This is a genomic window from Nocardia pneumoniae NBRC 100136, from assembly GCF_000308755.1.
GTDB classification, from domain to species: Bacteria; Actinomycetota; Actinomycetes; order Mycobacteriales; family Mycobacteriaceae; genus Nocardia; species Nocardia pneumoniae.
Map to the genome: position 1 here is coordinate 1 of NZ_BAGF01000070.1, position 57,671 is coordinate 57,671.

Sequence of the window (57,671 nt, forward strand, 5' to 3'; positions counted from 1 at the left end):
GGCGATCCCGCTGGTGAACCGCTTCCCGACCATGGTGCTCGCCACGGTCGCCGTGGCCCTGATCGGCGGCGCGCGAATCCTGATGCACCGCCGCGAGGAAGAGGCGAACCGGCCGCTCCCCGTGCGCCGCGGCGCGAGCGCGGGGAAATCGCCCGCCAAGAAGACCAAGCCCACTCGCTCCTCGGGCACGCTCGCGGAGGCGGCACGACGCAAAGCCCGCCGCCCGCGGCCCGATCCCGACGAGCCTGACCTCGACGACTTGGACGACCCCGCCCCTCGCCCGGCCCGTCGGCCCGCGGCCCAGGTCGCCGACGCACCGCCCCGGGTCGCGCCGTCCCGGCCGCGCGAGGGCCGCGCTCCTGCGCGCGGCGGCTCCCGCCCGACCGGGGCGATGCCCCGCGCCGAAGGCGAACCACCGCGCGCGCCAGGCGCACGCCGCGACATCCCCCCGCATCCGCAACCCAATGTCCGCTACCGCGAGCGGGATTCGAGCCGTACCGAACGACGCAGGCCGGAGAATCTGTAGCCGGGCGCTCTGCCGAAAGTCCGCTGCCGGGCTGTGGTCCTCGCGGCAGCGACTACGCATGCGACGGCTCGCGTGACGTTCGCGACCAGAACAGCAAGCGCGCTTCACACCCCTGCCGCCGCAGTCCACCTGATCGACCTAATCCGCAACGTCACCTCGGCTCACTACTGATCGGCCGCCGCATCCACGAGGGAATTCCCAGCGGAACCGACCCGACCGCGACCAAAGGGTCACGAACAGCTGGGTCGCCGGGTCACCGAACACATCGGCGCACGCCGCTCGCAGTGCACCCATCGCGGCGACCGCCGCGGCAGCGGCGAACTCGCCAGGGACGGTCACTCGGAGGCAGGCTCAGAGGCCGTGGACACCCGGCGCCGCACGTCGAACAAGGTCAGCGCCGGGCATCGCGCAGTTCGCGGGGCAGCGCGAAGACGAGCGTCTCGTTGGCCGTGGTGACCGGCTGGACATCGCCGTAGCCGTGCTCGGCCAGCATGTCCAGAACGCCGCGGACCAGGATCTCGGGGACCGACGCGCCCGAGGTGATGCCGATCGTGCGGACGCCATCGAGCCAGGCGGGGTCGACCTCGCGGGCGAAGTCCACCAGGTAGGCGGCCTTGGCGCCCGCCCCGAGGGCGACCTCGACCAGGCGCACCGAGTTCGAGGAGTTGCGGGAACCGACCACGATCACCAGGTCGCATTCCGGCGCCATCGCCTTCACCGCGACCTGACGGTTCTGCGTGGCGTAGCAGATGTCGTCGCTCGGCGGGTCCTGCAGGGCGGGAAAGCGCTGCCGCAGCCGCTGCACCGTCTCCATCGTCTCGTCCACGCTCAGCGTGGTCTGCGAGAGCCAGATCACCTTGGATTCGTCGCGCACGGTGACCTTGTCCACCGCGTCCGGCCCGTCGACCAGCTGGACGTGCTCGGGCGCCTCACCGGCGGTGCCCTCGACCTCCTCGTGGCCCTCGTGGCCGATCAGCAGGATGTCGAAGTCGTCACGGGCGAACCGCTTGGCCTCCTGGTGCACCTTGGTGACCAGAGGGCAGGTCGCGTCGATGGTGTGCAGATTGCGCGCGGCGGCGGAGGAGTGCACCGCGGGGGAGACGCCGTGCGCGGAGAAGACGACGACCGCGCCCTCGGGGACCTCGTCGGTCTCGTCGACGAAGACCACCCCGCGCTCGCGCAGCGTCTCCACCACGTGCCGGTTGTGCACGATCTCCTTGCGCACGTAGATCGGGGCGCCGTGCTTTTCCAGCGCCTTCTCGACGGTTTCGACGGCACGGTCCACGCCGGCGCAGTATCCGCGCGGCTCGGCGAGTAGCACGCGCTTTCCGCCGTCGGCGTTCACGACGCCTGCCGAGCGGGCGATTCCGACGTTCAAGGGAATGGCCGAAGACATGCCCACAGGATACGTGCGGCCCGGGGCCTCGCCACGTCCGGGAGTTGTCCGTCACATCGCCCTGGTACGGGCCGCGAGCTGGGCCGAAAGATCACCGAGGAACACGCGGCGCCGCGACGCGCGGGTGCACGTGAGGAATACTCGCGGCGCGCCCGCGGGCTATTCTCCGCATATGAGCGCAGCGCCGCGAAATACCGGCCGATCCGCCACGCCCCGGGGCGGACGGATATTCGGACGGCGCACACCCCTCCTTTGCATAACACACCATTTCGGGCAGGCTAGGACCATGTTTCGACCACCCTTTCTGGCCCGGGTCGCCGCCGGAGCCGCCGTATACGCCCTCGAGGAAACCCGCCGACTACCCACGGCGGCAATGAATTTCCCGATCACGGCCATCAGTCAGCTGCTGCAGACCACGATGCACGTCCAGCAGTTCGTGACCAGCCTGGCCCTGAAGGGCGACGCGGTTTTCGACCGTTTGTCCAACCAGCCGGTCGAACAGCCGGAATGGGCCACGTTCGACGAAGACCTCGACGATCCCAGCCCCACCACGCACCACGCCAGTCGATTCGACCTCTACACCGCCGACGAGCCGGAACCGGCCCGCACGCCGGAAACCTTCCCTGCCGACACCGCCCGCGCCACCGAGACCAACGGCCACACCTCGGCACCGGCCGTCGACGACCCGGCCGACCCGAAAACCGCTGAACCGGAAGCAGAATCGGATCCCGAGCCGGCCGCGAAGGCGCCCGAGATCGTGGAACCGGAAGTCGCCACCCGCTACGACTACCTCAACATGACCCTGGCCCAGCTGCGCGCCCGGCTGCGCATGCTGACCGTCGAGGACCTCACCGCGCTGCTGGAGTACGAGCAGCAGACCCGCGCCAGGGCGGCGTTCGTGACCATGCTGACGAACCGGATCGCCACCGTTCGGGCCCAGTGACCGACCCTCGGACACCCCCCTCGCCGACGGTTGGCCGGGAAACCTCCGGCCAACCCGCCGCCGCACCGGCCAACTCCGCCGAGCACCCCTGGCCGGTGCGTTCCGTGGCCGTCAAGGTCGCCCAGTGGATCGACCGGCTCGGCAGCATCTGGGTGGAGGGCCAGATCACCCAGATCAACCTGCGCCCCGGCACGCGCACCGCGTTCCTGGTGCTGCGCGACCCGTCCGCCGACATGTCCCTCTCGGTGACCTGCGACCCGGACCTCATCCGCAATTCCCCGCTCCCGCTGCACGAAGGCAGCCGGGTGGTGGTCTACGGCAAACTCTCCTTCTTCACCGGACGCGGCACGATCTCGCTGCGCGTGCTGGAGATCCGCCCGGTCGGCATCGGCGAGCTGCTGGCCCGCATCGAGCGGCTGAAGGCGCTGCTGGACGCCGAGGGCCTGTTCGATCCCCGGCTCAAGCGCCCGCTTCCGTTCCTGCCCGGAACGATCGGCCTGATCACCGGCCGCGCCAGCGCCGCGGAGCGCGATGTGCTGAGCGTCGCGCGCAACCGATGGCCCGCGGTGCGCTTCGAGATCCGCAACACCGCGGTACAGGGACCCACGGCGGTGCCGCAGATGCTCGCCGCGCTGGCCGAACTCGATCGCCATCCCGCCGTCGAGGTGATCGTGCTCGCGCGCGGCGGCGGGAGCGTGGAAGACCTGCTGCCGTTCTCCGACGAGGCGTTGTGCCGCGCCATCGTGGCCGCCACCACCCCGATCGTGAGCGCGGTCGGCCACGAACCCGACAATCCGCTCAGCGACTTCGTCGCCGATCTGCGCGCGGCCACCCCCACCGACGCCGCCAAGCGCATCGTCCCCGACGCCGCCGCCGAGCTGGCCTGCGTCCGTGAGCTGCGCGGCCGCGCCGCCGCGGCGCTGCGCGGCTGGGTCGACCGCGAGACCAGCGCGCTCGCCCAGCTGCTGTCGCGGCCGGTGCTCGCCCACCCGCTGCGCGAGATCGACCGCCGCCAGGAAGAGATCGAGCGCCTGCGCGCGTCGGCGCGCCGCTGCGCCGAGCACGGCATCCGCACCGAAACCACCGCGACCAGGCATCTGCGCGAGAAACTCACGGCGGTGGGCCCGGCCGCGACGCTGGCCCGTGGCTACGCTGTCGTCCAGCGCGTCACCGGCCGGGAGCGGGTGGTGGTGCGCTCGATCGAGGACGCGCCCCCGGGCAGCCAGTTGCGCATCCGGGTCGCCGACGGCGCCGTCACGGCCGCCGCGCTCGGCGCCAAGGCGCTGGGCAGCACGCACACCGACACAGGGAGGAACTGACCTTGGCCGAGCCCGGCAAGTCAGCGGATAAGGACGCGACGGGCGCCGACCCCGCCGACGAACTGGCCGAGATCGCCGGTTTCGGCTACGAGCGCGCCCGCGACGAACTGGTCAACGTGGTGAAGATGCTCGAGCAGGGCGGCCTCGACCTGGACGAATCCCTCGCCCTGTGGGAACGCGGCGAGGCACTGGCCAACCGCTGCGAAGAGCACCTCGCGGGTGCGCGCAAACGTGTGGAGGACGCGCTGCACCGCTCCGACCTGGACCAGCGCGGATGACCATTCGCCGCGCCACCCCGGACATCCGCACCACCGACCTGGCCGCCAGCCGCGACTTCTACCGGCTGCTCGGCTTCCACGAGGCGATGGACCTGGGCTGGGTCGTCACGATGGCGTCCCCGTCCAACCCGACCGCCCAGGTCCTGCTCGTCGGCCCGGACGCCGAACAGCTCCAGCCGGACATGAGCGTGGAGGTCGACGACGTCGACGCCGTGCACGAGGCGATGACCGCGGCTGGCGCCGACATCGTCTACCCGCTGCGCGACGAGCCGTGGGGCGTACGCCGCTTCTTCGTCCGCGACCCCAGCGGAACCATCGTCAACGTGGTGAGCCACCGCTGACCGACAGCCCCGCTGGGTCCCCGGCTAGCGCGGCACGGATGTGGCGCGGAACCGGGCTACGCCGTCCTGTGTGCCGACCCGCCGGAACCCGGCCTTCTCCAGCACACGCACCGACGGCGGGTTCGCGAGTTCGACATCGGCATACACCACGCGAACACCGGGCGCGGTGAACGCGTGGGCGGTCAGCGCGACAACCGCCTCGGTGGCGTAGCCGCGGCCACGCCGTGACGCGACGACGCCGTACCCGAGCTCCAGATGGCCGTCCAGCGGCGGCCAGAACAACCCGATCGATCCGACGACGAGCCCGCCGGCTCGCTCGACGATCAACCGGTGCCCGAAGGGGCTGAGCCAGCCCGGATGCTCATCGAACAGCCCAGCGACGACGCGATCGCCCTCGGCCGGGAAATCCGCGGCCCACGCAGGCGCGCGCCGGTCGTCGCGCACCGCGGCGGCCTCGTCGGCCGTCCACGACCGCAGGACGAGACGTTCGGTGGTCAGCTCTGGGGAAACAACAACAGACACGTGACACTCCTGGTCATCGAAGAGGACCGGTCCGCGCCGACGCGTCTGCGAAATCAGGGGCGCGCGGACCGGCGGAAGGCATGCGAAAGACGGCTGTGGACAGCCATATTCATCAACCTCCGAGATCCGATTCGGCACGTGTCTCGCGCCGCGGCCAACCTATCCGTCGCGGGCTGCCGAGGGCAAGCGCGTTTCAGGGCTTCAGCGGCTGGGCTGCGGTGATCGCCTGGGCCAGGGTGGTGAACGCCGCCTGGTTGCCCGCGCCGGTGATCAGCACACGGGATTGGCCCAGGTCGGCGATCCACGCGGTCTCCGAGCCCTGCTCGGCGTAGACGATCCACTTCTGCGCACCGATCTGCTCGGCGCCGCTGGCGTACCGGGATCCGAGTACGAACCGGGCCAGCGCCTCCTCGGTCGCGTTGCTCTGGGTGAAGCGCATGTAGGTGCCCTGCGGCGTGATGTAGCCGACGGTGCTGACCGGTCCGCCGCCGGTGCCGCCGATGGATTCGCGGCTGCCGGAGTTCGGCGTCCAGTCCGCGGGCAGAGCCGGGTTGCGGATCGGGAACGGCAGGGATTTGGCGTCGGCGGTGAGCGCCGCCCGCACGTCGAAGTGCGGGATCTGTCCCTGGGTCGGACCGTTCGCGGCGAAACTGCACTGGCTGGCCAGACCCGCGAACACCACGGCGATCAGCACCAACGGGATCAGCGACCAGAACAGATCCCGGTAGTCGTTCATGATGCGTGGCTTTTGGTACGACACGCTCCCAGTATCCACTCGCGCGGCGACGCTCACCCGCGCACCCCGATCACCCGGACCAGGGGTGTACGACCATGCCCCGTCGATGCGCGACCGCTCAGTCCATCGCTGAGCACCGAATGAGACAATTGACCGGTACGTACCGACGCACAGGAGGCACCCCGCAATGACGGCAACTTCCCCTAGCCCCAGCCGCCGCGAGGCGCCCGACCGCAACCTCGCACTCGAGCTGGTCCGCGTGACCGAGGCCGGGGCGATGGCCGCGGGCCGGTGGGTCGGACGCGGCGACAAGGAGGGGGGCGACGGCGCCGCTGTCGACGCCATGCGGCAGCTGGTCAGCTCGGTGTCCATGCGCGGCATCGTCGTCATCGGCGAGGGCGAGAAGGACGAGGCGCCGATGCTGTACAACGGCGAAGCCGTCGGCGACGGCACCGGCCCGGAAGTGGACTTCGCGGTGGACCCGATCGACGGCACCACGCTGATGTCCAAGGGCGTGCCCGGCGCGATCTCCGTGCTCGCGGTCGCCGAGCGCGGCGCGATGTTCGACCCGTCGGCGGTGTTCTACATGCACAAGATCGCCGTCGGCCCCGACGCCGCCGATGTGATCGATATCTCGGCTCCGATCGGCGAGAACATCCGCCGGGTCGCCAAGGCGAAGAACTCCTCGAAGTCCGACCTGACCGTCTGCATCCTGGACCGTCCCCGGCACGCCGAGCTGATCCAGCAGGTGCGTGACGCGGGCGCGCGCATCCGCCTGATCTCCGACGGCGACGTCGCCGGCGCCATCGCCGCCGCCCGCCCGGACTCCGGCACCGACATCCTGGTCGGCATCGGCGGCACGCCCGAGGGCATCATCGCCGCCGCCGCGCTGCGCTGTATGGGCGGCGCGCTCCAGGGCATGCTCGCCCCGAAGGACGACGAGGAACGGCAGAAGGCGATCGACGCGGGCCACGACCTCGACCGCGTGCTCAGCACCGAAGACCTGGTCTCCGGCGACAACATCTTCTTCTCCGCCACCGGCATCACCGACGGGGACCTGCTGCGCGGCGTGCGTTACTTCGGCGGCGGCGCGTCGACCCACTCGATCGTCATGCGCTCGAAGTCCGGCACCGTCCGCATGATCGACGCCTACCACCGCCTGACCAAGCTGCACGAGTACTCGTCGGTCGACTTCATCGGCGACGAGCACGCCATCCCACCGCTGCCGTAACTTTTTGCAGCGCTGTGTCCGATTTGCAGCGCCTGTGGCGCTGCGTGTTCGCGGCCCCCTTATGGCTCGTGTCGGAGCGACCGCCGCTTGCGACTTCGTCGCGGACGCGGCGGCCACTCCGACACGAGCCGGGCCGCGAACGGACAATGCCAGGTCTCGCTGCGCTCGAAATCCGCAGTTGGGCCGAGTGGGCGCGTATCGCCATATCCGCCGACCTCAGCGTTCGCCAAACCTTCGGAGCTGCGGCGACGGGAATCGTCTCTTCATTCGATGCCCTTATTCCCGGGCGGGCACGCGGCGGGTGTGCGAATGACCTCAGGCGTGGCAGCCCCATCGGGGGCGGGTGCGGCATAAGGTCGGAAATATGACGGAGGAGAGTCAGTACCGCATCGAGCACGACACCATGGGTGAGGTTCGGGTTCCGGTGGACGCTTTGTGGCGGGCGCAGACCCAGCGGGCCGTGGAGAACTTCCCGATCAGCGGACGCGGCTTGGAGCGCGCGCAGATTCGCGCGCTCGGCCTGCTGAAGGCCGCGTGTGCCACGGTGAACCGCGACCTGGGTCTGCTCGATCCCGTGAAGGCCGACGCGATCATCGCGGCGGCCGAGGAGATCGCGGACGGCAAGCACGACGACCAGTTCCCGATCGACGTCTTCCAAACCGGTTCCGGCACCAGCTCGAACATGAACGCCAACGAGGTGATCGCCTCGCTGGCCAAAGCGAGGGGCGTCACGGTACACCCGAACGACGACGTCAACATGTCGCAGTCGTCCAACGACACCTTCCCCACCGCAACGCATCTCGCCGCCACCGAGGCCGTCATCACGGATCTCGTGCCCGCGCTGGAGCATCTGCGCCTGGCTCTGCTGGACAAATCGACCGAGTGGCGCACCGTGGTGAAGTCCGGCCGCACCCACCTGATGGACGCCGTCCCGGTGACCCTGGGCCAGGAGTTCGGCGGTTACACCCGCCAGGTGGCGGCGGGCATCGAGCGCATCATGGCGACGCTGCCGCGTCTCGGCGAGCTGCCGATCGGTGGAACGGCGGTCGGCACCGGGCTCAACGCGCCGGAGGGCTTCGGCGCGAAGGTCGTCGCCGAGCTGGTACGCGCCACCGACATCGACACGTTGCGCGAGGCCGAGGACCACTTCGAGGCGCAAGCCGCGCGGGACGGTCTGGTCGAGGCCTCCGGCGCGCTGCGCACGATCGCGGTGAGCCTGACCAAGATCGCCAACGACATCCGCTGGATGGGCTCTGGCCCGCTGACCGGACTGGCCGAGATTCAGCTGCCCGATCTGCAGCCGGGCAGCTCGATCATGCCGGGCAAGGTGAACCCCGTTCTGCCCGAGGCGGTTACCCAGGTCGCCGCGCAGGTGATCGGCAACGACGCGGCGGTCGCCTTCGCCGGCGCGGGCGGCGCTTTCGAGCTGAACGTGTACATCCCGGTGATGGCGCGCAACCTGCTGGAGTCGATTCGCCTGCTGGCCAACGTCTCCCGGCTGTTCGCCGACAAATGCGTGCGCGGCCTGGTCGCCAACGTCGAGCACCTGCGCACCCTCGCCGAGTCCTCGCCCTCCATCGTCACTCCGTTGAACTCCGCGATCGGGTATGAGGAGGCCGCCGCGGTGGCCAAGGAAGCGTTGCGGGAGAAGAAGACGATTCGCCAGACCGTCATCGACCGCGGACTGCTCGACGAGAAACTGACCGAGGACGAACTCGACCGCCGCCTCGACGTGCTCGCCATGACGAAGCTGAAAGACGCCGACTCCCCCGCCTCTCCGGGACTCTAGGCTCCCCGCCTCTCCGCGAGGCGGGACAGCAACGCCACCTCGTAACCGTTCGGCTATCGAGGTGGCGTTGGCTATCGTCCGCTGGAAAGGCTCAATCAGTCCCGCAGGTACGCGAGTTCGTCGCGGGCCTGCTCGCCGTTCGGACCGAAATCGGTGCGGGTGAAGACCTTCCACCGCTTCAGCAGCGGAGCGAAGACCAGTTCGCCCTCCTTGGCGCGGTCGTAGACGCCCGCCTCGGCGAGCACCTCGTCGCTGCTGCGGCCATCGGTCAGGGTGACGGTGGGGACCTGGAAATCGGCGACCCGGTCCGCGATGGCGCGGATGGTCTGGTCCGGTACCAGGTCGAGAGCCGCGGCGATCAGGTCGCCGAACACGGCCGACTGCAGTTCGTCGTCCAGCGCGATCCGCTCGGCGATGGCGGTGACCTGCGGGTTCTCCTGGAGCGCTGCGATGTTGCGGTGCCGGACCGCACTGGCGGCCTCCTCGAAGGCGCAGGCGGCCAGCACGTCGAGCAGGTGCATCGCCGGACGGCGGAAGCCCTTGGTCATGTGCTCCATGCGCAACCGCTCCAGTTCCACCGGGTCGACCGCCCTGGTGACCATGAGGTAGTTGCGGATCATGATCTCGTGCCGGTTCTCCTCGGCCGTCCAGCGGCCCACCCAGCGCCACCACGCGCCGGTGCGCAGGTATTTGCCCACCTCACGGTGATACGAGGGCAGGTTGTCGGCGATCAGCACGGAGACGGTCAAGGCCAGTTTGGCGGTGTCGCTGAGCTCGGACTGTTCCGGCGCCCAGTCGGTGCCGCCGAGAAATGCGAAGTTGCGCCCGTTGTCCCACGGCACGAAGTCGTGCGGCTGCCACCCCTCGGCGGCATCGACGTGCTTGCGCAGAATCAGTTCTACGTCCACCGCGAGCGATTCGAGCAGTTCGCGATCGGTCAGGAGAGTTTGCACCGAAACAACCTAGCGGCTTGGCCCGCGAAGCGGGGGTGGATGGATGGGACGGACTGGCACACCGGGACCGTCCAGCGGTCCCGGACGCCGAAAACGGGGTTACGACTTCGGCGTGACGGTGATAGTACCGTCCACCCAGGTGATGGTGCCGCCGGTGAAATCGCTCTGCTTACCGCCGGGGATGTCCTTCTCGTCGCTGATCGGGTAGCCGAGCCTGCCGTTCGCGCCGCCGTTCTCCTCCCATGCCTTGCGGATCTCACCCCAGACGATGTGGGGCTCACCTTCCTTGGCCTCGTAGATCGTGCCGCCCGCGAAATCCTGGTATTCGCCCTCGTCGGGACCGTCCTCCTCGGCCTCGAGCGGAAGGCCGAGCGGGCCGGTCGGGCCGCCGCTGCGGATGTACTTGTCGTAGATGTCGCCGGAGACGGTGATCTCGCCGGACGGGGTCATGATCCTGATCTCGTCCGCGGCGGCGCCCGGTGTGCCCGTGGTGCGGTCGGCGTTCTCCCGCGTCGTGGTGTACCCAGCGGTGGTGGTCGTCGGTGACGCGATGGTGGTCAACCTGCCGGTCGTGGTCATGACGGTGTCGTTGTCCCCGTCGTCACCGCATCCGGCGACGACCAGCCCGGTCGCGGCGAGCACTGCGGTGAATCCAGCCGTTCGTCGAGCGAAGTGGTGCATGTCCATCCTCTCGCAAGGGGCTACCGGCACACCACGGGCTCGGTGACGCCGCCGGTAGCCTCGGCCGATTGCCGGCGATGACCCGGTGATCACAGCGACCACCGGGTCATACCGAACAGCTATCGCGGCGGATAATACCCGCCGGATAGGAGGTGAAACACGCTGCTGGACGGCGTGCCCGGGTCAGGCGTTCGGGCCGTATTCCTCCAGCATTTCGGTGACCAGCGCCGCGATCGGCGACCGTTCACTGCGGGTCAGGGTGATGTGCGCGAAAAGCGGGTGGCCCTTCAACTTCTCGATCACCGCGGCGACTCCGTCGTGCCTGCCGACCCGGAGATTGTCGCGCTGGGCGACGTCGTGCGTGAGCACCACCCGCGATCCGGTTCCGAGCCGGCTGAGCACCGTGAGCAGCACGTTCCGCTCCAGGGACTGGGCTTCGTCCACGATCACGAAGGAATCGTGCAGCGAGCGCCCGCGAATGTGGGTCAGCGGCAACACCTCCAGCATGTCGCGGCTGAGCACCTCTTCCATCACCTCGCGGCTGGCCAGCCCGTCGAGCGTGTCGAAGACCGCCTGCGCCCAGGGGCCCATCTTCTCGCTCTCGGTGCCGGGCAGGTAACCGAGTTCCTGGCCGCCGACCGCGTACAGCGGACGGAACACCACCACCTTGCGCTGGGTGCGCCGTTCCAGCACCGCTTCCAGACCCGCGGTCAACGCGAGCGCGGACTTGCCGGTGCCGGCCCGGCCACCGAGCGAGACGATGCCGACGCTCTCGTCCAGCAGCAGGTCGAGCGCGATGCGCTGCTCCGCGGAGCGGCCGTGCAACCCGAACGCCTCACGCTCGCGCACCAATTGGACCCGCTTGTCCGGAGTCACCCGGCCGAGGGCGCTGGAGCTGGCTCCGAGCAGCCGGATGCCGGTGTGGCAGGGCAGTTCCCGCGCTTCGTCGAGATCGATCACCGACTCGGCGTAGAGCTGATCGATCCGCGACGAGCTGACGTCCAGCTCCACCATGCCGGTCCAACCGGAGGTGACCACGTCCTGGGCGTGGTATTCGTCGGCGTGCAAGCCCACCGCACTGGCCTTGACCCGGAGCGGAATGTCCTTGGACACCAGCACCACTTCGCGGCCCTCGGCCGCGAGATTGAGCGCGCAGGCCAGGATTCGGGAGTCATTGGTGTCGGTGCGGAACCCGACCGGAAGGACCGCGGGATCGGTGTGGTTCAGTTCCACCTGCAACGTTCCGCCCTCGGTGCCGATCGGCACCTGCTGATCCAGCCTGCCGTACTGCAGGCGCAGATCGTCCAGGTTGCGCAGCGCTTCCCGCGCGAACCAGCCCAGCTCATGATGGTTCCTTTTGGCTTCGAGTTCACTGATGACCACCAGAGGTAACACCACGTCGTGCTCGCCGAACCTGGTGAAGGACCAAGGATCCGACAGCAGGACCGACGTGTCGATGACGAATGTTTTGCCGAGTAATTGCGAGGGGCGGGCCCCCTTCGCGGCGGCTCCGCCTTTCGCGGAGCGGGAGTTCGCCGAGGGAGCGGAAACGGAGCGTGCAGCAGTCACGGTGGGCTCCTCTGTGTTCGTGCGGCACTCGCACGAACGATCGCGCTGGACCGGTCCGTCCTGATGGACCCGACGTTGCCGTCAGGTGCCACGAGGGCCGGGTGCCGGCCCCCTCGTACTGAGTAGCTCAGTCACGGTCAGGACCTCCCGTACGAGCCACACCGCCGCGGCCCGCACACCCGACGCTACCTGCGAACCCCGCCTCCGCGCTCAGGGACTGATGGGCAGGTCCGTGAATTTGTCGTAAACCGGAACGTCGGACGGGCTCAACGCAGCAGGTCGAGCAGTACCGTGACATGGCTGTGCGCCGGATCCTGTACGGCCGTGAGCAGGGTGACCGGACCTTCAGCGGCCAAGGCGCGCAATTCCCGCAAATCTTGCTGAGCTTGCGCCGAGGCGAGCTCGTCCCGGTAGCGGTCGGCGAACTCGGTGGCGCGGGCATCCCGGTCGGCGTGGAACCAGCGCCGCAGTTCGGTGGACGGGGTGAGCTCCTTGGGCCAGCGATCGACCCGCGCTTGCGCCTTGCTGATCCCGCGCGGCCAGAGGCGGTCGACCAGCACTCGGGTGCCGTCGTCCGGGTCCGGTGTGTCGTAGACGCGCTTCACCCGGAAGCCGGGGGGCGGTTGCAGTGTCATGGCAGTCATCGCAGCACGGCTTCGGCGCCGTCGCGGGATACGCCACGCGGTCGCTGTCGGCCGGTCGGACGGATAGAGTCGCTGGTATGTCCGGTAACGAGGATTTGGAGAAGCTGTCGTCGAAGGAGTTGCACGACCGAGCGATGAAGCTGGCCGTGCGGCGCGGTGATGTGAAGTTCCTCTGGCGGCTGCTCACCTCGATCCCGGCCGCGGAGGCCGCCGCGGGCAACGTCGGCGAGAGCGAGGCGGACATCAAATATGTGCTGCCCATGATCGACGACTACATCCACGCGGGCGACAGCGCGGTCGCCGAGGTGTTGCGGCCGGTCTACCTGGAGTACCTGACCAAGCACTCCTGAGCCTGGTCAGCCGCGCTCGGTGCGCCGTGCCAGTATCGCGCGCCCGATGCCGACGGCCGTGCCGCGCAGGACGTTCTCCCAGCTGAAGTGGTCGTGCCACAGGATGATTCGGCCGTCGCGCAGTTCGAACGTGCCTGCCACCCAGAACCCGACGCGCGCCGGACCGAAGCGCAGGTAGTCGGTGCGGTCGGTGAGCACGATGTCGCCGTCGGCGGCGATGTGGTGCAGGTCGACGCCGAATCGGAGCCAGTCGCGGCGCAGCCCGCGCAGCAGGCCACCGACCCGGCGAACGCCTTTCACATCGGGCAGCGAGGTGTTCTTCCAGACGATGTCCGGATGCAGCAGGTCGATCGCCTCCTCGGACGCGCCGAGTTCCAGTGCGGCGAAGAATTCGCGCACCGTGGTGATCGAGTCCTGTTTCAGATCGGGTTCGTCGGTCATGGTCCGAGCCTAAGCCGCGCTGGTCAGCGACGACGCGCGATGAGCACGGCAAGTCCGTCGAGGATGCGCCCGATGCCGAACTTCAGTGCGCCCTCCCCGCCCGCGGCCGCGCCCTCGTCGGCGAACGCGGCGGCCGACTCCGGGTAGCGATCGGCCGCGGCGGCGACCATCTCGGCGAACTGTTCCGCGAGCTGTTTCTCGAATGTTTGGGCATCCATCACGCGCGTCTGCTGCACCAGGCTGCGCGCGTGGCCGGTCAGCAGGACGATGGTGTCCAGGCGCTCGGCGTTGGTGAGTCCGGTCCCGGCGAGCGCGCCGAGCGCGGACTCCATCCAGGCCACCTCGTTCGGGCCGATCGGCCGCACCCCCACCGACACCTCCAGCGACCAGGGATGGTCGCGAAAGCGCTGGTAGAGCGTCTCACACCACAAGCAGAGCCGCCCACGCCAAGGATCCTCGGCCGCCGACTCGGCCGCCGTCATCTCCGGGGGCGCGCCGAGTGCGGCGTCCAGCATCAGGGCGACGAGTTCGGCTTTGCCGGGCACGTAGCGGTACAGCGACATCTTCGTGAAGCCCAGCCGCTCGGCCAGCCGCTGCATCGACAGGTTGGCCAAGCCCTCCGCGTCGGCGAGCGCGATCGCCTCCGCGACGATCCGCTCCAGCGACAGGGCTGGTTTCGGCCCGCGCTTGGGGCGCTGCTGGGTGCCCCAGAGCAGTTCGAGGGCGGTCGGTGTGGGCATGACCGAATCCTTCCGGAGAACGCCTTGACGTGTAACTGTGTCTACCATACGCTTATTCGCGTCCATAGGATACAGTTTCCATTAGACGCAGATTCTCCAGGAGCTTCCATGCGCAACACCACGGTCCTCATTTCCGGCGCCAGCATCGCCGGGCCCGCACTGGCCTACTGGCTGCATCGATACGGATTCGCGGTCACCGTCGTCGAGCGCGCTCCCGCCCTGCGACCCGGCGGACAGGCCGTCGTCTTCAAGGGCCGCACCCACCGCACCGTCCTGGAGCGGATGGGCATCCTCGACGACGTCGAAGAACGCCGGACCGGCACCACCGACACCGTGTTCGTCGACGAACGCGGCACCCGGCTCGCCCTGATGTCGGGCGATTTCACCGGCGGCGACGTGGAGATCCTGCGCGGCGACCTGTCCGCGATCCTCTACCGGCGCACCGCCGACCACTGCGAATACCTGTTCGGTGATTCGATCACCGCGCTCAGCGAGACCGGCGACGGCGTGCACGTCGAGTTCGAGCACGCGCCCGCACGCACCTTCGATCTCGTCTTCGGGGCCGATGGCATCCACTCCCGGGTACGAGCGCTGACTTTCGGTCCAGAACGGGAGTTCGTGAAGTACCTGGGTTACTACTACGGCGTCGCGGGCGCGAGCCCATGGAGCACGCAGACGAGCGAACCCCGCGAACGAGCGACCGCCTACGCCCACAACGCGCCTGGGCGGCTCGCCATCACCGGCGGCCCGAAGGCGCAGCAGATGTACATGTTCGCGTCCGCCGAACTGGACTACGCCCGCGACGACAGCGCCACCCAGCGGCGCATTCTCACGGAGGCCTACGCCGACGTGGGATGGGAGGTGCCGCGGATGGTCGCGGAGCTGGCCGACTTCGACGACGTCTACCTGGACTCGATCAGCCAGGTCCGCATGGCGGGCCGCTACACCAAAGGACGCGTCGCGCTGGTCGGCGACTCCGCGTACGGAAACACGCTGGGCGGCTTCGGCACCGGACTCGCCGTGGTCGGCGCGTACGTCATCGCGGGCGAGTTGGCGCTGGCCGACGGCGACCACACGGCGGCCTTCGCCCGGTACGACGAGATCATGAAGCGGTACGCGAAGATCGCGGGCAACAGCAACGTCGGCCCCTTCCTCGCTCCGAAGACCGCCCGCGGCATCAGAATGCGCAACTGGTTCCTCGGATCTCGGTTGTTCGGCCTGATGGCGAAATACGGCGACAACGCCGCCAACGACATCGACCTGCGGGACTACCCCGCTCTCGTCGGCGCGCGGGATGCGAGCTGAGAACTCGTCACCCGCCTTGACACCGATCGGACTCGGCCCGCTCGCCGGGTCGCCCGACACAGAACCGCAGTTCGCGAGGGCCGTATCGCCGACGCCGAGTGCCGCGGGGCGTCGACCCGGGCAGCCCGTTGTGTTTCGATGGAACCGGAGCGGGATGGGACGCGTCTATAAGGTCAGACAGCACTGACGGAAGGGGCGGCGATGGTGGACAGTCCGTTTCCCGGTTACATCGAGGCTGCGAAAACCGGGTCGCTGCGGGTGCGGATGGATCCGCAGGGGTTCGTCGAGATCGACCGGGCGTGCCAGGAATTGATCGATACGCTCGTGGCAGCGCAAACCGACGCGCGCGAACTCGGTGAGCGACAGTCCTGGGGACTCGGCGAGAACAATCCCCGGTTGTCCTCCGCTATCGAGTTGGTCCGCCTGTTCCGCGAGAAGGCGTTCGGCGGGCCGAACAATGCCTTCGACACCCTGACCGACTACATCTCCATGGCGCAGGAGATCCAAGCCATGTTCAAAACCATGTGCGATGCCTACGTCCGCACCGATACGGAATTCGCCGCGGCGATGCGGGAGCTCAGCGTATGAGGATCGGCACAGCCGCTCGGAGAATGGGTTTCGCGGTCGGAGCGGTAGGTGTCGTCTTGCTGGCCGCGTGCGGTCAGGCCACGCCCACCGACGCACCGACGTCGACCGCTTCAGGGACCGCCGGTGCAGGGCCGAGGCCGTCCGGCGGAGCGACCTCGGAGGCGGCGTTCGATCCCTGCACGGCACTGACGCCTCAACTACTCGCCCAGCGCCAGTGGGACGCCAAACCGCCGGAACCGAAACAGGACAGCCAAGGCGGCATCACCTGGAAAGGGTGCCGCTACGTCGCTCGATCCGGCTACGGCTTCGTCGTCGAGACGACCAACGGCACCCTCGATCAGGTTCGAGGAAAGTATCCCGCGGCGGTGGACATTTCGGCAGGCGACCGGAAAGCCGTGCGCTATGAGGCCCGTCCGGACATTCCCGGTGGCTGCACGGTCAACGTCGAGATGGCATCCGGCTCGCTCTACATCCTCACCAACGTGCCACAGACCTCGATGAACAAGGACCTCGTGGCCTGCGATATCGCCACCGACATCGCCCAGACAGTCGCACCGCTGCTGCCTTCGGGCAGCTGAACACCGGGGGAAAGCGATCATGAGACAGACCGATGGCCGAGCGATCACCAATCCGGAGAACGCCCAAAGTTTCTCGCACGCCGAGATCAAGCAGGCGGCGGACGGGATGAACCCGGCCGAGCTCGGCGGTGCGTTCGACGCGTGGGCGGGTATCGCGGCGGCTGTGACGAACGCGGGGCAAGAGTTCGAAACCGCGATCAAGAAAGCGGTGGAACAGCATTGGGAGGGCGCGGCGGCGGAGAGCGCGGTGCGCGCCGTGCGGGACTACGCGGCGCGGGTAGGGGATTTCGGCGAGGCCTTGGGTGCCCAGAACGGGCCGCTGTCGACGGCGGCGAACGCGGCGGCGAAGTTCAAGGCGTCGGTGCCGGACATGCTGGACACCTCCGGTAGTCAGGCCGATCCACAGCAGCGCAACTCGCGGGAAGAACAAGCACGCGACGAGATGAACACCCAGTACATCCAGCCGTACGGAACCACCGCGCCGGGCATTCCCACCCTGCCGCCACCCATCGGTCCCGCCGCCGCGTCATCGGGAGTCGAGGCCGCGAACAGCGCGGAGCCCGGTACGGGCGTCAGCCCACAGGCGCTGTCGAACGGCACCGGCGCCAGCGACGCCGCGGCCGCCGACAACACGCCCCCTTCCGAGAGCAGCGGCCTCACCGGCGGCGCCGACGCGGAAACGAGCCCGGATGAGCCAGCGCCGCCGACACCGGAGAATGTTCCGCAAACCATTGCTTCTCAGGCGGTTTCACAAAACCAGGACATCGGGACGTCGACGGCGGCCGCATCCACCACGCGGTCTCCGGCATCCGGCCTCGGCACCCCGATCGTGCCCACCACGCCCCTGCCGACGACGCCCGCCACCGTCACTCCGACCTCGCTCAACGCCACGCCGAGCAGGCCGGGCACGCCCAGCCCTCTCGGTCGGCCGGGTGTCACCGGAGAAAGCGACAACCAACCGCGACCAGGTACCTCCCGCGCCGCACCGCCCACCGCCCCTGCGGCGTCGACGGCGCCATCGGCCGCGCCGGGACGCCCCGGCGCGCCGGGCGTCTCGGGATACTCGGGCATGATCCCGCCCGGTATGCGTGGCCGGCGCACGGACGACGACGAGCACAAATCGCCGAAGTACCTGCGCACTGAAGAGCACGCGAAAGAGTTGCTCGGCGAGGTGAAGCCGACGGTGCCGCCGGTGTTCGGAGAACAATGATGGCGCGGTGGACACTGTCGGCCGAGCAGTTCGCCGCGGCGTGGTTCGGCACCGGCCTGGACCGTATGCCGTTCCCGTTCCGGTTCACCAGCCGGTTCCCCGGCCTGCACGAGTACCGGGCCTACCAGCGGCAGTTCCGCGCCGAGCTGGAACGCGACGACCGGCTGCCGCTGCGCACGGCGATCACCACGCTGGCCCGGCCCGACTGGCGCATCGAGATGGTCGGCTACGACAACACCCGCGACGGCATCGAACTGCGCGCCGTCGCCTGCGGCACCCGCACCGGCTCGGGTGTGCTCGCCGAGCAGTCCCCAGGGCCGGATGGCGGCCGAGTCCGGTTGCGCCGCTGCCGAACCGACCAGCTCGCCACCGAACTGGTGCGCCTGCTGCCGGACGCCCCGGCCGGCACCGCGGGGGAGAAGAGCTTTCTGCTCGACGACCTCAACGACGATCGCCCCGATCTGCTGGGCAGCGCGCCAGCCAGTCAGGTCAAGGAGCGCTACCGGCGTTTCTGGCGCCAGTCGTGCACCACGCGTGGCACCGCCGTCGTCCTGCTGGGCCCGCGTAACGCCGAACCGCTGCGCACCGGCCGCCTGCGCTGGATCGACACGCCCGACGGCCGCTACTGCGAGGTCCCGGCCAATCGCGCGCTGATGATCCGGCCCGGTACCAGCGCGGATATCGCCCGCTACCTGGACGAGGCGATCGTGCGCGCCAAAGCACGCATGGACCGATAGTTTCTCCGCGGCGCGCGGGCTCGTAGTTTGGGGCTATGCGAACTCGGGATGAAATCGAAGCATTTCTGGACGAGTATCAGCAGGCGTTGAGCTCGTTCGACGCCGAACGCTCGGCCACGCTGTGGGGGACGCCGGGCACGATTGTGAGCGACCGATTCGTCGGCTCGCTGTCCTCGCGCGCGGAGATGGCGCAGGGGCTGCGGCAGTCATATCCCTTCTATCGAGCGTTGGGGCTCGCGTCGGTCGACCACACCTTGCTGGGACAGGTGGAGATCACCGAACGCATCACACGGTTGCGTGTCCGCTGGCATTTCTTCGACAACGCGGGCGAATTGCTCACCGACAGCGACTACGAATACCTGCTGCGCCGCGACGATGACGGCGCGCTGCGCGTCTATGTCGCGGTCGCGATCGACGAAATGCGGAAGCTGACCGAACTCGCCGCCGCCAAGGGCATCGAACTGCCGGGTGCCTGATTGCACCCATGGTGCACCGATCCCCGCTTCGCACATCCGATGGACAGGGTCAGCCGCGTGCCCGCCTCGGCGGCGATCAACGCGCCGCCGCCCGGCGGACCAGATTCCGGCCTTGTTCGACTTCCACGCCGAGTTGGCCGAAACACTGTCCTGAACGAGTCTTCTCGGTGCCGGACCACCATTTGGTCCGGCGTCGAGACCGAGCTCGGGTCGAGTACCCGGTGCCAAGTAGTCGGTGGATACGGGCACGAATCATCTGCGGCCTCCCCGCAACCCCGGGCCAGGCGTCGAACGCCGTGCTCGTAGGACGCGTCCACTCGGCTCACGGCGACGTGGCACAGATCCAGCGCCGCCGCGCCGAGGAGCGGATGTCGCGCACGTGCGGCAGCACTGGCGCGACTACCGAATATGCGAAACGGGGTCCGGTCAGCCGAGCAGGCGCCAGTCCTCCAGACCGCCGTACAGCGGAACGTCCTTGGCGAGCTTGCTCACTCGGGCCCGCAGCGAGTCCAGGTCCGCGGTACCGGCCAGCGCGCTGGCGATGATGTCGGCGACCTCGGCGAACTCGGTGTCGCCGAAGCCACGGGTGGCCAGAGCCGCGGTACCGATGCGCAGGCCGGAGGTGACCATCGGCGGACGCGGGTCGAACGGAACGGCGTTGCGGTTCACCGTGATACCGATCTCGTGCAGCAAGTCTTCGCCCTGCTGGCCGTCGAGTTCGGAGTTGCGCAGGTCGACCAGCACCAAGTGCACGTCGGTGCCGCCGGTGAGCACGCTGATGCCCTTGTCCTTGACGTCGGCGGCGGTGAGGCGCTCGGCGAGGATTTTCGCGCCCGACAGGGTGCGTTCCTGGCGGTTGCGGAACTCCTCGGTCCCGGCGATCTTGAAGGCGACGGCCTTGGCGGCGATGGCGTGCATGAGCGGCCCGCCCTGCTGGCCGGGGAACACCGAGCTGTTCAGCTTCTTGGCGTACTCCTGCTTGGCCAGGATCAGGCCCGAACGCGGACCGCCCAGCGTCTTGTGCACGGTCGAGGACACCACGTCGGCGTACGGCACCGGCGAGGGGTGCAGCCCGGCGGCGACCAGGCCGGCGAAGTGCGCCATGTCCACCCACAGGTAGGCGCCGACCTCGTCGGCGATCGAGCGGAACGCCGCGAAGTCCTGATGGCGCGGGTAAGCCGACCAGCCCGCCACGATGACCTTCGGACGCGCCCGCAGGGCGATCTCGCGCACCTCGTCCATGTCGACGCGGTGGTCTTCCTTGCTCACCCCGTAGGAGTGCACCTCGTAGAGCTTGCCGGAGAAGTTCAGGCGCATGCCGTGGGTGAGGTGACCGCCGTGCGCGAGGTCGAGACCGAGCAGCTTGTCGCCCGGGTCCATCAGCGCCATCAGCACCGCGGCGTTCGCCTGCGCGCCGGAATGCGGCTGCACATTGGCGAATTCGGCGCCGAACAGTTCCTTGGCGCGGTCGCGCGCCAGGGTCTCCACCACGTCGACGTGCTCGCAGCCGCCGTAGTAGCGCCGACCCGGGTAGCCCTCGGCGTACTTGTTGGTGAGCACGCTGCCCTGCGCCTGCAGCACCGCGCGCGGCACGAAGTTCTCGGAGGCGATCATCTCCAGGGTGTCGCGTTCGCGGGCGAGCTCGCCTGCCATCGCGGCAGCGAGCTCCGGATCGAGCTCACCGAGAGACTGGGAATTGACAGAGGCGGTCGTCTGCGTCACGGGCTCAGTCTATGGGCCGGGGGACGGCGTCTCGAGCAGGGGGTTCATCCAGGTAGTTCTCCAGCAGGACGGTGAGATGTCGCTGCGCGTCTTCCAGCGGCCGGGTGGATTTCATCGCCCGCGCCTGGACGATGGCGCCTTCCATCGCGCTGAACGCGAAACTGCTGAACGATCGTGCCTCTTCCGCGGACAGGCCCGCGCCGGTCAGAGCGGCGCCCAGCCGCTCGTGCCAGTCGGAGAAGACCGCGCCCGCGGCGGCCTGCACGCGGGGCTCTGATTCGGCGAGAGCCGCGCCGACGACCGGGCACCCCGCGCGGTACTCGGTCTTCTCCAGTGCGGTGACCCACCAGCCGAGCAGTGACCCGAACCAGCGCCGCGGGGGCGCGGCCGTGATCTTGTCGATCACCGTGCCGATCCGGTCGCCCGCGACCCGGGTCGCGGTCTCGACCAGCTCGCTCTTTCCGGAGGGGAAGTGCTGGTAGAGCGAGTTGCGCGAGGCGTTGCCGCGTTCCAGCAGAGCCGCGAGGCCCGCGGCGTGCACGCCCTGCTCGCGAACCAGCTCGATGGCGCTTTCGATCAGCCTGGTGCGCGGTCCGGGGGTCATGCGGATTCCTTGCTCACGGTTGCGTGAACCGATCGGTCCATGTTGCAATCATGGCAGATGTGGACCGATCGGTTCACCGAAAGGATGGGATCGATGTCCGACCCGACTCAGCTGTCCGGTCTCGAACTCCTGCGCACCGCGATGACCAGGGCGGATCGCCCGCCGTTCATCGGTGACCTGCTGGGCATGGAGGTCGACGAACTCGAGCACGGCAAGGTGGTCTTCGCGCTGCGCACCCGGCCCGATTTCGCCAACCCGCTCGGCACCACGCACGGCGGCATCTGCGCCACCCTGCTCGACTCGGTGATGGGTTGCGCGGTGCACAGCACGCTGGACGCGGGCGTCGGCTACACCACGCTCGAGCTGAAGATCAACTACATCCGTTCGGTCCCCACCGACGGACAGCGGCTCACCGCGACCGGCACCACCATCCACGTCGGCCGCACCACCGCGACCGCCGAGGGCCGGGTGGTCGACGAGCAGGGCCGCCTGATCGCGCACGCCACCACCACCTGCGTCATCTTCCGCGGAGACCGCTGACCCGAATTCCTGGGGCACCGCGAACCGTAACGGGAACCGGCGACCCGAGCGGTTTCCCTGGTGACAGCTATGCAGAACCACCCAGTGGAGGAATGACCATGGTCGGCTTGGTTTCGGTGCCCAACTCTCCCATCGAGGCGCTGCTGCGCACCCTTTCGCTGCTGCTGTGCAGCATCTCCGCGGGCGGACAGGGCTGCGCCGTCATCCAGTGACTCCGAATGGCTTGCGACCCGAGCCGGGCCACAAGCCGCGTCCGTCGTTCAGGCCGCGGCGCGCACCGCGCCCGGCGTGAGCGGTTCGTCGAGCAGCCTGCGGAACCGGTCGGCCCGGTCGTCGGCGTCGAGCGCGCGATCGAGCCAGCCGCCCAGCAGTCGATATCCCTCCACATAGGTGGAGATGTAGGCCCGCCACAACGGCGAGGACAGGAATCGCAACGACTGCCGCGCCCGGTCCGGCGTCACCAGACTCCAGGTCTGCAAGAACTCCGCCACCTCGTCGTGGCTGCGCCCCCGGTCGTGCAGCAGCAGCGCGGCATCCTGCCGCACGCCCAGCAGCTTGGCCGAGGCGTTGGAAAGTCGTTCGGCTCGTTCGCCATCGAAGCGCAGGCCGAGGTCGGCGTAGATCTCCTGCGCCCACTTCCCCCAGCCCGGCCCGACGATGGAGCGCAGCGCCAGATCGGCCAGCCCTTCGGCCATCAGGCACTGCGGTGTGTTCACCAGGAACAGCGTCTGCTCGGCCTGCCCGTCGGCGACCAGCCCGGCCTCCTTGCGGCAGTGCTCGGTGTGGTGCCCCGGGTACGACTCGTGTGCGATGAGCTGCGGCAGGTGGGCCATGTGCTGTTTGAGGTCGGAGTTGATCGCGACCCGTGAGTGGTAATTGCCCAGGTAGTAGTTGAATCCGGACCAGGGCTTGTCGCCGACCACCTCGTAGGTCACGTGCTCGTGGTCCGGCAGCGGGTAGCGGGCGCGGACCAGTTCGCGCAGCGCGCTGGAGAACGCCTCGACGCAGACCGACAAGCGCTCCGGTGGGATCTCGTCGGCCTTGCGATGCGCGGCCATTCGTTCGGCAAGCGGTCCGTCGCCCGCGAGCACCTCGTCCATCTGCCGATGCGCGTCCCGGTAGTCGGCCACGTCGCCGGGGGCGATGTCGACGTCGAAGTAGGCCCGGACCTCCTCGACGAACCCGATCTCGTCTCCGGCGAACTTGCGGCCGGAGCATTCCAGCGCGCGCAGGTGCACGTCGAGGAATTCCGCGCGCTGCGGCGACAACCCGGCATCCGGTACCGCGGCCCGCAACTCGGCCGCGCGGCGGGCCAGCTCGCGCGGCTGCGGCGCCGGCGCGTTCTGCACCTCGCGGCGCAGCGCGGGATCGCCGGTGTAGGCGTCGACGAACCCTTCCTCGAGCCGATCGAAGGCGAGGCCGAGTCGCAGGTATTCGGTGACGAGGGGATGCGCTTCCATGCCAGCCGACATTAGCGCGAAACGCGGGGCATCACAGTCCGGGCCTGGTGCTGGCTACCGGAAACTGGGCAGCCGATCGTCAGTCCGAGTCGCCGAGGGCGGCGGCGATCTCGTGGAACGATTCCCGCAGGATGTCGGTGTAATCGTCCACGTCGGGGACTATCTCGGGATCACACGCCACGGACACGGTGAAGCTGTCGCCCACGCCGACGAACGAGTGCGCCAGACCGATGTCCGGGTATACCGGCGGCAGCATGCCGGCGAAGCGAAACGGCTTGCCCAGCAACGACCATTCGGCGGTCGGCTCGCATTTGATGCTGGTCAAGATCGTATGCGCGACGGCGGGCGCCGCGTCGGCGGGCGGGAGCGTGCCGTACCTCGCCCGGTATACCCGGCTCGGGAGCAGGTCGATCAACTCCAGTCGGGTGAGTTCGCGGCGGCTCGATGCCGAGGCACGGCGTACCCGCAGGTTGGCGTCGACAACCCGTGCGCGGGTGGCGAGATCGCTTTCGCCGGGGAACAGGTCGACCACGTCGGCGCCCACGTGATTGACACCCATCACCGGCGCATCGGGCACCGCGATGGTCACGAACGCCGCGAGATCGTCCGGGCACGCGTCCTGTTTTTCCAGATATCGCTGCATGGCACGCGAGATGGCGGTCAGGCCGATGGATGTCACGGTGATCCCAGGCGCCCGGACGGCCCGCAGTTCCAACGGGAATGTCCGCATGACGCGTCCCGGACCGATCCGCTGGTTGAGCACCGTCCGGGTGCGCGGTGGCGTGTTCGGCCCGCTGTCGTCGCCGTCCCGGGCGATGCGCCGGTTCTCGGCTCCGACGCGGGCGTTGAAACGCAGCACCTGGAACGGCCAGCGCACCGCGCCTCCCACGGCGGCGAGTCCGAGGCGCAGGCCCAGTCGCTTGGCGGCAGGCCCGAGATTCTCGATCCGCACCGGTGCGGGCGCCGACGCGAACAACGCTTCCGACAGCGACGTCATGGCCGGGCCCGCCATGAGCGCGTGACTGACGTGCATCATCACCACGGTGCCCACACCGTTCAACGTCGGTACGCCGGAGACGCCGGTAAAGACGTGCAGCTGCCATGCGCTGACCCGAGCATCCAGCGGCCGCTCCAGAATGCGCCCCATCTGGTCGAGGCACCCCGTCCAGTCCAGTTCCGCCGCATGGGTGACGACGTGACTGTCTATCGGACTGTCGTCGACGCCCCAGAACGGATGGGCGAGCCCGCCAGGCACGTCGTGAATCCGGCGGCGCAGCGGTTCGAGCACGTCGGCGCGTTCGCCGATGTGACGGGCGATGTCGGCGGCGTCCGGCGGCGCGCCGGTCTCGCTGTCGAACACCCACCACATCGGCCAGTCGGTGACCCGCCCCGAGCCAACGAAGTAGTAATAGGAGGCATCATTGGCCACCAGCTGTGATTCGCGCATCCTGCTGCTCTCGTCGAACTCGGGGTTTGCCGCACTCTATCGCCGGAAGGCCGAAATCGCCTGGCGCCATGGGCAACCAGGGCGAAGTCGTACCGGCTGTCCGATCAGTTGCGGGTCAATTTCGGCAGCCGGAAGCGGCGAGCACGCGGCGCGGGAGCGCTGACCTCGGACAGGGCGGCGTATTCCGCGTCGGTGAGCGAGATGGTGGCGGCCGCGACGTTCTCCTCCAGATGCGCCACGCTGGAGGTGCCGGGGATGGGCAGCAGCACCGGAGAGCGACGCAGCAGCCAGGCGAGCGCGAGCTGCGACGGGCTGGCGTCCTCGCGCGCGAAGGTGTCCAGGACACCGCCCGGGCGGGCGAGCTCACCCGTGGCCATGGGGAACCACGGGATGAACGCGATGTCGTTCGCCTCCGCGTACTCGAGCAGCTCCTCCGCCTCCCGGTTGGCCAGGTTGTACAGGTTCTGCACCGAGACGATGTCGACGATCTTGCGGGCCTGCTCGAGCTGGGCGACGGTCACCTGGGAGAGGCCGATGTGCCGGATCTTGCCCTCTTGCCGCAGCAGCGCCAGCTCACCGAGTTGGTCGGCGAGCGGCACCTTCGGGTCGATCCGGTGCAGTTGATACAGATCGATGCGCTCCAGACCGAGGTGGCGCAGGCTCAATTCGAGCTGCTGGCGCAGGTATTCGGGGCGGCCGACCGGACGCCAGTCACCGGGACCGGGCCGGGTCAGGCCGCCCTTGGTCGCGATGACCACGTCGTCGGCGTACGGATGCAGCGCCTTGCGGATCAGCGTTTCACTGACGAACGGACCGTAGGAGTCCGCGGTGTCGATGAAGGTGACACCGAGTTCCACGGCGCGGCGAAGGACGCGCACGGCCTCATCCGGATCCTTGGGGTCGCCCCATACGCCCTCGCCGGTGATCTGCATCGCGCCGTAGCCGAGGCGATGGACCGGGAGGTCGCCGCCGAGGGCGAAGGTGCCCGAGGCGGCGGCGGGACGTGACTCGGCTTGTGTGGTCATGCTTTCCTTCCGAATGGGGCTGATCACTCAGCGTGCGCTGTTATCGCTCGGGGCGGGAAAGAACCCGGAGTCGATGAAGGACTCGACGTACGCGTCCAGCGCGGCCGTATCGATCGGCGGGCAATGGATTCCGTGCCCGGCGAGCTCCGTACGAGTCTGGGTGTCGTCGACGGAGACCGCAACCCCGCCGTAATTGCCACTGACCAGGGCGGCGCGCACCAGCGAGTCATCACCGGCCGCGTCGCGCGCCGCGGCTTCCTCGGCCAGCTTGGTGGCGATTTCCTCGATGGAGGCGATCTCGACCGGGATCCCGTGCCTGCGCAAGGCCTGGAAGATGTCGCGAATCGCCACCCGCTGCGGGTTCACCAGGTGATAGGCCGACCCGCTGGGGGCTTCGGCCGCCAGCGCCACAATGGCACGGGCCACGTAGTTCACCGGCACCAGCGCGGTGTCGGCGTCGCCGGTGTCGGGGGCGAGCCCGAGGATGGCGGCCGCGCGGATCATGTTCCAGAACGAGTCGTCCGCGCTGTTCACGCCGATCCGCGGATCACCGGAGACGATTCCGGGACGGTAGATGTTCACCGGCACACCGCGTGCGCCCGCTTGCCGGATCAGTTGCTCGGCAACCCATTTGCTGGCCACATACCCGTTCGGGGAGACCTCGCCGACGTCCAGCACCACGTCCTCGGGGCCGCGGAAATCCGGTCCGGGAGCGGCCGGAATCACCGCGTTGACGGTCGACACGAAATGCACCGGCTTGATCCGGCCGGTGGTCGCCAACCGCAACACCTCGCGGGTGCCCTCCACATTGGCGGCGCGCAGCCGCGCGTAGGGCTCGATGTGGTTCACCCGGGCACCGTTGTGGTAGACCGCGTCGATCCGCTCGGCCAGCCGGTCATAGCCGGCCTCGTCGAGCCCGAAGCGGGGTGCCGCCAGATCGCCTGCGACAGCGACGATGCGGAGTTCGTAGGCGTCTTCCCAGATGCGGTACTTCTCCAGGGCGTTGCGAATCCGCTTCAGCGCCCGCTCGTCGTCGTCGCTGCGAACCAGGCACCAGACGCGTGCCCGGGTACCGGTCAGCAATTCGCGGAGCAAGTGCGCGCCGACGAACCCGGTCGCACCGGTGAGCAGCACGTCCCGCGCGGTTTCCGCGGGCGGCGCGGCACCGGCGCCATCGATCTCCGGCTGGAGAACCGCATCGGCGGCGATCATCGCGGAGTCGTCGGCCGGGACCGCCGCGGGCTCGTCCAGGTTGTCGATGCGGGCAGCCAGGCCGCGCACGGTAGGCGCGGTGAACAACGCCGCCATCGGCACGTCGACGCCGAGCCTGGCGGTCAGCGCGCGCTGCAACGTGAACGCGAGCAGCGAGGTGCCGCCGAGATCGAAGAAATCGTCCTCCGCACCGGCCCTGGCGATGGCGAGCACGTCGACGAACACCTCGGCGACCGCCCGTTCGGTCGGAGTCGCCGGTGCGACGAAATCGCGGGCCCGGAACACCGGTTGCGGCAGCGCGGCCCGATTCAGCTTCCCGCTGTCGTTCATCGGGAAGGAATCGAGCACCATGATGGCCGACGGCACCATGTACGACGGCAGCACCTGCGCCAGCGACTCGCGCAGAGCGTCGACCGCGAGGTCGGTCGCCGCCGGAACCACGTAGGCGACCAGCTGGTCGCCGCTGTCCGACGCCGTCACCACGACCACAGCCTGTGCGACGGACGACTCGGCCAGCAGCGCGGCCTCGATCTCGCCCAGCTCGATCCGGTGGCCGCGGATCTTCGCCTGGAAGTCGCTGCGTCCCAGATACTCCAGCACGCCGTCGGCGCGGCGGCGCACCAGGTCACCGGTCCGGTACATCCGGGCGCTCGGCGGCCCGTACGGGTCGGCGACGAATCGATCGGCGGTCAAGTCCGCACGCCGCAGGTAGCCGCGCGCCAACTGGTCTCCGGCCAAATACAGTTCGCCGACCACGCCCGCCGGTACCAGATGCAGGCGGGAGTCCAGCACATAGGTCCGGGTATTCCACTCCGCGACACCGATCGGCACGGTGGCCCGGTCGTTGGTGGACGCGGGCCAGTACGTCACCGACACCGCGGCTTCGGTCGGACCGTACAGATTGTGCAGCCCGGCGCTCGACAACGCGGCGAACTCGGCGACGGTGCTCGGCGGCAAAGCCTCACCGATGACGAAAACCGCACGCAGAGACGCCAATTGCTCCGCTTCGGCCGCGGCGAGGAACACCTGGAGCACGGAGGGGACGAAGTCGGTGACCGTCACCTGGTGGGCGGCGATCAGACCGGCGATGTACTCCGGATCGCGCTGGCCGCCCGGTGCGGCGAGCACCAGTCGCGCACCCACCCACAGCGGAACGAAGAATCCCCACAGCGACACGTCGAACGTCGTCGCCGTCTTCTGCAGGTAGACGTCCTCGGGCCGGAACGAATACTGCGCGGCCATCCATTCGATCTGGTTGGTGATCGCGCCGTGCGACACCATCACACCCTTGGGGCGGCCGGTCGACCCCGACGTGAACAGCACATACGCCGGATGGTCCGCACGCAGGGGCGCGCGCAGCTCGCCCGCGGCGACGGGATCGGCCGAGTACGCCGACAAGTCGAGGGAGTCGACATCGAGGACCGGAACCCCGGAATCGGGTACCGGATTGCCGTTGTCCGTGAGCACGCACACCGGCTCGGCCACTTCCAGCACGTACGCGATCCGGCCCGCGGGATGATCGAGGTCAAGGGGCAGGTACGCGCCTCCCGCGGTCAGCACCGCGTACATCGCGACCAGCAGCCCCGGAGAACGCGGCATCGCCAGGGCGACCACGGACTCGGGGCCGATCCCCTGCCCGATCAGGTACCGGGCCAAGCGGTTGACGCGTGCGTCGAATTCCCGATAAGACCAGGCCGTATCGTCGTGCACCACGGCGACCGCGTCCGGTGTGGCGGCGACGGAACGGCGGTAGCCGGTCAGCAGGTTATCCGCCGACACCGGATGCGCCGTGTCGGCCGCGTCGGACAGCAGCCGCGCACGTTCGGCCGGATCGATCACCTCGATGTCACCGAGCACCGCCGTGGGGTCGGCGGCGATCGCGGACAGCAGGCGCACGAACCGGTCGACGAAGCCTTGCACGGTGTCGTGGTCGAACATGTCGGCGGCGTAGCTGACCACGCCGCCGATCCCGGTGGGCGTGCCCGCGTCGTCGTAGGTGTCGCCCACCATCCAATGCAGGTCGAACTGCGATACCTCGGTACCGATATCCAGGCCGGAGACGGTGAGGTCCGGCAGCTCCAGCGTGACGGGCTCCAGATTCTGGAACGACAGCGCCACCTGGTACAGCGGGTGCCGCGCCGTCGACCGGACCGGTTTCAGCGCGTCGACCAGCCGCTCGAAGGGCACGTCCGCGTTCGCGAACGCCTGGATATCGGTCGTCCGCTGCCGTCCGAGCAGATCGGTGAAGGTCTCCCCGGCGTCGTATCCGGTGCGGAACACCAGGGTGTTGATGAACATGCCGACCAGGTCGTCCAGCACCGCCTCGCCCCGCCCGGCGACCGGCGAACCGATGGCGATGTCGTCGGTGCCCGACAACCGCGCCAGGAGCACCGCCAGCGCCGTGTGCACGACCATGAACAGGGTCGCGCCTTCGGCTCGGGCCAATTCCACCAGCGCGCGGTGGGTTTCCGCGTCGATGCGCACCGCCACGCCGCCACCGGCGTAGGAACGCGTCAGCGGACGCGGCCGATCCGACGGCAGGTCGAGCTGATCCGGCAGCCCGGCCAATGCCTGCTTCCAGTAGGCGATCTGCTTGGCCGCCAAGGATTCCGGATCGTCTTCGGCGCCGAGCACCTCCCGCTGCCACAGGCTGTAGTCGGCGTACTGCACCGGCAACGGCGCCCACGCGGGAGCCGCACCGGCACAGCGAGCCGCGTACGCGGTCATCAGATCACGGGTCAGCGGGCCGATCGAGGACCCGTCGGCGGCAATGTGGTGCACCACCATCGCCAGCACGTATTCGGGTGCGGTGGGGCTGTCGCCGCTGAGGTCGAACAGCACCACCCTGAGGGGCACGTCGGTGGTGAGGTCGAAAGCCGTACCCGCCAAGGCCACGACGGCATCCCTGACGTCGGCCGGGGCGACGGCCCGGATCTCGAAGCGCGGAACCGCCTGTGCCACTGGCAGGATCACCTGCACGGGAGTGTCCTGCGCCTCCCCGGAATCCTGGTGCGGATATATGGTGCGCAGGATCTCGTGACGAGCCACCAGATCCTCGATCGCCGTCCGCAGCGCGTCCGTATCGATGACGCCGGTCAACCGCACCGCCAGCGGCACGTTGTAGGCCACCGAGGCGGTGTCGAAGCGGTTGAGGAACCACATGCCCTGCTGCGCCAAGGACAACGGAATCCGCTCCGGCCGCGGACCGGCGGTCAACGGCCGACGACCCGTCCCGGTCGAATCCTCGCCCAGGCGCGCCGCGAGCGCGGCCACTGTCGAGGCCTCGAACAGCAACCGCACCGGGATGCGGACGTCCAGTGCGGCGCCGAGCCGCGCGATCACCCGGGTGGCGATCAGCGAGTTGCCGCCCAGTTCGAAGAAGTCGTCGTCGGCCCCGACCGGCGTCGCCGGGCGGAGCAATTCGGTGAACGCGCCCGCGACCAGTTCCTCCAACGGCCCGGACGGCGCCCGATACTGCCTGGCCTGCAACACCGGCGCGGGCAGCGCGGCACGGTCGAGTTTGCCGACCGGGGTCAGCGGGATCTCGTCCAGCACCATGACGGTGGTGGGCACCATGTGCGCGGGCAGGCTGCGTTCGGCGAACGCGACGAGCTCGTCGGGCCGGGCGGTCGCACCGGCGGCGGCATGCACGTACGAGACGAGAATGGTCGCGCCGCTGGCGAGTTCGTGCCCGATGGTGACCGCGAAGTCGACGGTGTCGTGCGCGCCGAGGACCGCGTCGATCTCGCCGAGTTCGATGCGGAACCCCCGGATCTTCACCTGGAAGTCATTGCGGCCCAGATACTCCAGCTTGCCATCGGCGGTCCGACGCACAAGATCGCCGGTCCGGTACAGGCGGTCCCCACTCGGGTCGAACGGATTCGCCACGAAACGGGCGGCGGTCAACCCCGGTCGCTCATGATATCCGCGCGCCACCTGTGCCCCGGCGATGTACAACTCGCCGACGACCAGGTCCGGCACCGGCTTCAGCCGCGGATCCAGCACGTACTCGGTGATGTTACGGATCGGCCCGCCGATGGTGACGGTCTCCCCCGGCACCAGCGGCGCGCTGATATTGGTCATGATCGTGGTCTCGGTGGGCCCGTACCCGTTGTAGAACTCGCGGGTGCGGCGCCCGGCGATCGGGACCGTCCAGCGTTGGACCAGGTCCGGCGGGCACGCCTCGCCACCGGCGATCACCACGCGGAGCTTGTCCAGTCCGGCCGGGTCGACCGACGCCAGGGCCGTGGGGGTGATGAACGCGTGCGTCACGCGCTCCCGGCCCAGCAGCGCGGCCAACTCCGCCCCGCCGTAGACGGTCGGCGCCGCCACGACCATGGTCGCGGCGCCGCCCACCGCCAGCAGCAGTTCCAGCACCGACGCGTCGAACGACGGCGACGCGAAATGCAAGGCCCGTGACGTGCTGGTCACCCGATAGCGCTCGCGCTGCTCGTCGCAGAAGCTCGACAGTCCGGCCTGCCGGACGACCACGCCTTTGGGTTTGCCGGTCGAGCCGGAGGTGTAGATGACATAGGCCGGGTGCTCGGCGCGCAGCGGCCGGGTGCGATCCACGTCGGCGATCGGCGCGGCCGAGTAGTCATCGAGCCGTCGATCGATGTCATCGGTATCGATGACCAGCCACTCCACCTCTTCGGGCAGGTCAGCGCATACCTCGGCGACAGTGAGTCCGAGCACGGCGCGCGAATCCGAGACCATGTGCGCGACCCGGTCGGCCGGATAGTTCGGATCCACGGGCACGAACCCGGCACCGGTCTTGGCGACGGCCCACACCGCGAGCACCGAGTCGATCGACCGCGGAATGCCGATCGCGACCAGATCCTCCGGGCCGATGCCGCGCTCGATCAGCAGCCGAGCCAACCGGGTCGACCGATCGTCGAGGTCGACGTACTCCATCTCGCCCAACCGCGTCGAGGCGTCCGCATAGACGACCGCGACACCATCGGGATTGCTCTCCACGGCCCCCGCCAGCAGCTCCGGCAGCAGCGTGACACCGACCTGCTCGGCTGTACTCGACGCGGCGGGCCGGACCGGCGCGGTCAGCGCCCGATCCTGTTCGGCGACGTCGACGATGCCGATCTCACCGACGATCGCGCGTGGATCAGCGGCGACAGCGGCGAGAACCCGCTCGAATCGTCGAGCGAGCCGCTGTGCGGTCGCTTCGTGGAAAAGCTCAGACGCATAGGTGAACACTACGATGAGCTCGTCCGGCCTTCCATCCGGGCGGTGCCGCGGCTCCACGATGACCTGGAGGTCGAATTTCGCCACGTCCTCGTCGGTCTCCAGCGCCGAGACCGTCAGACCGGGCAGTTCCAGCGATGGCCGCTGGGTGTTCTGGAACGACAGCATCACCTGGAACAGCGGATTCCCCGCGCCGCCCGAACCGGAGAGGACCGCTTCGACCACCTGTTCGAACGGAATGTCGGCGTTGGCGAAAGCGGTGAGGTCGGTCTCGCGGACCTGGTCGAGGAGCGTCTCGAACGTGGCGGCCGGATCGACCTCGGTGCGCAGCGTCAGCGTGTTGACGAACATGCCGACCAGATCGTCCAGGGCGGCCGCGCCTCGACCCGCGATCGGCGTGCCGATGGCGATGTCGGAGCCACCGGACAACCGGGCCAGCAGCGCCGCCAATGCGGCGTGGACCACCATGAACAGCGACGAATTGTGCTCGCGAGCGAGGCGGGCGATGCCCTCGTGCACCGGCGCGGGCACCACCACGCCGGTCGACGCACCGCGCAGCGACGCCATCGCCGGACGCGGACGGTCGAGCGGCAGCTGCGAGGCGGCGGAAATCCCGGCCAGCTGCTGCCTCCAGTACGCCAATTGCCGTGCGGCGATGGAGTTCTCCTCGTCAGAGGCGCCGATGACCGCCCGCTGCCAGACCGCGAAATCCGCGTACTGGATTTCGAGCGGCGCCCAGCCCGGTGCGCTGCCCCCGACACGCGCCAGATATGCCGTCACCAGGTCCCGCGCCAGCGGCGCGAGCGAGGAGCCGTCCGCCGCGATGTGGTGCACGACGAAGACGAGCAGATGTTCGTCGTCGGCCGGGCCGGAGAACAGCCGGATCCGCACGGGCGGATGCTCGGTGACGTCGAATCCCGCGGACAGCAGTTTGGCTACCTGGCCGGGGTCGGCGGCGGCGACCGTCTCGACCTCCAGCCCGTCCGGCAGCGTTTCGGCCACCGACAGGATCTCCTGGTGCGGAGTACCGTCCGGGCCGTCCACCGGGAACCGTGTGCGCAGCGCTTCGTGCCGCTCCAGCACGTCCAGCACGGCCTGCCGCAACGCGGGCACGTCGAGGGCGCCGGTGAGCCGCAGCGCGAACGGCAGGTTGTAGGCCGGGGATTCGGTGTCGACCTGGTTGAGCACCCACATGCGCTGTTGCGCCAGCGACAGCGGCACCGGATCCGGTCGCGTGGCCCGAGTCAGCGGAGGACGACTCGCGGCGGCGCCGGAGCCCGGCACGATCCGCGCCGCCAGTTCGGCGACCACGGGCGCGTCGAACAGGGTCCGCACCGACACCCGCGCGTCCAGCGCCGCACTCAGCCGGGCCACCACCTGGGTGGCGACCAGCGAGTTGCCTCCGAGGGCGAAGAAGTCGTCATCGGCGCCGACCTGGTCCACGCCGAGCACGTCGGCGAACACCCCGGCCACGATCTCCTCGATGGGGGTGGACGGCGCCCGGAACTCCCGGCCGGTGAACGTCGGCCGCGGCAACGCCTTGCGATCCAGCTTGCCGCTGGTGTTGAGCGGGAAGGCGGCCAGCTCCACGACCGTGGCCGGAACCATGTAGGCGGGCAGGGTCCGCGCCAACGCGGGCAGCAGCCGCGCCGGATCGATCCCGGCTCCCGGCGCGGGCACCGCGTAGGCCACCAGCTGATCGCCGAGTTCCGACGGCACCACCACGGCGACGGCCTGGCTCACCGCTGGCTGCTCGAGCAGGGCCGATTCGATGTCACCGAGCTCGATGCGCTGACCGCGGAACTTCACTTGGAAATCGGTGCGGCCCAGGTACTCCAGCACGCCGGAATCCGCCGGGGTGTCGCCGCGACCGGGCGTGCGCCAGATCACCAGATCCCCGGTCCGGTACATCCGCTCGCCAGAGCCGAACGGGTCGGCCACGAATCGATCCGACGTCAGGTCGGGGCGGGCCACGTAGCCGCGAGCCAGTTGGTCACCGGCCAGATACAGTTCGCCGGGAACCCCGGCCGGTACCGGCCGCAGCCGCGAATCCAGCACGTAGACGCGGCTGTTCCACTGCGGCGACCCGATCGGCACTCTGGTGAACTCGTCGCCGGACGCTTGCCAGTAGGTGATGGATACCGCGGCTTCGGTCGGTCCGTACAGGTTGTGCACGGCGGCGTCGGAGATCGCGCGCAGCGCGGCGACGGTTTCCGGCGGCAGCGCCTCGCCGATCGCGAACACGTGCCGCAGCGTCGGGACGGCACCGGCCGCCGTGTGGGCGGCGAACACCGCAAGCATCGAGGGAACGAAGTCGGTGACGGTAACACGCTGTGCGGCAATCGTTTCCGCGATGTAGACCGGGTCGCGGTGACCGTCGTGCGTGGCGACGACGAGTTTCGCACCGGCCCGCAACGGCATGAAGTAGCCCCAGAGCGAGACGTCGAAGGTGGTGGCCGTCTTCTGGAAGTACACGTCGTCGGCGCTCAACGGATATTCGGCGAGCATCCAGGTGATCTGGTTGTGGATCGCGCCGTGCGACACCGCGACACCCTTCGGGCGCCCGGTGGAGCCCGACGTGAAGATCACGTACGCCGGGTTTTCCTGCCGCACCGGTCGCGACAGTTCCTCGGCGCGCACCGGGCTGCCGTCGAAGGCGTCCAGATCGACTGTGTCGATGCGCGACCCCGCACTCCATCGCTGGGTGTCGATGTGCAGCACCGGAATCCCGTCCGGCACGGGCACGGCGTCGGTGGTCGTGGTGAGCACGCACACCGGTTCGGCGGTGTTCAGCACGTGCTGGATGCGCTCGTCCGGATGATCCGGATCCAGCGGCACGTAGGCGCCACCCGCGGTGATGATCGCGTACATTCCGACGACCAGGTCCAGCGAACGCCGGACCGCGAGGCCGACCAGCGATTCCGCGCCCACTCCCCGCGAGATGAGCAGCCGCGCGAGCCGATTCACGCGCGCGTCGAACTCCCGGTAGGTCAGCTCCTGGCCCTCGTAGACCACCGCGACCCGATCCGGATGCGTCCGCACCGCACGGCGGTAGCCGTCCAGCAGCAGTTCCGGCTCGACCGGATGCCGGGTGTCGTTCCAGTCCCGCAGGATCCGATCGCGCTCACCGCCGGTCAGCATGATGTCGATATCGCCGACCCGTGCGCCGGGATCGCCGACCAGCGCCTCCAGCACCCGCAGCAGCCGTGCGGCAAGGGCGTCCACCTCGTCGGCGGTGAACCGGCTGGCCAGATACTTCCACGTCAGCTCGATCGTGGACGCCGAGTGCACCAGCAGCGTCAAGGGGTAGTGCGTATCGTCCTGAAGGCCGACGCCGGTCACCGACATGCCGTCGACGGAACTGACGGCGGCGATCGCGTCCCGGTCGATCGGGTACGACTCGAAGATCAGCAGGGTGTCGAACTGCGCTCCGGCGCCGACCGCGCGCTGGATATCGGTGAGACCAACATAGTGGTGGTCGAGCAGATCGGCCTGATCGCGTTGCAGGCGCTCCAGCAGCTCGCCCACCGCGAGGCGATCGTCGACACGCACACGCACCGGCAGCGTGTTGATGAACAAGCCCACCATGGATTCCACGCCGGTCAGCTCGCCGGGGCGGCCGGACACCGTCGCGCCGAACACCACGTCACCGCGACCGGTGAGCCGCCCGAGCAGCACCCCCCACGCCGCCTGCACCAGCGTGTTCACCGTGACGCCGAGCTCGGCGGCGCGCTTGGTGATCCGTCCGGCGCCGTCGGCGTCGATCTCGGTGATCAGTTTCCCGATCTCGTACCGCTCGGCCGTCCTCGGCTGCGGAGCGAGCCGCGTCGGCTCGTCCACACCGGACAGCGCCTCCGCCCACACCCGCAGCGACGTCTCCTGATCCCGGCCGGCCAGCCAGCTCAGGAAGGTCCGGTAGGACGCGACCCGCGGCAGAGCGGACTGATCACCCCGCGTCGCGTACAGCACCAGCACATCGCGCAGCAGCAGCGGGTTCGACCAGCCGTCGAGCAGGATGTGATGGCTGGTGATCACCAAATGCCACTGCGTGGTTTCGCCGACCGCCGTGCCGGTGCCCGCCCCTCCCGGCAGGCCCGTGCGGTACAGGGTGAACCGCATCAGCGGCGCCGCCGACATATCGAAATGGGTCTCGCGCTCCAGCGTCACCAACCGGTGCAGCTCCGCCGAGCGCTCCGCCTCGGCCAGGTGCGTCAGATCGACCTCACGCCAGGGCACCTCGACCCGGTCCATGATCAGCTGCACGGGGTGGCCATCGGCGTCGGTGACGAACGCGGCCCGCAGGTTCGGATAGCGGTCCAGCACCGCCTGCGCCGCCGCCCGCAGCCGTTCGACGTCCAGGCTGCCGCCCAGCTCGACCCGCGCCTGCGTGATGTACACATCGACGCTGGACTGCGCCATCAGGGCATGGAACAGCAGGCCGGACTGCAATGGCGACAGCGGCCACACATCCGCCAGCGCCGGGTAATCCCGTTCCCATACCTCGATATCCGATTGGCCGACCGTGACCAGCGGCAGGTCCGATGGCGTCAGGCCACCGGCCTCCGGCCGCCGGGCGTGCCGAGCCAGCGCGGCGAGCGCGGCGGCCCACAGATCGGCGAGTTCCCGTACCCGCTCCCGCGACAACAGCCCGCGCGGGAAGGCGAACGACGCGCCAAGCCGCGGACCGTCCGCGCCGTCGGTGACGATCGCGTTGATGTCGATCACGCCGTTGGCGGGCATGTCCGGATCCATCTCGGCGTCCAACTGCCCGAGGTCCGCGACCGGCACCCAACCCGACTCACCGAGTTCCGCGGGGATCTCCCCCGCCGACACCCGGCCCAGGTAGTTGAAGCTGATCTGGCCCGCGTCACCCAGCTGCGCGGCCGTCTCCGGGTTCAGGTGGCGCAGCAGGCCGTAGCCGAGACCCTTGTCGGGGATCGCCAGCAGCTGCTCCTTCACCGTTTTCACGATGTCGCCCAAGGGCTTGCCCCCCTCGAACGCCGCATCGACATCGGCTCCGGCGAGATCCAGCCGGACCGGGTAGGCGCTGGTGAACCAGCCGACGGTCCGGGACAGGTCCGCGCCAGCGGCGACCTCCTCTTCGCGGCCGTGACCCTCCAGCTTGACCAGCACCGTGCCGCCGGAGGCGTCGCCGCGCCACTTGCTCACCGCCAGCGCCAGCGCCGACAGCAGGCCATCGTTGACGCCACCGCGATACCGACCCGGGATCGCGGTCAGCACGGCGTCGGTCACCTCCGCCGACAACGTCACCTCGACGCGGTCGACGGTGGCGAACGTGTCCACCGCCGGATCGAACGCGCGCGCACCGAGCGGCGGGTCCTGGATAGCCGAAACCTGCTGCCAGAACGGCAGTTCGGCGACACGCGCCGGTTGCTTCGCCGCCTCGACGAGGGCGTGCGCCCAGCGCCGCATCGAGGTTCCATTGGCCGGGAGCGCCACCGGCTGTCCCCCGGCCAGTTGCGACCACGCCACGGCCAGATCCGGAATCAGAATCCGCCACGACACGCCGTCGACCACGAAGTGGTGGGCGACGACGAGCAACACATCGCGACGCGATGCGAACCCGGTATCCGAGGAGCTGTCGGTGGCGCCGGTGAAAGCGAACCAGACGAACTGCACCATGGCCGCGTTCGACGGATCGAGCCGCCCGAGGGCCGCGTCGTACTCGGCACTCGCCCGCCGAGACAATTCCGCATCGTCGATGTCGGCGGGCAGCTCGACCCGTCGCACCAGCGTGCCGACGTCCACCGCGCCGGGCTCCAGCGCCTCGAAGAGCCACGACGCGCTGGGCGCTGCGGTTCCCTCCCGCACCTGGCCATTGCGGAGCAACCGTGCGCGCAGCACGTCGTGGTGATCGAACACCGCGCCGATGGTCGCGACCAAGGTGTCCCGATCGATGCCCGCGGGCAGCCGCAGCGCCATCGTCTGCGAGAACCGCTGATACGACGAGCCGCTGGCCAGCGTCGCAGCCATGATCGGCGTCAACGGGATCTCGCCCACCCCGCCACCGGGCAGTTCCGCCAGCCGATGCTGCTCCGCGGCGCCGTCGAGCGAGGCGACCTCGGCCAATGCCGCGACCGTGCGATGATCGAACACATCCCGAGCGGTGAACACGACGCCGCGCGCTTTGGCCCGCGACACCAGTTGGATCGACAGGATCGAATCGCCGCCGAGCGCGAAGAACGAGTCGTCCAGACCCACCCGCTCGACACCGAGCACCGCCGCGAACACCTCGGCGATGATGGACTCGACCTCGGTCACGGGCGCACGGAAGTCGCGTCCGGCGAAGACCGGGTCCGGCAGCGCGTTGCGGTCCAGCTTGCCGATCGGGGTGAGCGGAATCTTGTCCAGCACCACGATCGCCGCGGGCACCATGTACTCCGGCAACCTGGCACCGACGAATGCCGCCAGTTCTGCTGTGTCCACATCGGCGCCCGCATGCGGCAGCACGTAGGACACCAGGGCTTTCGCACCGGACGGGAGCGTCTTGCCGAGGGTGGCCGCGTAATCGACCGCGGGATGGGCGGTGAGCGCGTTGTCGATCTCGCCCAGCTCGATGCGGAAGCCGCGGATCTTCACCTGAAAGTCGGATCGGCCCAGGTACTCGAGGGTGCCGTCGGCCTCGTTGCGCCGCACCAGGTCACCGGTCCGATACAACCGCGCGCCCGGTTCACCGGTCTCCGCACCGAATGGACTGGCCACGAACCGCTCCGCGGTCAGCCCCGGCCGCCCCAGATAACCCTCGGCCAGCGCGGGCCCCGACAGGTACAACTCCCCCACCACGCCCGCTGGCACCGGCCGCAACCGCGCATCCAGCACGAACGCGCCCACCCCAGAGATCGCGGTGCCTATCGTGATCGGCTCGCTCGGCCGCAATGGCCCGCTCAAGGTCGCCCACACCGTCACCTCGGTCGGCCCGTACCCGTTGACGAACAGCCGCCCGTCCCGCGCCCAGCGCCCCACCAGCTCCGGGCTGCACTTCTCGCCGCCGACCTCCACCACCTCGAGGTCGTCGAGCCCGGCCGGATCCACCGATTCCAGCGCGCCCGGCGTGATCACGATGTGTGTGACCCGCTCTCGCCGGAGCAGATCGGCCAGCTCGGAGCCGCCGAACACGTCGGGTGGCGCCACCACCAGCGTCGCCCCCGACGAGAAGGCCACCAGCAGCTCCAGCACCGAGGCGTCGAAATTGGGCGAGGACACGTGCAGGATGCGCGAGCCCTGCCGCACGCGCAGGCCTTCCCGCGCCGCGGCGACCAGCCCGCCGAGTCCGGTGTGGGTGACCACCACGCCCTTGGGTTTCCCGGTCGAACCCGAGGTGTAGATGACGTAGGCGGGGTGCCGGGGATCGATCGGGCGTACCCGGTCGGCGTAGGAGATCGGGTGGCCGGGCAACCCGGCGACTCGCTCGGCGTGCACCGGATCATCGAGTTCGATCCAATCGACATCCGTGCCGAACGCCGAGCGGTGGGCCGTGGTGGTCAACCCGAGCACCGCGCCCGAATCCGAGAGCATGTGCGCGATCCGCTCGGACGGATACACCGGATCCACCGGCACGTACGCCGCGCCCGTCTTCGCGACCGCCCATACGGCCAGCACGGATTCGATGCTGCGCGTGATCCCGATGGCCACCGTGTCACCGGCGCCGATCCGGCGCGCGATGAGCTCGCGCGCCCACCGCGACGACAACTCGTCGAGCTCCCGGTAGGTCAACTGCCGATCATCGGATGGATCCCCCGAGGGGTTGAACCGCACGGCGACGACGTCAGCCGCTGATTCCACAGCTGCTGTGAGCAGACCCCCGAAGAGTAGACCGACCCGGCGACGACCACGCGAGGCACGACGATCCCTACTCATTCCCGCATTTCACCTCTCGCCGCTGAGCGGCATTTTGCATGAAGAAACTCATTTAAAACAAACCACGCTTCGCGAACCAAATACCGCACCGTCGCGAAGAAAGAAATTACCCTACCAAAAACCCCTTACCGGTTATTCCCACATGAGGGAATAACCGGTAGCCAATACGGCGCATCGAAACTATGCCGACTTACTCGGCGCCGTTTCGGCGCACTCGGCATGACTCGATAAATCGGTGCGCGGCCACGGTCCATACCGCCGATACGGGCCCGAAGCTCACCGCAGTCTCGACAAAAAGCCCTCTCACCTGGGATTTCGTTTGCCCACCCCGTTCCGATCGCCGCACCGAAGCGCCCCTTCTGGTCAGCGCAGACACATTCTGCCACAGAACTGCTGGGGCTAAACGAAAGGGCCGAGGACGCGGGAAACGAGTGTAATGCAGCCCACATCGATAGCAATCCGCGAACAGGTCCTACGCATACCTAGGTCGAAATTGCGCGACCGCGCGGCCGAGTAGGGAGGGATGCGCGTCAGCGGACTGGGCGGATGGTTTTCCGACGCATACCAGGAATTGCATTCCGGTCACTCAGGCGGGGAATCCGCATTATTCGCGGACAGCCCGGCTACTCGCGGTGAGCCGCCCTTGGAGATCCCCGCGCACCCGATCGGTATGCCGGAACTCACCGGACCGCTCCTGACCACCGCGCTGGACCTCGATGACGTCGTCAATGCCGATCCGGGGTCGAGAAGATCGGTTCGCCGCCGAGCGGTCCCCGCGGACTCCCCGCCCTGGTCACCGCCTCGTTACCAGCCGATAGTGGACCCCACTCAGCACGTCGTCGCGACGCAGAGCAGAATTCGGCTATGCGGCGACAGCTAGACCGAATCTCACCGGATCCGCGCGGTAACTGTGCGTGTTTGCCGAAGTGGAGTGTCGGGTAAGTGGCACGGATGAGCGAGCCGAGTCCATACGTGGAATTCGACCGGAAACAGTGGCGGACACTACGTAAGTCGACTCCCCTGGTGCTCACCGAGGAAGAGCTGATCGGCCTGCGTGGCCTCGGGGAGCAGATCGATCTCGAGGAAGTCGCGGAGGTCTATCTCCCGCTCGCTCGTCTCATCCACCTGCAGGTGGCCGCGCGCCAGCGCCTGTTCGCCGCGACCGCGACCTTTCTCGGCGAAACGCACCCGGACCAGCAGGTGCCGTTCGTGATCGGCGTCGCGGGCAGCGTCGCGGTCGGCAAGTCGACCACCGCCCGCGTGCTCCAGGCGCTGCTGGCGCGCTGGGATCACCACCCGCGCGTCGACCTGGTCACCACCGACGGGTTCCTCTATCCCACCGCGGAACTCACTCGGCGCGGCATCATGCACCGCAAGGGTTTCCCGGAGAGCTACGACCGCCGCAAGCTGCTGCGCTTCGTCACCGAGGTGAAAGCCGGTGCGGCGGAAGTCTGCGCCCCGGTGTATTCGCACATCTCCTACGACATCGTGCCGGGAAAGCTGCACTGTGTCCGGCAGCCCGACATTTTGATCGTGGAGGGCCTGAACGTGCTGCAAACCGGTCCACGGCTGATGGTCTCGGATCTGTTCGACTTCTCGATCTACGTCGACGCGCGCATCGAGGACATCGAAAACTGGTACGTGCAGCGTTTTCTGACCCTGCGCAAGACCGCGTTCGCCGACCCGAACGCGCATTTCCACCACTACTCCGGATTCACCGACGAGCAGGCGACGGCCGCCGCGAAAGAGATCTGGAACAACACCAACCGCCCCAATCTGGTGGAGAACATCCTGCCCACCCGGCCGCGCGCGACCCTGGTGCTGCGTAAGGATGCCGACCACACCATCAACCGGCTGCGACTTCGTAAGTTGTGATTCCGCTTACAGCTTCCACGCTTCATCGAGGCGCCGGGCGACATCGATATCGCACGCCGCGGCGATGTCCGGCCTGCGGATCTCGGCGGAGATATAGCGGGCGACGAATCGCCTGACCTCGTGATCGACGCTGGCGAGAATGCGCAGCACCTGACCGCGCCTGGTCGCGGCGGCGACATCGACGTGCACATCCGCCGAACGCGGCTCGGCAATGTCGATCACCACCCGCAACGGGGCAGCGGTGCGCACGGTCAGGTGCAGGTGAACAGTGCCCTCGACGTGGAATAGCTGCCGATCGACGGCCAAGTCCAACAGCAGGTCGAGATCGAACGGGATGACCAGCTCGAACGAGATCAGCTCGCCACCGAGGCGGCGCAGCCGCGACCGGCCGAGCTGGACCTCCGCGGTAACCTTCGCCAACCGCCCCGGGCCGACGCCGATCGGACCGAGATCGAAGGCACCGCCGGTCAGCTGACCGAACGCGCCAGAGATGCGTTCTTCGGAGGCAGCGAACTCGAGGAAGCGGTTACCGAACTCGGCGTAGCCGATGAAATCGCCCGGCCCATGCCGCCCCATCCCGGCAGGCACCTCACTCATGGCTCCACCTCGCCGACGCTCGCCTCCGTCAGGAGCGAGGGCTCGGCCGCGCCGATCGTTTGCTCGCTCATGTCACCCAGCGACACACGCGAGGGCGGCGGCCCCGCCGGGCCGAGATCGACTCAGACGCCGAAGCGGCGATGGCGCGCGGCGTAGTCGCGCAGCGCCCGCAGGAAATCCACCCGCCGGAACTCCGGCCAGTACGCCTCGGTGAACCATATTTCCGAGTATGCGCTCTGCCACAGCAGGAACCCGGACAATCGCTGCTCGCCGGAGGTTCGAATGACCAGATCGGGGTCCGGCTGACCGGAGGTGTAGAGGTGCTGGCCGATCGCGTTCACGGTGATCGACTGGACCAGGTCCTCGCCCGTCTCCCCCGCGGCGATCTCCTGGCGGACCAGCGAGCGCACCGCGTCGGTGATCTCCTGCCTGCCGCCGTAACCGACCGCGACGTTGACGTGCACACCATTGCGTCCCTCGGTGCGCTCCGCCGCGGTACGCAGCCGTTTGGCGATGAGCTCGGGGAAGCCGTCGAGCGTGCCGACGATGCGCACGCTCCAGTTCTGCTCCGGCGCCGACAGTTCCTCGACCACGTCGGTGATCACCTCGAACAGCGTCTCCAGCTCGTCCGGATCGCGCTGCAGGTTCTCGGTGGACAGCAGGTAGACGGTCACCATCTCGATGCCCTCGGCCTCGCACCAGCCGACCAGTTCGGCGATCTTGAGCGCGCCGACCCGATGACCGTGGCTGACGTCGGTGAAACCGTTCTCCCGCGCCCAGCGGCGATTGCCGTCACACATCACCGCGACGTGCCGGGGATGCTGTTTGCCGGCCAGCTGCCTGGACAGCCGGGCCTCGTAGATGCGATACGGCAGACCCCGCACCTGACTCGGAAGTTCCACGCGGGCAACCCTACGCCTCGACGACACGATCTCGGCATCGACCGCGATACGCCGGTACAGTGGCAGGGAGCTCAAACTTACGCTTCCGTAGGTTACCCGCGGGTTAAGTTGGGCGGTCGGCTCGCCTTTCGCCCGGCCCGGCGTGGGGCTACGGACGGACTCGTCCGGTTGCGTCTATTAGGAGGTACTCGTGTCCGAATCGGTCGGCGCCGCCGACGCGGCACTGGTCACAGCAGGCTCCCACTCGGCGGGCGAAGCGCTCGCGGAGGCGCTCGTCAAACCGCGCATGCGCGGCTGGATCCACACCTGGGCCGTCGGCATCGCGGCGATCGCGGCCGTGGTGCTCATCGCCACGGCCGCCACGGTCTCGGCGACGGCGGGATGGTCGACGCTGGTCTACGGCGTCACCGTGTGCGGACTGTTCGGCATCAGCGCGGTCTACCACCGGGTGACCTGGCCCACCGCACGCGCCCGCATCCGGATGAAGCGGGCCGACCACTCGATGATCTTCCTGTTCATCGCGGGCAGCTATACACCGTTCGCCCTGCTCGGCCTGCCCGGACGCACGGGGCAGACACTGCTGACCGTGGTCTGGGCGGGGGCGCTGGCCGGAGTGGCGCTGAAACTGCTGTGGCCGACCGCGCCCCGCTGGGTCGGCGTTCCGCTGTATCTGCTGCTCGGCTGGGCCATCGTGCCGGTGGCCGGGCAACTGAACAACCAGATCGGCATCGCGCCGTTGATCCTGCTGCTGATCGGCGGCCTGTTCTACAGCGGCGGCGCCATCCTCTACGCGACCAAATGGCCGAACCCGTGGCCGACGGTCTTCGGTCACCACGAGTTCTTCCATGCGGCTACGGTCCTCGCGGCGCTGACCCATTACGCCGCGGTGTGGCTCGTGGTCCTGCGCTGAGCCCACTCCAGGTTCTATGCTGCTCGTTCGTGTTCCTCGTCGCTGCCTTCCGCGGCATCGCCCTGCCGGAGCGGGCAGTCGTGCCGAGCCCGCCCCGCCTCGGGGCGGCGCCGGGTAGTGCCGGGCGTTTCCTGCTCGTGCGGCCGATCGACGCCCGCGGGACATCGGTGGGCTCGGGAGCGTTCGCACGGATCGCGAAGGCGGCGAGACCTCGTGTAGTGCGGCAATCCGGGCTGCGAACCCGATGATCTCGAAGTTCGTCCTGTGGGCGCTCAAGGCGCGGGGTGGGCTGGCCGTGGTGGTCACCACCGCCAACCTCAGCGGTCTCGCGGTGATCGTCACCCAGCTGTGGCTGAACGGGTTCCTCGGCCGGCTCGGCACGGACTGGCTGCGGACGCTGGTATTCGTCGGCATCTATCCGGCGGTGGGGTTCGTGGCCGGCGTCGTTCTCGCGGTGCGCGACCGCAAGGTGTATTTCGGCTGGCTCGACGCCGGGCGACGACCGACCGACGCGGAGGCACGACGCCTGCTGCGCTTGCCGATCGCGATCAGCATGCGGGCGCTCGCGCTGTGGATTCCCGGGGTGATCGTCGCGACGGCGATCTTCGCGCATCTGAGCCCGCAGAACGACCCCGGCGTGACGACGGCACTGTTCACGATCGGCGCGTTCGAGTCCGCGGCCGTCACCTTCCTGATCGTGGACCGGCTGATCCGGCCGACCATTCCGGTGGTTGCCGGGATCCTCGGCTGGACGATGCACTGGAGTTCCTCGGTCCTCATGCGGGTAGTGGTGACCTGGGCGGTGGCCGCGGCGCTTCCACTGCTCATGCTGATCGTCGTGCTGGCCGACCCGGCCGCCGCCGCGCCCGATCGGGTCCGGACCGCCATCTACCTGTCCGCGGTCGGCCTCGGTGTCGGCGCGCTGGCCACCGCCTTCCTCGCGCGTGCCGTCGCCGCGCCGATGCGCACCCTGCGGCGGGCGCTGGACCGGATCACCCAGGGCGACCTGGACGTCCGGGTGCCGGTCGGCAGCACCAGCGAGATCGGCAGGCTGGAACACTCGGTCAACGAGCTGGCCGCGAACCTGCGCGAGCGGAAGCGGATGCGGGAGGTGTTCGGCAGGCACGTCGGGGCGGAGGTCGCCGAACGCGCGCTCGCGCGCGGCGTCGATCTCACCGGTGACGTGCGCGATGTCTCGGCGCTGTTCGTCGACGTGACCGGGTCGGTGGAGCTGTCGACGGGGCTGCCGCCGCAGGAGTTCGTCGCCAAGCTCAACCGGCTGCTGGCGATCGTCGTCGCGGCCACCGAGGAGAACAACGGGCTGGTCAACAAGTTCGAGGGCGACGCGGCGCTGTGCGTCTTCGGGGCGCCGATAGCCCTGCGCGACAACGCGACTCCGGCCCTGCGCGCCGCGCGCCGCATCCGCGACGAGGTGCTCGCCACGGGCGAACTCGACATCGGCATCGGCGTGGCGCGCGGCCGGGTCTTCGCCGGCGACGTCGGCTCCAACACCCGGCTGGAGTTCACGGTGATCGGCGACGCGGTCAACGAGGCGGCCCGCCTCACCACCGCGGCGAAAGAAGTGCCGCGGCGGATCCTGGTGAGCGAAGCGGTGATCCGAGCCGCCGCCGACCACGAAAGCGCCAAGTGGACCTTCTACGACACCATCGTGCTGCGCGGGATGAAAGACCCGACTGCCTGCTGGACCGACATCGACAGCCCCGACACACCGCCCGGCTCCACCGGGACGCGCGCCGACCAACCCGACAGCGGCAATTCGGCCGACGCCAATCCGGTCATCGAAATCCACACCGCGGCGGGCGAATGCGGCGAGCTCCGGACACCCGACACGGAAATGAACACGCCACCCCGGCGATGACCACGCCACCACACGTCGCCTGGCGCGTCAGGCGGTCATCGGACGGCAACCGATCCCCCCGGCTTCTCACTCGCGTCGCCGAGCCGGTTGCTCCGAGGCTGCCGATCTGTGGATTGCGACGCGCCACGGCAGGCGGATGGCGGTGGGCGGGTGGTCGTATATCCATTGGGCGACCGCTGTGATGGCCGAGACCAGTGAGGTGGCACCGGCGAGCAGGGCCCAGGACGTGAGTCCGGCGGTGTCGTACGAGATCTGTCGGATTCCCGGTACGACGATGCTGCCATTGCCGAAAGCCCAGCTCAGCACCATTCCAGCCTGTCCACCAAGGTCGGAGGTGCGTGCGAGCATCGCTCGGAGCTCGGGGCTTTTGCTGTTCATGTAGAGCACGGTGAGGACGACCAGCACCGCGACGGTCACCGCGGAGATCGTCGCCACCCGGGAGAGGGCTTCGGTACGACGCCGGAGATTCGCCACCACCGCGCAGACGGTGACGGTGATCGCGGCAGCGGCGAGTATCGCGAAGGCGCCGCTGATACGCGCGGCGGGCGGCGGCGATGACGACCAGATGTTCAGCAGGGACGTGGTGGCGGTCATCCGGCCGAAGGCGTTGACGCTGGCCTTGCCGTCGGCGCCGGAAGCGGTCAGCCAGGGCCGGAACAACAGGATCAGCGTGACGATGCCGCCCGCCGCGGCGCCCAGATAGCCCCAGTACCCGTTCAGCCCCGACCGGCGCACTCGGGACTCGGCGAGCCCTCCGGATGCCGCGCTCGGCGCTGATTCGAGTCGCATGTCCTTGACCGACCAGGGAGTTGGCTGCACCGTCGCTCCGAATCAGGGTAGGTCGGCATCGAGCCGAGGCGGACATGGCGGTCCCCGGCTGCGAACGTCATCCGAGACGGTCCGGGCAGAAGGGGATCTCCGGACAGTAAGAGGCGCAACGCGTTCGGAGAATGATTGCGATCAGCGCGATCTTGAATCCGGACCTGACCGCTCGGCCACCATCCGCATGCGCCGCGGCCGATGAGGGCCAAGGCCATTCATCGTGGCCGCCGAGCCAGCCCTGGGTGGGCCGACCCTGCGGCAACCACGCCTGCCGACAACATCCGGGCTACATCAACGGCGGGACGGGTGGCGTCTCGGGACCACCGCGCGACAACGCCATGCCAGGTCAGTCGATGATTCGCGTCCCGCACGCGCAGCGGGACGGTCGAACGGCGTCTGCTAATTCCGCTGGAGTGCCGTGCGGAGTTGGTCCGGGCTCGAGACCGGGAGGTCGCACACCGAACCGCGGCAGACATAGGCCGCGGCGGCGTTGCGAACCAAGGGGCGATCGGCCAGGAGCGGAACGGCGTTGGGTGCGGCGGCCAGGACGACCGAGCCGCCGGGGGCGGCCAGGCGGGCCGTGGTGAGCAGTTCCGTCGGGCTGGAGCTGGATTCGGTGGCGATCGCGACCTGGAGTGGTCCGCGCAGGGCGGCCTCGGCGACGGCGAGCCACTGCCCCGCCGAACGCGGCGCCCGCGCCAGGACGATCGCGCCGCGGTCGAGCGTGCGGTCGGCGAGTTCGCGGTAGCGCGTGGCGCGCTCCGGGTCGCTCGCGGCCGCGGCGGTGAGCAGCGCCTCGGCCAGCGCGGAGGCGCCCGCGGGCGTGGCGCCGTCGATCGGGTCGCGTGGACGGGTGACCAGCGTTTCGGCGTCGTCGGCGGTGTCGAACCAGCCGCCGGACTGGTCGGGGTCGGCGAAGTGCTCGATCGCCGTGTCGAGCAACCGCTGCGCGTCCTCGAGCCAGCCCAGTTCACCAGTGGCCTGGTGTAGTGCGAGCAGCCCTGTGACCAGCCATGCGTAGTCCTCCAGGATGCCCGGCGCGGCGCCGACGACGCCGCCGAGCGACGCGCGCCGCAGCCGCCCGTCCACCACGTGCTCGGTGAGCAGGAAGCGCGCGCACCGGACGGCGGCGGCCACCCACTCCGGCTCGTCCAGCGCGGCCGCGGCTTCGGCGAGCGCGGTGATCGCCATCCCGTTCCAGGCGGTCACCACTTTGTCGTCGCGCTCCGGCTGCGGACGCCGGTCGCGCGCCGCGATCAGCGCCGCTCGAACGCGTTCCAGGCGGGCGTTGTCCTCCGCGCCGATCGGCTCGGTGTACCTGGTCAACACGGAGGTGCCCTGTTCGAAGTTTCCCGCGGTGGTGACGCCGAAGAATTCGGCGGCCCATGCTCCGTCGATCGAACCGAGCGCACCGGCCAGCTCGGCCGGAGTCCACACATAGGTCGCGCCTTCGACGCCCGGCTTGCCGGGCTCCAGATGCGTATCGGCGTCCAGCGCCGAGGCGAAGCCGCCTTCCGCGGTACCCAAGTCGTCGAGCAGGAACCGCACGATCTCCCGCGTGATCCGGTGCGACAACGATTCCGGCAGCGCCGACGCGCTGCGCCGCGCCAGGTGCGCGTAGGCCCGCAGCAGCTGCGCGTTGTCGTAGAGCATCTTCTCGAAGTGCGGCACCACCCACGCGGCGTCCACCGAATACCGGGCGAAACCACCGCGCAGCTGGTCGTAGATGCCGCCGCGCGCCATCGCCTCGGCGGTGCGCGCGACCACGTCGAACACGGCGGGTTCGCCGGTCCGCTCCCAGTGCCGCAGCAGACCCTCCAGCAGCGCGGACGGCGGGAATTTCGGCGCGCCGCCGAATCCGCCGTGCTTGTCGTCCTCGTCGCGCAGCACGGCGGCGACGGCGTGGCCGAGCAGCTCGGCCGTGACGGTCAGGCCCGCGTCGGGCAGCCCCGCCGTCTGCGCGCGCAGCGCCTCGGCCACTTGCGCGGACGCTTGGTCCACCTCGTCGCGGCGCGTGCGCCAAGTGTCGGTGATCGCGGTGAGCAACTGGGTGAACGACGGCATGCCGCCGCGCGGGAGTTTCGGATAGTAGGTGCCGCAGTAGAACGGTTCGCCGTCTGGAGTGAGGAAGCAGGTCATCGGCCAGCCGCCCTGACCGGTCATCGCGACGGTGGCGTTCATGTACACCGCGTCGAGGTCGGGCCGCTCCTCCCGGTCGACCTTCACGCAGACGAAGTTCTCGTTCATCTGCTCGGCGGTCGCCACGTCCTCGAACGACTCGTGCGCCATCACGTGGCACCAGTGGCAGGACGCGTACCCGACCGACAGCAGGATCGGCACGTCTCGCTCGCGCGCTTCGGCCAGCGCCTCGGCGTCCCACTCCCGCCAGTGCACCGGGTTGTCCGCGTGCTGGCGCAGGTACGGAGACGTCGCCATTCCGAGCCGGTTCATGGCTCCACCGTACGACCCTTCGCCGCGCCGTGCGGGAACCAACTCCTCGATTCTCCGGTGGCGGGAGACAACAGGGTCGAGTCCGATGGCCCGCCACTGACGGTGCCGTGCGAGCGGTAATGAGGTCCTATGGGCGGCGTCCCCATGCGGAAATCATGGGGGAGGTGGCCAAGTCGAGGCGGCCGGAAGCGACGTTCGCGAGATGGCGATCGATGTCCTCATCGGTTGCCAGCCCGGCGGCTACGAGACCGTCACGGATGTGGCGGACCGTCGCCGCCTCGAGGAGGTCGCAGGCTGGTGCGGTGATCGGGAAGTGCGCGTCCGCGTTGACGCCGGTCAACCACGCCTCCCGCAGCAGGCGGGGAAGCTTGCGGCCGTAGGCGAGGTCGGCGCCGCGGGACGCCAGCAGCGAACGGAAGCCGGACCGCAGCTTGTTGGCCAGCGCCTGCTCGGGCCCGTACTCGTCGATGCAGGTCAGCGGCTGCAACGCCGGATCAGCATCCTCCACCAGCAGCCAACCGCCTGGCCGCAGCGAGGCGACCATCGCGCGCAGGGCCTGTTCGCGGTCGGTGACGTGCACCAGCACCAACCGGGCATGTACGAGGTCGAATCCGCCGCTTTCGGGCGGCTCGTCACGGCCCACATCGTGGCGCAGGACCTCCACAACGCCTCTCGCCGCCTCGGAGGCCCACGCGGTGTCGATGTCGGTCGCCAGTACCCGGCCGGTCGAGCTCATTCCCGCACATCGCTGCGCCGCACGGCGGGCAGCAGATAGTCGTCCACGTTGTCCGGCCCTGGTACGTCGGAAAACGTCACCAGCGCGATCGGCAGTGCGATCGACATGTACAGATCGACGATCCACACACCCAGCAACTTCCCGAACGAAGGGTATTTCCCGTTGTCCGGCCGGAGTATCACCAAACCGAACAAGGCCTTTCCGATGGTTGTGTGGAAGACCGACTGGATGAGAACCCGATTCACGGCTGATGCGGCAAGCCAGAAACCGATCACCGCAACCGGGTTCACCCCTAGATGGCGCCAGTCCAAGTTGCGCACTGCATCCGGCGAAAATGCTGGACTTGCGGCGATACCCGCACCGATACCGCACGCGGCATGGATCAGCCAGTCCAGGACGAATGCCGAGATCCGCCGCAGTGTCCGCGGCGACGGGTACCGTTCATCGTCAAATCCGCCGTGCCGCACCGGATTCTCCGGACTCCCCGACGGGGGTTTCATCATCACATGACCGTTCGCACGGCGCATTTCGTACCCATTGGAAGCACCTGTCGCCGAAACAGCTTGGCGGTGCTGGCTTCCCGTCGCCCGGTCACGGAATGTGAATCGTGGTGGTTGCCGTGCCCGCGAGTAGTAGGCATACCTCAAATCGCCACCACCCGGCCGCGAGATCACCCCGTACTTCTTCGGATCGCCCGCGAACCAGATCTCGGATGTGGTGGGATCCAGCATTGTTGCGATGTCTTTCCGCCAAGTGCTGAGGATCAGAGCGGATACCGGCTGCCGATTCACATCCAGCAATTCCACCCATTCATGTCTGCCGGTAGTGATGTAGTTGATCGGCCAGACGACCCATGGGTATCGCTTCAACGCCCTCCGTCGCCGCCGCCGAATCCATACCAGCCCGCCACCGAAGACAATCCCTATCGTAAAGACCACGGCCGACAGATTCGCCAAGAGGCTGAGTGCCGCACGTCCACCTTTGGAAGGCGCCCTATCCTGCAGACCGATGAGCACCAGGCTGAGGGGCAGACATGCCAGACCAACCAAGAACAGTAGCCAGGGAAGGGTGCTCTGCTTGCGCATTGCCGCTCGAGTTTCGGGGCATTGGATTGCGGGCGGAGCTCCCCTGTTCGATACTTTGTTCATTCGGCCTCACAGATTCAAGGAGAAAGACCCGTCGGCCTGGCCGGGTACCGCAATGAATTCAATGGAACCCGCAACCGCCGCAACCATCGACAGGAACTCTTCACCGGAATCAACAAATGGTGTCGATAGTTCTACCACAGCAATCTTGGATCCATCGGAAGAGCATGCAACCGCCTCGATCTGATAGATCTCCGCCTGTGCATCCTCTACATATTCGACGCCCGGAAATTCCGGGGCAGGAAATCTCTTTATACGATCGGACAGCAGCATCGGCTTACCGGAGATCTCGATCGTTTCGACGTTCATGCACTCCGCGGAATCGACTTTGGACATCAGGTAGTCCGCTATCGTCAGCCGAGGATTCCTGACCTCACCATATCGATCGGCCGTAATAACAAGCGTTGACGTCACTTCTCGCCCATCAGCCGCGCGATGCTTACCGAGGCCACAGTAGAGAGCATTCAATGAGGCGAGCTTGGTGAGTAACACCCGCAGGGCCTGCAGCACAGCCGGAGCGACATCACTGATACCCCCTGGACCGAGCTGCGCAAACAGCGACGCCACATCGGCTATCGGTTTATCAATATCAGCCAACGGCAGAGGAATGTACCCTGGCGGTATTTCAACCGCTATTGTCGTATTGCTCTCCGGAACAGCATCCTCACGCATGTCAGTTATCCCCCAGCCACGACATAGGCGGTTCCAGCAGCGAGTGCACCACCTTGCCGGATCGAGCGAACAGGTCTATCGCCTCGGCAGTCGAGACCGCCACATAATCACCGCTCGCCACACCTGTGGCTTTCAAGACACTGACTGCCGCTTGGTCCATACCGAGCGCTGAGGCTATGTTCGGCACACCGGGTGCCTTTTCCAGAACATTTGCTATGCCACCAGCGATCTTCGAACTCAACTGCGGCTCGTGAGTCAGCCCTTCATATACCGCCCTGCCGAACCGCTCAGCATTGCCTACTGCCTGAGCAGCATGTACACCATCGGCAACTGCTTCGGTTCCCCGAAGTAGACCCCACCCGACCTTACCGGCGGCCACCGCCGATCCCCCCACTGGCGCGAGGCCGAGCGAGTCCAATGCGACCGTCTTCCATGCATCGAGTTCGCCGTTCCTCAAACCTTCCCGGATCTTTGGATCGGTGAGATCAATCGCGAGTAGGCCTGCGGTAGCGGCTGCGGCCACCGCGAAGCCGATGATGTCGATGGGCGGCGGTGTGACCAGGGCAACCAAACCACCGATAGCGGCAACGACCGAGAGGATCTGATGCAGCCCCTTCCGATGCTTGTCGAGAAATTCTCCGACAGCCTTCACCGCGTCGACGATCCGATCCCAGATGCTCTTGTCCGGCGGACTGGGGGCGAAATCCTTTGCGGCGGCGTCCAATTCACCGGCTATTCGGCGGGCGAGGGAGTTGTGGGTGGTTTCCAGGTCGCGGGCGCGGGCGATGATGGCGTCGATCTTGCCCTGGCAGTCGTCGACGGCGGCGCCGGTGGCGCGGACCTGGGCGGTCGCGGCGTCCAGGCGGGTCTGCGCGGCCTGCAGTTGGGCCGGGTCGGAGAACGACATGTTCGCCAGACTCAGGTCCGGATTGGACTTGGCCTGCTGCCATGCCGCGACAGCCTGGGTGTGCTTGCCCCTGGCGTCGGCGGCTTCCGCTTCCAGGCCCTTCGCCGTGTCCTGGAAGCTGACGAGATCGGTGTGCCATTCCTGCAACAGGCCGACGGCTCGCTCGAGCGAACTCTGCGCGTAACCGAGGTCTTGCGCTAGTGTCGCATCGAAATTCGCGCGGAATGCGTCTCCCGCCTCACCCTGCCACACGCTGTCATTGCTGTTGCGTAGCCGATTCAGCACGGCGTTGGTGTCCTTGACCGCCTCCGCCGCCGTCGCGATCCGGCCGTGCAGTCCGGCGACATCGGATGGCGCTCCGGGTACCGGATTGAAACCCAGGTTTGGGTAAGGATTCTGGCTCACGCTTTGTCCTGGTGCGCAACGTTCCCGTCGATGACCGCTTCGGCCTGTCCCAGCGCCTTGGCGAAGGACTTGTCGACCTGTTGATAGGCGTCGTGGCACCGCGCGACGCCGTCCGCGGTCACCCTGGCCGCTTCGCCGATCCGCTCGATGCCGAAATGCCAGCGGCGTTGAAAGCTGTCGGCGGCATCATTGAGCTCCTTGGTTCCGATATCGCCATGGCCGCCGCGGGCCATCGCCTTCATAGCGTCGCCGAGCACCTGCTCGACACCGCGCAACGACTGCACCGTCTTGCCGAGTACGTCGACATCCACACCCAGAAATCCGGCCACGGTCAACACCCCCCTCTGCGCACTGCTGGCTGCGCCCTTCGCCCGATCGGAATCCCGGCCGCGAACCGACCGCCGATCCGAGACGTCAACGAATCCAACTCGGCTACACCCTAATCGAGCACGACGCTACAGATCCACCGACGCGGTTGACCCCTCACCGGAGAGCAGTTCCTCGTATCCTGCTCGATGAGATCCGCGCATCGGAGTGAGCCCACGGCCGTAGCCGCGGCGACCGTGGCGAGGGAAAGGGTTGGGTGGCGCTCACCTACCGGTATCTGCCCGATCGAGGCATTTCCGAGTTGTTCACTCCGGCCGACGCGATCACCAGGCCCCCCTTGGGCATGTCCGGATTCTTGTGGTCGGCGGCGCTGTTGCTCGACCCGGCCAACCGCGACCGGGTGGTCGAGATTGTCGCCGCCGACGAGGACGAGTGACCCGAACGCCAGCTCGAATCACTCGACGGAAACCTCGCGTCGCCACAGCGAGGCAAGCGGCGTCTGTCAGATTGCGGCGAGAGCCAGTGCCGCGACCCACAATTCCAGCATGATCGCCTCCTCATCCGGACGGCCTTCGTCGGCCGGTCGGAAGGACACCACCGGGTCCGCGTCCGGCTGGTCCCGGAATTGCAGGGCCTTCCACATATTGCCCCGCGCGTCGGCGGCCCACGCGACCATCGCTTCGGCCGATCCGCCGTCGCGTTCGGCGAGTACTTCGTCGCGGTATCCGAAACCCCATAACGTCGCACGGGGGGCACGCGAGAAGATCAGTGTCGAGAGGTCGTGAATCGGTGGTTCGCTGGTCGGCAGTATCGGCTGCGGCATGACGCCGACTCGATCCGGTCCCACCAAGGTGAGGCCGAAGAACACCGGGGCGGAGTCGACATACAGGTCGAGCAATCTCGCTGTCGTGATTCGGATCTGCTCGTCGGAGGGATACAGGATCGTTCGCGGCATGGGTCGGTGGCGCCTTTCAGCAGGTTTGGGCAGGTCCCGCCCCCTCCGGCCCGGCGCTCACGACTGCTCGCGCCCCCTCGCAGCCGGGGAGACCGCCTCCTGTCGCCGTGGGCGAATGGTCGGCGCGCTCAACCCTAGTGCCTGCGCACCCCACCTTCGGCAGGAATCCGACGACCGCACGAGCCGACTACGGCGTACGGGTCAGCACCTCGCGCCCGACATAGGCCAGGAGCCGACGGTGCGCCGGTTCTTCCTCGGCGACAACGATTTCCGGGCCGAAGATGCCCGGCGACCGGAAGGAATCGATCCCGCCCATCGCGTGCATGGTGGCGAGCAATTCGCCGCAGAGCGCGTCGTCGGCGAGATCCGGCCGATCGATGGCCACCGCGATGTCGACACCGTGGACGAGCACTTCGGTCAGATGCACCAGTGCCGCCGCGGGGCCCGGTAGCTCTCCCAGCGAAATGCCCACCGTGCCATCCAGCGCGCCCGGCCGGTGCCACGCGGCCCGATCGACCTCCGCCGCCGCGGCGTAGGCGCCCTGCGGGTCACCGCCGAGCCAGTCGGAATCGTGTTCGGCGCCCGCGTCCATGCCGCTCAGCGCGGCCGCGAAGATGTGCATGCCGCCCACGGTGTGGTTGAGGACGGCCCGCACATCCCAGTCCCGGCACGGCGTAGGCGCGGCCAGGCCCGTCCCTTCCACGGCGGCGACGATCGCGCCGGTCGCATCCAGAGCACGGTCGATCTGTCCGATCACGTTGTCCATGATGTTCCTTCGGTCGAGCGATTTAGCTGAATTGGTAACACAGGACACCGACCGGCGCGCGGTATTGCGAACACCATATTGCACAAAATGGTTGCCAGCAATGCGCTTTCGAGTGACTCGAAAAAAGTGAGCGACGTGGAAGCCGAAAAGAACCGGCGACTGTCTCCCGCGCCGACTATCCGAGCACCGGGTAGTTGGCTCGGATGACGCCGTGTGGGTCCCGAGCGCTCTTGATCTCGCGCAGCCGGGTCAACGTCGCGGAATCGAAGGCGTCGGAGGCTTTTTCGTCAGGCGTCAGGAAAGTGAACGGCTTCCGGCCGCTGATCTGGCCGCCGAGCGCGTCGACGATCGCCGTGCGCCGGGCTTTGACCGCCTCGGCGAGGTGCGGGAGCCCGAGACCGAGGCAGTAGAGCAGATACGGCTCGGCGACCGGGCCGCACGCACCGCCGTCCGCGCGGTGCTCGGCAAGCGCTCCGCCCAGGTGGCGGATCTGCAGGTTGACCAGCGGGGCGACCGGCTCGTCGATCAGGGTCTTCAGCACGGCGTCGCCGAGATCGGCCAGCTGCTCGGCCCGCGACAGCGACGGGCTCGGATCGGTGGGCTCCGCGGTGATGGCGCCGATGTTCGCGGCCCCGAAAACCCCGCGCTTGTCGATGATCACATCACCGATGGCATCGAACCGGGCGAGTAGGGCGCGGCCGCGGTCCGGATCGCCGAGATACACCGCGTCCAGCCCGACCATGGGCGGCGCGTCCGGGATCTGGAGACGCTGGAACCAGACGCTCAGTTCATCCGGGGCCGTCGCGGTGATCTCCTGGAACGCCTCGAACACCTCGTGGATTCGGGTAGCGGGCCACAAGACGCGGCCGCCGAACAGTTCCGGCGCGGGAAACAGGTCGAATTCCAGTGCGGTGACCACCGCGAAGTCACCGCCGCCGCCGCGGAGCGCCCAGAACAGGTCCGGATCGGCCTCGGCCGTGACCCGGCGGCGCGTCCCCTCGGCGTCGACGATCTCGAACGCCCGCACCGCATCGGAGGCCCAGCCGTACTTGCGGCTGAACCAGCTCATCCCGCCGCCCAGGGTGTAGCCGGTCACACCGACCGCGGGGTTGCTGCCCGCGAGCCCGGTCAGCCCGTGCGCACCGGCAGCGGCCTGCACCCGGCCCCAGCTCGCGCCCGCACCGACCCGCGCCACCCGCCGTGCGGGATCGATCTCGACGCTGTCCAGCTGTCCGGTGCGCAGCAGAATCGCGTCCTCGACTCCGCCCGCGGCGCCGTGCCCGGTCGGTTGGGTGACCACCGGAACACCGGCGCCGCGCGCGTACTGGACTACGGCCGCGACGTCGTACGCGTCGGCGGCGTGCACCACCGCGGCCACCGGCTGGACGACCGTCAGCGTCCACGGCCGCGCCGCGTTCTCGAAACCCTCGTCACCGGGCAGCAGCACACGGCCCGGCAGCGCAGCGCGCAATTCCTCGAATGTCATCGCTCTGTCCTGACTCTCACGTTCGTATCGAAGGAGACGCGAGCAACGAATGCGGGCCGCCGTGCGGCCGTGGTTCGTGTCGCGACTACCTCACTGACGAACGAGAGCGCGGAAAGGTAACAAAGCGCAGCTCAGCGGGGGCTTCAGCTCGGTTCGGCGCGGCCGTCGGGGTCGGCGCCCTCGGATTTCTCGGTGCGGCGCGTGATGCCGTGCTCGGTCCCCTCGTCGGCCTCCTGGTCCGGTTCGGGGTGCTCGGGCTCGAAGGTGGCGGGCAGGCCCTTGATGTGCCGGTTCATCGATCGGATCAGCAGGAAGGTGCCCACGAGCAGGACCAGCACGATGACGAGCCCGAGCGGCGAGGCCTTGCCGAACTCCGGCCCGGTCGGGGTGCCCGGC

The 57,671-nt window shown here is 68.5% G+C and carries 46 protein-coding genes and 1 pseudogene (1 of these 47 running past the window's edge); 19 read left to right on the forward strand and 28 right to left on the reverse strand.

All coding sequences use genetic code 11. The features are described 5' to 3' along the window. A pseudogene (locus ON34_RS22055) lies at positions 1 to 526 on the forward strand (DUF6542 domain-containing protein); the annotation flags it as partial. Between the two features lie 391 nt (positions 527 to 917). On the opposite strand, the gene ON34_RS22060 reads toward ON34_RS22055, so the two are convergent. Beyond that, a complete protein-coding gene (locus tag ON34_RS22060) occupies positions 918 to 1,922 on the reverse strand; it encodes a 4-hydroxy-3-methylbut-2-enyl diphosphate reductase (protein ID WP_040782453.1) in 1,005 nt (334 codons plus the stop codon). 286 nt (positions 1,923 to 2,208) lie between these two features. On the opposite strand from ON34_RS22060, the gene ON34_RS22065 reads away from it, so the two are divergent. The 4 genes from ON34_RS22065 (at position 2,209) to ON34_RS22080 (ending at position 4,803) form a co-directional block, all read left to right on the forward strand. Continuing rightward, positions 2,209 to 2,865, forward strand: a complete 657-nt coding sequence (locus tag ON34_RS22065; protein ID WP_040782455.1) for a lipid droplet-associated protein — start codon at positions 2,209 to 2,211, stop codon at positions 2,863 to 2,865. Continuing rightward, positions 2,862 to 4,184 carry an exodeoxyribonuclease VII large subunit gene (gene xseA, locus ON34_RS22070; RefSeq protein WP_083889623.1) on the forward strand — a complete coding sequence of 441 codons (1,323 nt, stop codon included), beginning with the start codon at positions 2,862 to 2,864 and terminating at the stop codon, positions 4,182 to 4,184. Before ON34_RS22065 ends, xseA begins: the two co-directional genes overlap by 4 nt. 62 nt (positions 4,185 to 4,246) lie before the next feature. Then, complete coding sequence (locus tag ON34_RS22075) at positions 4,247 to 4,462, forward strand: exodeoxyribonuclease VII small subunit (RefSeq protein ID WP_051022998.1); 216 nt, start codon at positions 4,247 to 4,249, stop codon at positions 4,460 to 4,462. After that, a complete protein-coding gene (locus tag ON34_RS22080) occupies positions 4,459 to 4,803 on the forward strand; it encodes a VOC family protein (RefSeq protein ID WP_040782463.1) in 345 nt (114 codons plus the stop codon). Before ON34_RS22075 ends, ON34_RS22080 begins: the two co-directional genes overlap by 4 nt. 24 nt (positions 4,804 to 4,827) lie before the next feature. Here ON34_RS22080 and ON34_RS22085 read toward each other — a convergent pair whose 3' ends face one another. Together ON34_RS22085 and ON34_RS22090 are read right to left on the reverse strand one after the other, a co-directional pair. After that, on the reverse strand, positions 4,828 to 5,325 hold the full coding sequence (locus ON34_RS22085; RefSeq protein WP_040782466.1) for a GNAT family N-acetyltransferase: 498 nt from the start codon (positions 5,323 to 5,325) through the stop codon (positions 4,828 to 4,830). 193 nt (positions 5,326 to 5,518) lie between these two features. Further along, the gene (locus tag ON34_RS22090; protein WP_040782469.1) at positions 5,519 to 6,085 is read right to left on the reverse strand and encodes a DUF4245 domain-containing protein; all 567 of its coding nucleotides are present in this window, start codon (positions 6,083 to 6,085) and stop codon (positions 5,519 to 5,521) included. 163 nt (positions 6,086 to 6,248) lie between these two features. Between ON34_RS22090 and glpX the strand changes: the two genes are divergently transcribed. Then, on the forward strand, positions 6,249 to 7,292 hold the full coding sequence (gene glpX / locus ON34_RS22095) for a class II fructose-bisphosphatase (RefSeq protein WP_040782471.1): 1,044 nt from the start codon (positions 6,249 to 6,251) through the stop codon (positions 7,290 to 7,292). Between the two features lie 364 nt (positions 7,293 to 7,656). Then, on the forward strand, positions 7,657 to 9,081 hold the full coding sequence (locus ON34_RS22100; RefSeq protein ID WP_040782474.1) for a class II fumarate hydratase: 1,425 nt from the start codon (positions 7,657 to 7,659) through the stop codon (positions 9,079 to 9,081). A 95-nt stretch (positions 9,082 to 9,176) separates the two neighbouring features. Here the strand turns inward: ON34_RS22100 and ON34_RS22105 are convergent, their stop codons facing one another. From ON34_RS22105 to ON34_RS22120, 4 genes are all read right to left on the reverse strand, one after another. Continuing rightward, positions 9,177 to 10,034 (reverse strand): acyl-ACP desaturase, encoded by an 858-nt coding sequence (locus ON34_RS22105; RefSeq protein WP_040782476.1) that lies wholly within the window; start codon positions 10,032 to 10,034, stop codon positions 9,177 to 9,179. 99 nt (positions 10,035 to 10,133) lie between these two features. Next, the gene (locus ON34_RS22110; protein WP_040782794.1) at positions 10,134 to 10,715 is read right to left on the reverse strand and encodes an LGFP repeat-containing protein; all 582 of its coding nucleotides are present in this window, start codon (positions 10,713 to 10,715) and stop codon (positions 10,134 to 10,136) included. A 183-nt stretch (positions 10,716 to 10,898) separates the two neighbouring features. Continuing rightward, positions 10,899 to 12,173, reverse strand: coding sequence for an RNA 5'-3' helicase PhoH2 (gene phoH2 / locus ON34_RS22115; RefSeq protein WP_373291970.1), 1,275 nt, complete (start codon positions 12,171 to 12,173; stop codon positions 10,899 to 10,901). A gap of 377 nt (positions 12,174 to 12,550) precedes the next feature. Beyond that, the gene (locus tag ON34_RS22120) at positions 12,551 to 12,919 is read right to left on the reverse strand and encodes a DUF488 domain-containing protein (RefSeq protein ID WP_040782481.1); all 369 of its coding nucleotides are present in this window, start codon (positions 12,917 to 12,919) and stop codon (positions 12,551 to 12,553) included. A gap of 86 nt (positions 12,920 to 13,005) precedes the next feature. Here ON34_RS22120 and ON34_RS22125 point away from each other — a divergent pair, with 86 nt between their 5' ends. After that, a complete protein-coding gene (locus ON34_RS22125; protein ID WP_040782482.1) occupies positions 13,006 to 13,278 on the forward strand; it encodes a hypothetical protein in 273 nt (90 codons plus the stop codon). A 6-nt stretch (positions 13,279 to 13,284) separates the two neighbouring features. On the opposite strand, the gene ON34_RS22130 is transcribed toward ON34_RS22125, so the two are convergent. Together ON34_RS22130 and ON34_RS22135 are read right to left on the reverse strand one after the other, a co-directional pair. After that, positions 13,285 to 13,719 carry a limonene-1,2-epoxide hydrolase family protein gene (locus ON34_RS22130; protein ID WP_040782484.1) on the reverse strand — a complete coding sequence of 145 codons (435 nt, stop codon included), beginning with the start codon at positions 13,717 to 13,719 and terminating at the stop codon, positions 13,285 to 13,287. Positions 13,720 to 13,742: 23 nt separating this feature from the next. After that, positions 13,743 to 14,459: a TetR/AcrR family transcriptional regulator gene (locus ON34_RS22135; protein WP_040782486.1), complete on the reverse strand. Its 717-nt coding sequence runs from the start codon at positions 14,457 to 14,459 to the stop codon at positions 13,743 to 13,745. A gap of 108 nt (positions 14,460 to 14,567) precedes the next feature. On the opposite strand from ON34_RS22135, the gene ON34_RS22140 reads away from it, so the two are divergent. The 6 genes from ON34_RS22140 (at position 14,568) to ON34_RS22165 (ending at position 19,353) form a co-directional block, all read left to right on the forward strand. Beyond that, positions 14,568 to 15,764 carry an FAD-dependent monooxygenase gene (locus ON34_RS22140; RefSeq protein WP_040782488.1) on the forward strand — a complete coding sequence of 399 codons (1,197 nt, stop codon included), beginning with the start codon at positions 14,568 to 14,570 and terminating at the stop codon, positions 15,762 to 15,764. A 201-nt stretch (positions 15,765 to 15,965) separates the two neighbouring features. Then, a complete protein-coding gene (locus tag ON34_RS22145; RefSeq protein ID WP_051022971.1) occupies positions 15,966 to 16,352 on the forward strand; it encodes a hypothetical protein in 387 nt (128 codons plus the stop codon). Beyond that, positions 16,349 to 16,930, forward strand: a complete 582-nt coding sequence (locus ON34_RS22150; RefSeq protein WP_083889624.1) for a DUF3558 domain-containing protein — start codon at positions 16,349 to 16,351, stop codon at positions 16,928 to 16,930. Before ON34_RS22145 ends, ON34_RS22150 begins: the two co-directional genes overlap by 4 nt. Before the next feature lie 19 nt (positions 16,931 to 16,949). Beyond that, complete coding sequence (locus tag ON34_RS22155) at positions 16,950 to 18,140, forward strand: PPE domain-containing protein (RefSeq protein ID WP_040782492.1); 1,191 nt, start codon at positions 16,950 to 16,952, stop codon at positions 18,138 to 18,140. Beyond that, complete coding sequence (locus tag ON34_RS33730) at positions 18,140 to 18,877, forward strand: ESX secretion-associated protein EspG (protein WP_051022972.1); 738 nt, start codon at positions 18,140 to 18,142, stop codon at positions 18,875 to 18,877. Before ON34_RS22155 ends, ON34_RS33730 begins: the two co-directional genes overlap by 1 nt. Positions 18,878 to 18,912: 35 nt before the next feature. Then, positions 18,913 to 19,353 (forward strand): DUF6841 family protein, encoded by a 441-nt coding sequence (locus tag ON34_RS22165; protein ID WP_040782493.1) that lies wholly within the window; start codon positions 18,913 to 18,915, stop codon positions 19,351 to 19,353. A 426-nt stretch (positions 19,354 to 19,779) separates the two neighbouring features. On the opposite strand, the gene glyA is transcribed toward ON34_RS22165, so the two are convergent. Together glyA and ON34_RS22175 are read right to left on the reverse strand one after the other, a co-directional pair. Beyond that, a complete protein-coding gene (gene glyA, locus ON34_RS22170) occupies positions 19,780 to 21,075 on the reverse strand; it encodes a serine hydroxymethyltransferase (protein WP_040782496.1) in 1,296 nt (431 codons plus the stop codon). Positions 21,076 to 21,079: 4 nt separating this feature from the next. After that, positions 21,080 to 21,679: a TetR/AcrR family transcriptional regulator gene (locus tag ON34_RS22175; protein ID WP_051022973.1), complete on the reverse strand. Its 600-nt coding sequence runs from the start codon at positions 21,677 to 21,679 to the stop codon at positions 21,080 to 21,082. Between the two features lie 84 nt (positions 21,680 to 21,763). On the opposite strand from ON34_RS22175, the gene ON34_RS22180 reads away from it, so the two are divergent. After that, positions 21,764 to 22,219 (forward strand): PaaI family thioesterase, encoded by a 456-nt coding sequence (locus ON34_RS22180; RefSeq protein WP_040782803.1) that lies wholly within the window; start codon positions 21,764 to 21,766, stop codon positions 22,217 to 22,219. A 260-nt stretch (positions 22,220 to 22,479) separates the two neighbouring features. Here ON34_RS22180 and ON34_RS22185 read toward each other — a convergent pair whose 3' ends face one another. The 4 genes from ON34_RS22185 to ON34_RS22200 form a co-directional block, all read right to left on the reverse strand. Then, positions 22,480 to 23,679: a hypothetical protein gene (locus tag ON34_RS22185; protein ID WP_040782498.1), complete on the reverse strand. Its 1,200-nt coding sequence runs from the start codon at positions 23,677 to 23,679 to the stop codon at positions 22,480 to 22,482. A gap of 79 nt (positions 23,680 to 23,758) precedes the next feature. Beyond that, positions 23,759 to 25,126 (reverse strand): wax ester/triacylglycerol synthase domain-containing protein, encoded by a 1,368-nt coding sequence (locus ON34_RS22190; RefSeq protein ID WP_040782499.1) that lies wholly within the window; start codon positions 25,124 to 25,126, stop codon positions 23,759 to 23,761. 104 nt (positions 25,127 to 25,230) lie between these two features. Beyond that, entirely contained in the window at positions 25,231 to 26,151 is a 921-nt protein-coding gene (locus ON34_RS22195; protein ID WP_040782806.1) for an aldo/keto reductase, read from the reverse strand. Between the two features lie 27 nt (positions 26,152 to 26,178). Continuing rightward, entirely contained in the window at positions 26,179 to 40,380 is a 14,202-nt protein-coding gene (locus ON34_RS22200; protein WP_444543832.1) for a non-ribosomal peptide synthetase, read from the reverse strand. A gap of 1,002 nt (positions 40,381 to 41,382) precedes the next feature. Here ON34_RS22200 and coaA point away from each other — a divergent pair. Continuing rightward, positions 41,383 to 42,315, forward strand: a complete 933-nt coding sequence (gene coaA, locus ON34_RS22205) for a type I pantothenate kinase (protein WP_040782501.1) — start codon at positions 41,383 to 41,385, stop codon at positions 42,313 to 42,315. Positions 42,316 to 42,321: 6 nt separating this feature from the next. Here the strand turns inward: coaA and ON34_RS22210 are convergent, their stop codons facing one another. Then, positions 42,322 to 42,912: a hypothetical protein gene (locus ON34_RS22210; RefSeq protein ID WP_051022975.1), complete on the reverse strand. Its 591-nt coding sequence runs from the start codon at positions 42,910 to 42,912 to the stop codon at positions 42,322 to 42,324. A gap of 122 nt (positions 42,913 to 43,034) precedes the next feature. Continuing rightward, positions 43,035 to 43,814: an isoprenyl transferase gene (locus ON34_RS22215; RefSeq protein WP_040782506.1), complete on the reverse strand. Its 780-nt coding sequence runs from the start codon at positions 43,812 to 43,814 to the stop codon at positions 43,035 to 43,037. A 223-nt stretch (positions 43,815 to 44,037) separates the two neighbouring features. On the opposite strand from ON34_RS22215, the gene trhA reads away from it, so the two are divergent. After that, the gene (trhA, locus tag ON34_RS22220; protein WP_373291972.1) at positions 44,038 to 44,724 is read left to right on the forward strand and encodes a PAQR family membrane homeostasis protein TrhA; all 687 of its coding nucleotides are present in this window, start codon (positions 44,038 to 44,040) and stop codon (positions 44,722 to 44,724) included. 244 nt (positions 44,725 to 44,968) lie between these two features. Then, positions 44,969 to 46,603 (forward strand): adenylate/guanylate cyclase domain-containing protein, encoded by a 1,635-nt coding sequence (locus tag ON34_RS22225; protein WP_051022976.1) that lies wholly within the window; start codon positions 44,969 to 44,971, stop codon positions 46,601 to 46,603. Between the two features lie 66 nt (positions 46,604 to 46,669). On the opposite strand, the gene ON34_RS22230 is transcribed toward ON34_RS22225, so the two are convergent. From ON34_RS22230 to ON34_RS22260, 7 genes are all read right to left on the reverse strand, one after another. After that, positions 46,670 to 47,422: a hypothetical protein gene (locus tag ON34_RS22230; protein ID WP_157172373.1), complete on the reverse strand. Its 753-nt coding sequence runs from the start codon at positions 47,420 to 47,422 to the stop codon at positions 46,670 to 46,672. Between the two features lie 402 nt (positions 47,423 to 47,824). Next, positions 47,825 to 49,876, reverse strand: a complete 2,052-nt coding sequence (locus ON34_RS22235) for a thioredoxin domain-containing protein (protein ID WP_040782511.1) — start codon at positions 49,874 to 49,876, stop codon at positions 47,825 to 47,827. A 127-nt stretch (positions 49,877 to 50,003) separates the two neighbouring features. Next, positions 50,004 to 50,612 (reverse strand): methyltransferase domain-containing protein, encoded by a 609-nt coding sequence (locus ON34_RS22240; protein ID WP_218003922.1) that lies wholly within the window; start codon positions 50,610 to 50,612, stop codon positions 50,004 to 50,006. Continuing rightward, positions 50,609 to 51,697 carry an RDD family protein gene (locus ON34_RS37210; protein WP_218003923.1) on the reverse strand — a complete coding sequence of 363 codons (1,089 nt, stop codon included), beginning with the start codon at positions 51,695 to 51,697 and terminating at the stop codon, positions 50,609 to 50,611. Before ON34_RS37210 ends, ON34_RS22240 begins: the two co-directional genes overlap by 4 nt. Positions 51,698 to 51,766: 69 nt before the next feature. Continuing rightward, entirely contained in the window at positions 51,767 to 52,429 is a 663-nt protein-coding gene (locus tag ON34_RS22250) for a hypothetical protein (protein ID WP_157172374.1), read from the reverse strand. Between the two features lies 1 nt (position 52,430). Then, the gene (locus ON34_RS22255) at positions 52,431 to 53,741 is read right to left on the reverse strand and encodes a hypothetical protein (protein ID WP_051022978.1); all 1,311 of its coding nucleotides are present in this window, start codon (positions 53,739 to 53,741) and stop codon (positions 52,431 to 52,433) included. Next, positions 53,738 to 54,070, reverse strand: coding sequence for a hypothetical protein (locus ON34_RS22260; RefSeq protein WP_157172375.1), 333 nt, complete (start codon positions 54,068 to 54,070; stop codon positions 53,738 to 53,740). The genes ON34_RS22255 and ON34_RS22260 overlap by 4 nt, the downstream gene beginning before the upstream one ends. A 254-nt stretch (positions 54,071 to 54,324) precedes the next feature. On the opposite strand from ON34_RS22260, the gene ON34_RS22265 reads away from it, so the two are divergent. Continuing rightward, a complete protein-coding gene (locus tag ON34_RS22265) occupies positions 54,325 to 54,504 on the forward strand; it encodes a hypothetical protein (protein WP_040782517.1) in 180 nt (59 codons plus the stop codon). A 66-nt stretch (positions 54,505 to 54,570) separates the two neighbouring features. On the opposite strand, the gene ON34_RS22270 is transcribed toward ON34_RS22265, so the two are convergent. The 4 genes from ON34_RS22270 to ON34_RS22285 all read right to left on the reverse strand — a co-directional run. Next, complete coding sequence (locus tag ON34_RS22270; protein WP_040782519.1) at positions 54,571 to 55,023, reverse strand: hypothetical protein; 453 nt, start codon at positions 55,021 to 55,023, stop codon at positions 54,571 to 54,573. A gap of 187 nt (positions 55,024 to 55,210) precedes the next feature. Beyond that, positions 55,211 to 55,789 (reverse strand): TIGR03086 family metal-binding protein, encoded by a 579-nt coding sequence (locus ON34_RS22275; RefSeq protein ID WP_040782522.1) that lies wholly within the window; start codon positions 55,787 to 55,789, stop codon positions 55,211 to 55,213. A 175-nt stretch (positions 55,790 to 55,964) separates the two neighbouring features. Then, complete coding sequence (locus tag ON34_RS22280) at positions 55,965 to 57,275, reverse strand: FAD-binding oxidoreductase (protein WP_040782525.1); 1,311 nt, start codon at positions 57,273 to 57,275, stop codon at positions 55,965 to 55,967. A 143-nt stretch (positions 57,276 to 57,418) separates the two neighbouring features. Continuing rightward, positions 57,419 to 57,671, reverse strand: the 3' portion of a protein-coding gene (locus tag ON34_RS22285) for a hypothetical protein (RefSeq protein ID WP_040782528.1). It continues 26 nt past the right edge of the window; only the last 253 of its 279 coding nucleotides appear in the window; its start codon lies beyond the right edge, outside the window; its stop codon occupies positions 57,419 to 57,421.

Bases quoted from the DNA above. Each gene is read 5' to 3' on its own strand.
- ON34_RS22060 (WP_040782453.1), bottom strand. From the start codon at position 1,922: ATGTCTTCGGCCATTCCCTTGAACGTCGGAATCGCCCGCTCGGCAGGC.
- ON34_RS22065 (WP_040782455.1), top strand. From the start codon at position 2,209: ATGTTTCGACCACCCTTTCTGGCCCGGGTCGCCGCCGGAGCCGCCGTA.
- ON34_RS22080 (WP_040782463.1), top strand. From the start codon at position 4,459: ATGACCATTCGCCGCGCCACCCCGGACATCCGCACCACCGACCTGGCC.
- glpX (WP_040782471.1), top strand. From the start codon at position 6,249: ATGACGGCAACTTCCCCTAGCCCCAGCCGCCGCGAGGCGCCCGACCGC.
- ON34_RS22100 (WP_040782474.1), top strand. From the start codon at position 7,657: ATGACGGAGGAGAGTCAGTACCGCATCGAGCACGACACCATGGGTGAG.
- ON34_RS22110 (WP_040782794.1), bottom strand. From the start codon at position 10,715: ATGCACCACTTCGCTCGACGAACGGCTGGATTCACCGCAGTGCTCGCC.
- ON34_RS22120 (WP_040782481.1), bottom strand. From the start codon at position 12,919: ATGACACTGCAACCGCCCCCCGGCTTCCGGGTGAAGCGCGTCTACGAC.
- ON34_RS22125 (WP_040782482.1), top strand. From the start codon at position 13,006: ATGTCCGGTAACGAGGATTTGGAGAAGCTGTCGTCGAAGGAGTTGCAC.
- ON34_RS22130 (WP_040782484.1), bottom strand. From the start codon at position 13,719: ATGACCGACGAACCCGATCTGAAACAGGACTCGATCACCACGGTGCGC.
- ON34_RS22135 (WP_040782486.1), bottom strand. From the start codon at position 14,459: ATGCCCACACCGACCGCCCTCGAACTGCTCTGGGGCACCCAGCAGCGC.
- ON34_RS22140 (WP_040782488.1), top strand. From the start codon at position 14,568: ATGCGCAACACCACGGTCCTCATTTCCGGCGCCAGCATCGCCGGGCCC.
- ON34_RS22145 (WP_051022971.1), top strand. From the start codon at position 15,966: ATGGTGGACAGTCCGTTTCCCGGTTACATCGAGGCTGCGAAAACCGGG.
- ON34_RS22150 (WP_083889624.1), top strand. From the start codon at position 16,349: ATGAGGATCGGCACAGCCGCTCGGAGAATGGGTTTCGCGGTCGGAGCG.
- ON34_RS22155 (WP_040782492.1), top strand. From the start codon at position 16,950: ATGAGACAGACCGATGGCCGAGCGATCACCAATCCGGAGAACGCCCAA.
- ON34_RS33730 (WP_051022972.1), top strand. From the start codon at position 18,140: ATGGCGCGGTGGACACTGTCGGCCGAGCAGTTCGCCGCGGCGTGGTTC.
- ON34_RS22165 (WP_040782493.1), top strand. From the start codon at position 18,913: ATGCGAACTCGGGATGAAATCGAAGCATTTCTGGACGAGTATCAGCAG.
- ON34_RS22175 (WP_051022973.1), bottom strand. From the start codon at position 21,679: ATGACCCCCGGACCGCGCACCAGGCTGATCGAAAGCGCCATCGAGCTG.
- ON34_RS22180 (WP_040782803.1), top strand. From the start codon at position 21,764: ATGGGATCGATGTCCGACCCGACTCAGCTGTCCGGTCTCGAACTCCTG.
- ON34_RS22185 (WP_040782498.1), bottom strand. From the start codon at position 23,679: ATGGAAGCGCATCCCCTCGTCACCGAATACCTGCGACTCGGCCTCGCC.
- ON34_RS22190 (WP_040782499.1), bottom strand. From the start codon at position 25,126: ATGCGCGAATCACAGCTGGTGGCCAATGATGCCTCCTATTACTACTTC.
- ON34_RS22195 (WP_040782806.1), bottom strand. From the start codon at position 26,151: ATGACCACACAAGCCGAGTCACGTCCCGCCGCCGCCTCGGGCACCTTC.
- ON34_RS22210 (WP_051022975.1), bottom strand. From the start codon at position 42,912: ATGAGTGAGGTGCCTGCCGGGATGGGGCGGCATGGGCCGGGCGATTTC.
- ON34_RS22225 (WP_051022976.1), top strand. From the start codon at position 44,969: ATGATCTCGAAGTTCGTCCTGTGGGCGCTCAAGGCGCGGGGTGGGCTG.
- ON34_RS22235 (WP_040782511.1), bottom strand. From the start codon at position 49,876: ATGAACCGGCTCGGAATGGCGACGTCTCCGTACCTGCGCCAGCACGCG.
- ON34_RS22240 (WP_218003922.1), bottom strand. From the start codon at position 50,612: ATGAGCTCGACCGGCCGGGTACTGGCGACCGACATCGACACCGCGTGG.
- ON34_RS37210 (WP_218003923.1), bottom strand. From the start codon at position 51,697: ATGCGCAAGCAGAGCACCCTTCCCTGGCTACTGTTCTTGGTTGGTCTG.
- ON34_RS22250 (WP_157172374.1), bottom strand. From the start codon at position 52,429: ATGCGTGAGGATGCTGTTCCGGAGAGCAATACGACAATAGCGGTTGAA.
- ON34_RS22270 (WP_040782519.1), bottom strand. From the start codon at position 55,023: ATGCCGCGAACGATCCTGTATCCCTCCGACGAGCAGATCCGAATCACG.
- ON34_RS22275 (WP_040782522.1), bottom strand. From the start codon at position 55,789: ATGGACAACGTGATCGGACAGATCGACCGTGCTCTGGATGCGACCGGC.
- ON34_RS22280 (WP_040782525.1), bottom strand. From the start codon at position 57,275: ATGACATTCGAGGAATTGCGCGCTGCGCTGCCGGGCCGTGTGCTGCTG.